At 71.4% G+C, this 46,379-nt stretch carries 43 protein-coding genes and 1 pseudogene (1 of these 44 cut by a window edge); 27 read left to right on the top strand and 17 right to left on the bottom strand.

The annotated features are described in order from the left end of the window. The 3 genes from VT50_RS39510 to VT50_RS38260 form a co-directional block, all read left to right on the top strand. On the top strand, positions 1-295 hold the 3' portion of the coding sequence (locus tag VT50_RS39510; RefSeq protein WP_053048718.1) for an ATP-binding protein. The gene continues 230 nt to the left of window position 1, outside the view; only the last 295 of its 525 coding nucleotides appear in the window; the start codon falls outside the window, past its left edge; the stop codon is at positions 293-295. Positions 296-335: 40 nt separating this feature from the next. Next, positions 336-1,127 (top strand): IclR family transcriptional regulator, encoded by a 792-nt coding sequence (locus VT50_RS05685; protein ID WP_046088744.1) that lies wholly within the window; start codon positions 336-338, stop codon positions 1,125-1,127. A 185-nt stretch (positions 1,128-1,312) separates the two neighbouring features. Next, on the top strand, positions 1,313-1,426 hold the full coding sequence (locus VT50_RS38260; RefSeq protein WP_107424737.1) for a hypothetical protein: 114 nt from the start codon (positions 1,313-1,315) through the stop codon (positions 1,424-1,426). Positions 1,427-1,545: 119 nt separating this feature from the next. Here the strand turns inward: VT50_RS38260 and VT50_RS05690 are convergent, their stop codons facing one another. From VT50_RS05690 to VT50_RS05700, 3 genes are all read right to left on the bottom strand, one after another. Beyond that, positions 1,546-2,370 carry an aldo/keto reductase gene (locus VT50_RS05690; RefSeq protein WP_046088745.1) on the bottom strand — a complete coding sequence of 275 codons (825 nt, stop codon included), beginning with the start codon at positions 2,368-2,370 and terminating at the stop codon, positions 1,546-1,548. A gap of 64 nt (positions 2,371-2,434) precedes the next feature. Then, positions 2,435-2,860, bottom strand: coding sequence for a GlcG/HbpS family heme-binding protein (locus VT50_RS05695; protein WP_046088746.1), 426 nt, complete (start codon positions 2,858-2,860; stop codon positions 2,435-2,437). A gap of 56 nt (positions 2,861-2,916) precedes the next feature. After that, complete coding sequence (locus VT50_RS05700; protein WP_075200476.1) at positions 2,917-4,212, bottom strand: MFS transporter; 1,296 nt, start codon at positions 4,210-4,212, stop codon at positions 2,917-2,919. 158 nt (positions 4,213-4,370) lie between these two features. Between VT50_RS05700 and VT50_RS05705 the strand changes: the two genes are divergently transcribed. After that, on the top strand, positions 4,371-4,874 hold the full coding sequence (locus tag VT50_RS05705) for a MarR family winged helix-turn-helix transcriptional regulator (RefSeq protein WP_046088747.1): 504 nt from the start codon (positions 4,371-4,373) through the stop codon (positions 4,872-4,874). A 2-nt stretch (positions 4,875-4,876) separates the two neighbouring features. On the opposite strand, the gene VT50_RS05710 is transcribed toward VT50_RS05705, so the two are convergent. Then, the gene (locus VT50_RS05710) at positions 4,877-5,815 is read right to left on the bottom strand and encodes a LysR substrate-binding domain-containing protein (protein WP_046088748.1); all 939 of its coding nucleotides are present in this window, start codon (positions 5,813-5,815) and stop codon (positions 4,877-4,879) included. 143 nt (positions 5,816-5,958) lie between these two features. On the opposite strand from VT50_RS05710, the gene VT50_RS05715 reads away from it, so the two are divergent. The 5 genes from VT50_RS05715 (at position 5,959) to VT50_RS05735 (ending at position 12,320) form a co-directional block, all read left to right on the top strand. Further along, positions 5,959-6,969, top strand: coding sequence for an aldo/keto reductase (locus VT50_RS05715; protein ID WP_046088749.1), 1,011 nt, complete (start codon positions 5,959-5,961; stop codon positions 6,967-6,969). Between the two features lie 35 nt (positions 6,970-7,004). Then, positions 7,005-7,433 (top strand): SRPBCC family protein, encoded by a 429-nt coding sequence (locus VT50_RS05720; protein ID WP_046088750.1) that lies wholly within the window; start codon positions 7,005-7,007, stop codon positions 7,431-7,433. A 495-nt stretch (positions 7,434-7,928) separates the two neighbouring features. Then, positions 7,929-9,965 (top strand): flavin monoamine oxidase family protein, encoded by a 2,037-nt coding sequence (locus VT50_RS05725; protein WP_046088751.1) that lies wholly within the window; start codon positions 7,929-7,931, stop codon positions 9,963-9,965. Next, positions 9,962-11,809, top strand: coding sequence for a thiamine pyrophosphate-binding protein (locus VT50_RS05730; protein ID WP_079343769.1), 1,848 nt, complete (start codon positions 9,962-9,964; stop codon positions 11,807-11,809). Before VT50_RS05725 ends, VT50_RS05730 begins: the two co-directional genes overlap by 4 nt. 4 nt (positions 11,810-11,813) lie before the next feature. Continuing rightward, entirely contained in the window at positions 11,814-12,320 is a 507-nt protein-coding gene (locus VT50_RS05735) for an inclusion body family protein (protein WP_046088328.1), read from the top strand. Positions 12,321-12,335: 15 nt separating this feature from the next. Here VT50_RS05735 and VT50_RS05740 read toward each other — a convergent pair whose 3' ends face one another. Then, positions 12,336-13,199 (bottom strand): PaaX family transcriptional regulator, encoded by an 864-nt coding sequence (locus VT50_RS05740; protein ID WP_046088329.1) that lies wholly within the window; start codon positions 13,197-13,199, stop codon positions 12,336-12,338. 45 nt (positions 13,200-13,244) lie between these two features. Next, a complete protein-coding gene (locus VT50_RS05745; RefSeq protein WP_046088330.1) occupies positions 13,245-13,667 on the bottom strand; it encodes a RidA family protein in 423 nt (140 codons plus the stop codon). A gap of 124 nt (positions 13,668-13,791) precedes the next feature. Between VT50_RS05745 and VT50_RS05750 the strand changes: the two genes are divergently transcribed. Genes VT50_RS05750 through VT50_RS05765 form a run of 4 tightly spaced genes read left to right on the top strand, consistent with a single transcriptional unit; the run spans position 13,792 to position 19,304 of the window. Beyond that, a complete protein-coding gene (locus tag VT50_RS05750; RefSeq protein ID WP_046088331.1) occupies positions 13,792-14,277 on the top strand; it encodes a cupin domain-containing protein in 486 nt (161 codons plus the stop codon). Further along, entirely contained in the window at positions 14,274-15,176 is a 903-nt protein-coding gene (locus tag VT50_RS05755) for an acyl-CoA thioesterase (protein WP_046088332.1), read from the top strand. Before VT50_RS05750 ends, VT50_RS05755 begins: the two co-directional genes overlap by 4 nt. Before the next feature lie 40 nt (positions 15,177-15,216). Further along, on the top strand, positions 15,217-16,890 hold the full coding sequence (locus tag VT50_RS05760; protein ID WP_046088333.1) for an AMP-binding protein: 1,674 nt from the start codon (positions 15,217-15,219) through the stop codon (positions 16,888-16,890). Between the two features lie 32 nt (positions 16,891-16,922). Next, a complete protein-coding gene (locus VT50_RS05765; protein ID WP_046088334.1) occupies positions 16,923-19,304 on the top strand; it encodes a bifunctional salicylyl-CoA 5-hydroxylase/oxidoreductase in 2,382 nt (793 codons plus the stop codon). Positions 19,305-19,339: 35 nt separating this feature from the next. Here the strand turns inward: VT50_RS05765 and VT50_RS05770 are convergent. The 3 genes and pseudogenes from VT50_RS05770 to VT50_RS05780 all read right to left on the bottom strand — a co-directional run. Then, positions 19,340-20,038, bottom strand: a pseudogene (locus VT50_RS05770) (epoxide hydrolase family protein); the annotation flags it as partial. An 87-nt stretch (positions 20,039-20,125) separates the two neighbouring features. Continuing rightward, the gene (locus VT50_RS05775) at positions 20,126-21,049 is read right to left on the bottom strand and encodes an RNA polymerase sigma-70 factor (protein ID WP_046088335.1); all 924 of its coding nucleotides are present in this window, start codon (positions 21,047-21,049) and stop codon (positions 20,126-20,128) included. 43 nt (positions 21,050-21,092) lie between these two features. After that, positions 21,093-21,566 carry a carboxymuconolactone decarboxylase family protein gene (locus VT50_RS05780; RefSeq protein WP_046088336.1) on the bottom strand — a complete coding sequence of 158 codons (474 nt, stop codon included), beginning with the start codon at positions 21,564-21,566 and terminating at the stop codon, positions 21,093-21,095. Positions 21,567-21,881: 315 nt separating this feature from the next. Here VT50_RS05780 and VT50_RS05785 point away from each other — a divergent pair, with 315 nt between their 5' ends. The 4 genes from VT50_RS05785 to VT50_RS05800 all read left to right on the top strand — a co-directional run bounded on the left by VT50_RS05785 (position 21,882) and on the right by VT50_RS05800 (position 25,633). Further along, positions 21,882-23,156 (top strand): virginiamycin B lyase family protein, encoded by a 1,275-nt coding sequence (locus VT50_RS05785; protein WP_053048689.1) that lies wholly within the window; start codon positions 21,882-21,884, stop codon positions 23,154-23,156. A gap of 171 nt (positions 23,157-23,327) precedes the next feature. Continuing rightward, complete coding sequence (locus tag VT50_RS05790; protein WP_240529050.1) at positions 23,328-23,870, top strand: DUF2165 domain-containing protein; 543 nt, start codon at positions 23,328-23,330, stop codon at positions 23,868-23,870. Between the two features lie 135 nt (positions 23,871-24,005). Beyond that, the gene (locus VT50_RS05795; RefSeq protein WP_046088337.1) at positions 24,006-24,950 is read left to right on the top strand and encodes a DUF1996 domain-containing protein; all 945 of its coding nucleotides are present in this window, start codon (positions 24,006-24,008) and stop codon (positions 24,948-24,950) included. Between the two features lie 80 nt (positions 24,951-25,030). Then, complete coding sequence (locus tag VT50_RS05800) at positions 25,031-25,633, top strand: DUF305 domain-containing protein (RefSeq protein WP_046088338.1); 603 nt, start codon at positions 25,031-25,033, stop codon at positions 25,631-25,633. 48 nt (positions 25,634-25,681) lie between these two features. Here VT50_RS05800 and VT50_RS05805 read toward each other — a convergent pair whose 3' ends face one another. Beyond that, on the bottom strand, positions 25,682-26,455 hold the full coding sequence (locus tag VT50_RS05805; RefSeq protein ID WP_046088355.1) for an IclR family transcriptional regulator: 774 nt from the start codon (positions 26,453-26,455) through the stop codon (positions 25,682-25,684). 92 nt (positions 26,456-26,547) lie between these two features. After that, positions 26,548-27,198, bottom strand: coding sequence for a TetR/AcrR family transcriptional regulator (locus VT50_RS05810; protein WP_046088356.1), 651 nt, complete (start codon positions 27,196-27,198; stop codon positions 26,548-26,550). A gap of 167 nt (positions 27,199-27,365) precedes the next feature. On the opposite strand from VT50_RS05810, the gene VT50_RS05815 reads away from it, so the two are divergent. After that, entirely contained in the window at positions 27,366-28,136 is a 771-nt protein-coding gene (locus VT50_RS05815) for an NADPH-dependent F420 reductase (protein WP_046088339.1), read from the top strand. Positions 28,137-28,193: 57 nt separating this feature from the next. Here VT50_RS05815 and VT50_RS05820 read toward each other — a convergent pair whose 3' ends face one another. Continuing rightward, positions 28,194-29,006: a 2-keto-4-pentenoate hydratase gene (locus tag VT50_RS05820; RefSeq protein WP_053048691.1), complete on the bottom strand. Its 813-nt coding sequence runs from the start codon at positions 29,004-29,006 to the stop codon at positions 28,194-28,196. 43 nt (positions 29,007-29,049) lie between these two features. Continuing rightward, positions 29,050-30,156, bottom strand: a complete 1,107-nt coding sequence (locus tag VT50_RS05825) for a zinc-binding dehydrogenase (RefSeq protein WP_046088340.1) — start codon at positions 30,154-30,156, stop codon at positions 29,050-29,052. Positions 30,157-30,344: 188 nt separating this feature from the next. Between VT50_RS05825 and VT50_RS05830 the strand changes: the two genes are divergently transcribed. Further along, positions 30,345-31,781 carry an aldehyde dehydrogenase (NADP(+)) gene (locus VT50_RS05830; protein WP_046088341.1) on the top strand — a complete coding sequence of 479 codons (1,437 nt, stop codon included), beginning with the start codon at positions 30,345-30,347 and terminating at the stop codon, positions 31,779-31,781. A 69-nt stretch (positions 31,782-31,850) separates the two neighbouring features. On the opposite strand, the gene VT50_RS05835 is transcribed toward VT50_RS05830, so the two are convergent. Next, positions 31,851-33,074 carry an alpha-hydroxy acid oxidase gene (locus VT50_RS05835; RefSeq protein ID WP_338058308.1) on the bottom strand — a complete coding sequence of 408 codons (1,224 nt, stop codon included), beginning with the start codon at positions 33,072-33,074 and terminating at the stop codon, positions 31,851-31,853. A gap of 276 nt (positions 33,075-33,350) precedes the next feature. Here VT50_RS05835 and VT50_RS05840 point away from each other — a divergent pair, with 276 nt between their 5' ends. The 5 genes from VT50_RS05840 to VT50_RS05860 all read left to right on the top strand — a co-directional run bounded on the left by VT50_RS05840 (position 33,351) and on the right by VT50_RS05860 (position 38,258). Beyond that, entirely contained in the window at positions 33,351-34,124 is a 774-nt protein-coding gene (locus tag VT50_RS05840) for an SDR family oxidoreductase (RefSeq protein ID WP_046088343.1), read from the top strand. A gap of 50 nt (positions 34,125-34,174) precedes the next feature. Then, positions 34,175-35,608, top strand: a complete 1,434-nt coding sequence (locus tag VT50_RS05845) for an MFS transporter (protein WP_078840847.1) — start codon at positions 34,175-34,177, stop codon at positions 35,606-35,608. A 6-nt stretch (positions 35,609-35,614) separates the two neighbouring features. Next, entirely contained in the window at positions 35,615-36,433 is an 819-nt protein-coding gene (locus tag VT50_RS05850) for an N-acyl homoserine lactonase family protein (RefSeq protein ID WP_046088344.1), read from the top strand. A 76-nt stretch (positions 36,434-36,509) separates the two neighbouring features. Further along, positions 36,510-37,799: a hydroxyacid-oxoacid transhydrogenase gene (locus tag VT50_RS05855; RefSeq protein ID WP_046088345.1), complete on the top strand. Its 1,290-nt coding sequence runs from the start codon at positions 36,510-36,512 to the stop codon at positions 37,797-37,799. A 9-nt stretch (positions 37,800-37,808) separates the two neighbouring features. Further along, on the top strand, positions 37,809-38,258 hold the full coding sequence (locus VT50_RS05860; protein ID WP_046088346.1) for an FmdB family zinc ribbon protein: 450 nt from the start codon (positions 37,809-37,811) through the stop codon (positions 38,256-38,258). A 155-nt stretch (positions 38,259-38,413) separates the two neighbouring features. Here the strand turns inward: VT50_RS05860 and VT50_RS05865 are convergent, their stop codons facing one another. After that, positions 38,414-39,433, bottom strand: a complete 1,020-nt coding sequence (locus VT50_RS05865) for an LLM class flavin-dependent oxidoreductase (protein ID WP_046088347.1) — start codon at positions 39,431-39,433, stop codon at positions 38,414-38,416. 247 nt (positions 39,434-39,680) lie between these two features. Then, positions 39,681-41,171 (bottom strand): MFS transporter, encoded by a 1,491-nt coding sequence (locus VT50_RS05870; RefSeq protein WP_078840848.1) that lies wholly within the window; start codon positions 41,169-41,171, stop codon positions 39,681-39,683. 175 nt (positions 41,172-41,346) lie between these two features. Between VT50_RS05870 and VT50_RS05875 the strand changes: the two genes are divergently transcribed. Beyond that, a complete protein-coding gene (locus VT50_RS05875; RefSeq protein WP_046088348.1) occupies positions 41,347-42,279 on the top strand; it encodes a helix-turn-helix transcriptional regulator in 933 nt (310 codons plus the stop codon). On the opposite strand, the gene VT50_RS05880 is transcribed toward VT50_RS05875, so the two are convergent. Continuing rightward, positions 42,249-43,574, bottom strand: a complete 1,326-nt coding sequence (locus VT50_RS05880; protein WP_206269346.1) for a flavin monoamine oxidase family protein — start codon at positions 43,572-43,574, stop codon at positions 42,249-42,251. The genes VT50_RS05875 and VT50_RS05880 overlap by 31 nt on opposite strands. 230 nt (positions 43,575-43,804) lie before the next feature. On the opposite strand from VT50_RS05880, the gene VT50_RS05885 reads away from it, so the two are divergent. Both VT50_RS05885 and VT50_RS05890 read left to right on the top strand, forming a co-directional pair. Further along, positions 43,805-44,599 carry an IclR family transcriptional regulator gene (locus VT50_RS05885; protein WP_046088350.1) on the top strand — a complete coding sequence of 265 codons (795 nt, stop codon included), beginning with the start codon at positions 43,805-43,807 and terminating at the stop codon, positions 44,597-44,599. A 175-nt stretch (positions 44,600-44,774) separates the two neighbouring features. After that, positions 44,775-46,196 carry an LLM class flavin-dependent oxidoreductase gene (locus tag VT50_RS05890; RefSeq protein WP_046088351.1) on the top strand — a complete coding sequence of 474 codons (1,422 nt, stop codon included), beginning with the start codon at positions 44,775-44,777 and terminating at the stop codon, positions 46,194-46,196. Positions 46,197-46,379: the final 183 nt, after the last annotated feature.

Here is a 46,379-nt window from a genome sequence, read left to right on the forward strand (position 1 = left end):
GGACGAGCTGGTGACCAACGCGATCGAGCACGCCGAAGGACCCGTCTGGCTGCGGCTCTGGCTGCGCCGCGGCCGCTGGGTGATCTGCCAGGTCGGGGACGGCTGCCGGGAGGCGCCCCGGCCGCGCCCCAGCGGCCCCGACGCCGAGAACGGCCGCGGGCTGCTCCTCGTCGCGGCGCTCGCCGATGCCTTCGGCACCCGCCCCACCGCCACCGGAAAGGTCATCTGGTTCCGGCGCCGGGTGCGGGACGGCCGGATCCCGGCACCCCGCACCACCTCCCCCATCGATTACTGACCAGTAGACCAGTTGTCCGCTGAGTGATATCTTCACGTGCGTGGCGCATGAAGGTGGCCTGGCTCTCGTCCGTAAGTCCGTTGAGGTCCTCGATCTGCTCGCGGAGAAGGGGGAGGCGACGGCCGCACAGCTCGCGGAGGGGCTGGGCGAGCCCCGCAGCTCGGTCTACCGGCTGCTGTCGAGCCTCCAGGGGCTGGACATGGTGGAGGGCGGCAGCCGCCGCGGCACCTTCCGCCTGGGCTTCCACCTGCTCACCCTCGGCACCGCCGTGGTGGAGCGTTTCGACGAGCGGCGGTTCGCGCAGCCGGTGATGGAGCGCCTGCACGACGAGACCGGCGAGACGGTGTACCTGTGCGTCCAACGCGGCCGTGAGGCGGTGTGCATCGAGCGGCTTGACGGCCGGCGGGTCCAGTCCCTCGCCCTGAAGCTCGGCGGCGCGCTGCCGCTGCACGCCGGGGCGGCCTCCCTCGCCCTGCTGGCCTTCCAGGACCGCTCGGCCTGGTCGGACTACCTCGAACAGGGGCCCGTGGAGCGGTTCACCCCGTCCACCCCGGTCACGGCGGACACGCTGATCCCGGTGCTTGAGGAGGCCGTTGCGACCGGAGTCTCGGTCAGCGACCAGGACGTCACGGTGGGCGTGGCCGCGCTCGGCGTGCCGATCCTGGACTACCGGGGGCAGGTGCGGGCCGCCCTGTCCATCAGCGGGGTGCGGGAGGCGATCCTCGGCACCGACCCGGCCGGTCTGCGCGCGCGGCTGGTCGGGGCCGGGCAGGAGATTTCGCGGGCGCTGGGCTGGAAGGCCGTCGCCGGCACCGTCGCCGACTTCGGCTGACCCGGCGGAACGGACCGACCGGGAGGAAAGCGGGCCGCCCGGCCCGGAAAACCCCGAACGGGCAGCCGGTGCCTAGCGGCTCGCGGCGTGCAGCACTTCGCGGGCCTCGGCCCCGGCCCCGGCGGCGTCCAGCCGGTAGTGCCCGTACAGATGGGTGGGCGGGCCGATGAGGCTGTACCTCGGCGATCGCCTATCTGGCCTCCGAGGACGCCTCGTACTCGACCGGGGCGACGCTCTCGGTCGACGGCGGCTACACCATCGACGGGGACGTGCCGGACGCGGTCTACGAACGCGACTGACCCCTCACCGAAGGCCCGATCGCAGCTGCCCACGGGGCCGCGCCGCCCGGCCGGCTGATGAGCACGGCCGCGGCGGCGCGGTCGAGGGGGCGGGGCGGCCAAGTGACCCGGGGGCGGGGTCAGTTGAGGGTGTCGGGGTCCGGACCGGTGCGCTCACCGCGGTCGAGGGCGCCGATCGCCTCGATGTCCTCGGGAGTGAGGGTGAAGTCGAAGACGTCGATGTTCTCCCGGATGCGGGCGGGGGTCACGGACTTGGGGATCACGACGTTCCCCAGCTGGAGGTGCCAGCGCAGGACCACCTGGGCGGGCGTCTTGCCGTGCCGCTCCGCTATCGCGGTGAGGGCGGGGTCCTTGAGCAGCGCCCCCTGGGCCAGCGGGCTCCACGCCTCGGTGGCGATGTTGTGCCGGGCGTGGAACGCCCGCAGCTCACCCTGCTGGAGGTAGGGGTGCAGCTCGACCTGGTTGATGACCGGGACCACACCGCTGTGGTCCAGCAGCCGCCCCAGATGGGCGGGCTGGAAGTTGGACACGCCGATGGCGCGGGTGCGGCCGTCGGCCAGCAGCTTCTCCAGGGCGCGCCAGGTGTCCAGGTAGCGGTCGCGGGCCGGGGTGGGCCAGTGGATCAGGTAGAGGTCCGCATAATCGGTGCCCAGCTTGGCCAGGCTGGTGTCGAAGGCCGCGAGGGTGGAGTCGTAACCCTGGTCGGCGTTCCACAGCTTGGTGGTGAGGAACAACTCCTCGCGGGGTACGCCGGACTCGGCCAGGGCACGGCCGACACCGGCCTCGTTGCCGTAGATGGCCGCGGTGTCGATGGAGCGGTAACCGGCCTCGATGGCGGAGAGCACCGCGCCGGTGGTCTGCTCGTCCTCCACCTGGAAGACGCCGAAGCCCAGCTGTGGGATCTCCAGGCCGGTGTGGAGGGTGACGTTGGGTACGGAGGTCATGGTGTCCTTCGTCGGGTCGGGTGTGGGTGCTGGTGGGTTCTGCGGGATCGGTGGTTCTGGGGTCTCAGCCGAGCGTCGCGACCGCCGTGGTGGCGATCTCGTGGTCCTGCTCGGGGGCGCCGCCGCCCACGCCGAGCGCGCCGATCAACCGGCCGTCACGGCGGACCGGGACGCCACCGGCGATGAACAGCAGCGGGCGGTCGAGGGCGGTGGGCAGGGTGTGGAAGGGGCCTCCGGGCTGGACCGCGTCGACCAGGCCCGCGGTGGGGGCGTCCAGTTGGAGCGCGGTGAACGCCTTACGGGTGCTCGTCTCCCCCGCGATCAGTACGGCCCGGTCGTCGCGCCGGAAGGCCAGCGGATGGCCACCGGCGTCGAGGACGCTGATGGCCGCGGCCACCCCGGCCGCCTCGGCGGCGGCGCGGGCGGCCTGGACAAGGGCCTCGGCGTCCCGGGTGGTCAGCGGGGCGACGGCGGTCTCGGGGGTGGTCATGGCGGGTGGATCTCCTTGATGGTGGTGGTGCCGTTCGGCGTTGGGTACGGGGTGGCTCAGCTCGGGGCGGCGGTGCACGCGTGGGCCGGTCGCGCGGATTCTGTGGTGACGCCGTCGTGGTCCCCACTGGCGCCGTCGTGGTCCCCACTGGCGCCGTCGCGGCCACCGCGGGCTTCGCGGCCACGGCGGGCTTCGCGGCCACCGCGGGCTTCGCGGCGCTCCAGGGCGGCCGAGAGTACGGCGAGGACCAGCGCGGATCCGGCGAGGACGGCGCCGACCCAGTTGGGCGCGGTGTAGCCGAGCCCCGCCGAGATCACCAGGCCGCCGAGCCAGGCCGAGAGCGCGTTGCCGAGGTTGAAGGCGCCGATGTTGACGGCGGACGCCAGGGTGGGCGCACCCGCCGCGTGGTCCAGCACCCGCTTCTGCAGCGGGGGCACGGTCGCGAAGCCCAGACCGCCGACGAGGGCGATGGAGACGGCGGCCGCGACCTTGTTGTGCGCGGTGAACGTGAACGCGGCCAGGACCAGCGCCAGGGCGCCCAGCGACACGTACAGCATCGGCATCAGCGCCCGGTCGGCGAACCGGCCGCCGAGCAGGTTGCCGCCGACCATGCCGAGGCCGAAGAGGACCAGCAGCCAGGTGACGGACGAGTCCGCGTAGCCCGCGACCTCGGTCATCATCGGCGCGATGTAGGTGATGGCGGCGAAGACACCGCCGAAGCCGAGCACGGTCATCGCCATGGCCAGCAGCACCTGTGCGTTGCGGAAGGCCGCCAGCTCATGGATCAGCTGCACGCCCTCGGGCTTGGGGATGTCGGGAACGAGCTTGGCGATGCCCGCCAGGCCGATCACGCCCAGCGCGGCGACGAGGAAGAAGGTGGTGCGCCACCCCAGCGACTGGCCGATCGAGGTGCCCAGCGGCACACCGACGACATTGGCGATGGTCAGTCCGGTGAACATCATCGAGATGGCCGCGGCCTTCTTCTCGGGCGCGACCAGGTCGGCCGCGACCACCGATCCGATGCCGAAGAACGCGCCGTGCGCGAAGGAGGCGACGATCCGCCCCACGGCCATCACACCGAAGACGGGGGCGAGCGCGGAGAGCAGATTGCCCACCACGAACAGCCCCATCAGCAGCATCAGCATGCGCTTGCGGGAGATCTTCGTACCGAGCGCGGTCATCAGCGGCGCGCCGACCATGACGCCGAGCGCGTAGCCGGTCACCAGGAATCCGGCGGTGGGGATGGACACATCGAAGTCCCCGGCGACCTCGGGCAGCAGCCCCATGATCACGAACTCGGTGGTTCCGATCCCAAAGGCCCCGATGGCGAGGGCCAGCAGTGCGATGGGCATGAAAGTTCACTCCAAGTGATTGCTACCGCCCCTTACGAGCACCCACAATACTTGCAGACACAGTAATTGCAAGCGCGCTATATTGCTCATGCTGTGTATCACGTCACCGTCGCCGCCGCCGGGCCCGGCCGGGCCCCACCCCGCACCAGGAGTCAGCCATGACCGCGCCCGACCTCGTCGCCACTCCCCTCGCCCAGAGCTGGTGCGCCCTGTCACTGCTGCACAACAGGATCGAGACGCGTCTCGAGGGGGCTCTCCACACCCGCCACGGGCTCAGCGCCCGCGAATACGCGGTGCTGGACGTCCTGAGCCGACAGCACGACGGGGACAACGGCCATCTGCAGATGAAGCAGGTGGCCGACGCGGTCGCCCTCAGCCAGAGCGCCACCACCCGCCTGGTCACCCGGCTCGAGGACCGCGAACTCCTCTCCCGCTATCTGTGTCCCACCGACCGGCGCGGGATCTACGCCAATGTCACCGCGGCCGGGCTGCTGCTGCTCGGCCGGGCCCGGCCGACGTACGAAGGCGCCCTGCGCGAGGCGCTTGACCTGGCGGCGCGGGATCCGAGGCTCACCACCCTGGTCACGGCCGTGGCCTCGTTGGAGGCGTCACCCCTCGACACCTCATCACTTCACGTTCCGGGGTGCGGGCTGCCCGGCTGAGCTCACGCTCCGGAGACGAGGCCACCGGACAGCGGCCCCGCGCCCGTCTCCCGCTCGTCCGACAGCACCGTCTCGCGGAACGAGGCGACGACCGGCCGCAGATCGACGTGGTGCCAGACCGCCCACAGCCGGACGGACGCCTCGTACCAGGGCAGTGTGCGCACGGCCACCGCCTCCGTGGCGCCGCGCACCATGCTCTTCTGCACCAGCGCCAGCCCGAGGCCGGAGGCCACCAGGCCGAGTGCCGTCAGGGGATCCGCGGCGTCGAGCCGGATGTCGGGCGTGAAGCCCGAGGCCACACACGAGGCGACGAAGGTGTCCCGCCACGCCGGGTCGCCCGGCTCCTCGACCGCGATCCACGGCTGCCCGTCCAGGTCCTCCGCCGCAATCGCCTCGCGCCCGGCCAGCGGGTGGCCCGCCGGAAGGACCAGCAGCAACGGGTCCTCCAGCAGCGGCGCGGCGCGCAGTACGGGGTCGTCGCGGTCCGGCGGCTCCCGCACCAGGGCGATGTCCAGGCTGCGCTGGCGCAGCCCCTCGAACTGCTCGGCCGCGGCCATGCTGTACAGCGCGACATGGATTCCGGGGCTCTCCTCCTGGAGCCGGCGCAGCGCGCCCGGGAGCACACCGGTGTGCATGGCGTCGGCCACGTAGCCGATGCACAGCCCGCCCTCCTCCCCCCTGCCCAGCCGGCGGCCCAGGTTCTCCAGGCGGTCGGCGTGGCGCAGCAGCGCCCGGGCCTCGCTGAGGAAGATCGCGCCATCGCGGGTCAGCCGGATGCGCTGCTGGCTGCGCTCGAACAGGGTCAGGCCGAGGTTCTTCTCCAGCTGAGCGATCTGACGGCTGAGGGGAGACTGGGAGATATGGAGTTGCTCGGCGGCGCGGCCGACGTGTTCGGTCTCGGCCACGACGCTGAAGTAGCGTAGTTGTCGCAGGTCAAGCATGTAAGACCTCCGAGGACTCAAGTGTATCCAAGAGAGTCTTGGACAGTCTGAAGTCCCGATCCTAACGTCGGAGGCGAACGAACGGCGGACCGGCCGAGAGCCATGAGTCCGTCCCTTCCCCCCTCTCTCCGCGAGGACACTTCATGACCATCACGTCTCTGCTCCCGGGCCGCCTCGGACTGGGCACGGCCCCGCTGGGCAGCATGTTCCGCGATGTCTCCGCCGAGGAGGCCGCAGCGACCGTCGACGCCGCCTGGGACCACGGCATCCGCTACTACGACACCGCCCCCTTCTACGGCGCGGGGCTGGCGGAGATTCGCCTCGGCGACTCGCTCGCCGGGCGCCCCCGCGACAGTTATGTGCTCAGCACCAAGGTGGGCCGCGTGATCCTCGACGAGGTCGAGGACCCCGCCGCCCGTGAACTCGGCGAGAAGGGCGGCCTGTTCGAGCACGGCCGTCCCAACAAGATCGTCCACGACTGGACGGCCGACGCCACCAAGCGGTCCATCGAGGACAGTCTGCGGCGCCTGCGCACCGACCGGCTCGACATCGTCTGGGTCCATGACGTGGCCCAGGACTTCCACGGCGACGACTGGCTCGCCGTCTACGAGAGCGCCCGCACCGGCGCCTTCCGCGTTCTGCAGCAGCTGCGCGACGAGGGCGTGATCAAGGCGTGGGGGCTCGGCGTCAACCGCGTCGAACCCATCGAGCTCACCCTCGACCTGGACGAGCCGAAGCCGGACGCCTTCCTGCTCGCCGGGCGCTACACGCTGCTTGACCACGACCGGGCCCTGGAGCGCCTGCTCCCCACGGCGGCGGACCAGGGCGTCAGCCTCGTCGTCGGCGGCCCCTACAGCTCCGGCATCCTCGCGGGCGGCACCCACTTCGAGTACCAGGACGCGCCCGCGCACATCATCGAGAAGGTGGCGCGCATCAAGGAGCTCGCCGAGCGGCACGGCGTCAGCGTCAAGGCCGCCGCCCTGCAGTTCTCCCTGGCCCACCCGGCGGCCGCCGCCGCGATTCCGGGCGCCACCCGGCCCAGCCGGATCGCCGAGGATGTCGCGGCCCTCGACGAGGCCGTCCCGGCGGCGTTCTGGACCGAGCTGCGCGAGGCCGGACTGGTCTCCCCCCTCGCGCCCCTGCCCGTCGCCTGACGATCCCCCTCCCCCACCCCGACAGGAGCATCCCGATGGCCTCCACCACCGCCACCCTCGACCTGGCCGTACCGCCCGAGCGGGTGTGGCAGCTCATCGGCGGCTTTGACGCACTGCCCGACTGGCTGCCGTACATCGCGGAGAGCGTGGCCGCCGAGGGCGGCCGCGTCCGCCGACTGCGCAACGAGGAGGGCGGCGTGATCGTCGAAAGGCTCGTGGCCTTCGACGACGCGGCGCGCTCGTACAGCTACGCCATTCTGGAGGCGCCCTTCCCGGTGACCGACTACCTCTCCACGCTGCGCGTGCGCGAGGTCCCCGGCCGGTCCGGCGCATCGCGCGTCGAGTGGTCCGGTACGTTCACCCCCGCCGGCGTCAGCGACGACGAGGCCGTCGCGCTCTTCCACGGCATCTACGCCGACGGGCTCGCCGCCCTGCGCAACACCCTGGCGGGCCGAGCCGTCTGAAGCGTCCGCACCGCCATCCGACGTAAGCCCCGCAGGGCGGATGAGTGGGTTCCCGGCGCGCCGGAAACCCACTCATCTCCTTTCCCGTGCGCCACGTCCCCGACGGCCTGAAACCAATTCGGATGGGCGCTCGGGACCGTCGGAATGGGTTTCTGAATGGCATCCGAGCGGCCATGGGTGTTGCTGCGGCGCGCCTTTCTTCCTTATCGGACAGGAGTTCGACGCCCGTTCCTTTCGCGGGCTGGCCGACCTGGCCCCGTTGCACCCGCCGTCGCGATGACCACCGAGTTCATCGAGGCGCTGACGCCGCTGCGCCGTCCTCCCCCTCACCCCCTGGTGGAGCACCCGCCCCAGCCGGACCTCGGGCTACTCGCGGGGAAAATCCAGCACGTCGAAATTCCGTCAGCCATCGGGCATCCCCTTTTAGGACTTTACCCATACATTACCCTGCGAAAGAAACGAGAAATCGTTTCTTCAAATCTACGATCGCAAGCTATGACCGACGCTCCGCGCGATAACTCCGCCACCCGTGCGCGCTGGCAGACCTGTCTCAAGCTGGCCCGCGAACTCCTCCTCATCGGACCGGACAACACCGACCTCAAACTCGGCTATCTCCACACCCTCATCGATACGGGCAGCCTCGGCGTCACCCGCCACCCCCGCAAGAAGATCCTCATCATCGGCGCCGGTATCACCGGTCTGGTGGCCGGTCGGCTGCTGAAGGACGCGGGCCACGACATCACCATCCTGGAGGCCAACACCGGCCGGGCCGGCGGGCGCATCAAGACCTTCCGCACCACCAAGCACCACCGGCCGTTCGACGACGCCGCCCAGTACGCCGAGGCCGGTGCCATGCGGCTGCCCGACTTCCACCCGCTCGTCCTCGCCCTCGTCGACAAACTCGGGCTCGGCCGCCGCCTGTTCTACAACGTGGACGTCGACCCCGCCACCGGCAGCGGCCCCGACGTCCCCGTCCCCCCGGTGACGTACACCTCCTTCACCGGCCGCACCTGGACCTACGGCGACGACAGCCCCGACTTCCGCGCGCCCGACAGCCGCGGCAACACCTGGATCCGCACCAACCGCGTCCAGGTGCGGCGCTCCGACTACAGCACCGTCCCTGAGAAGATCAACGAGGGCTTCCACCTCACCGATGACGAGGTCCGCGCCCCCGCCGTGCGGATGGTCGACGACGCGCTGGAGAGCGTGCGGGACTACTACTCCGACGTGGTGGACGGGGAGCGGGTCAACAAGCCGCTCGAGGAGTGGATCGAGGGCTGGGCCCGGGTGATCCACGACTTCGACGGCTATTCGATGGGTGGCTTCCTGCGTGACTACGCGGGGCTCAGCGACGAAGCCATCGAGGCGGTCGGAACGCTGGAGAACATGTCCTCGCGGCTCCATCTCTCCTTCTTCCACAGTTTCCTGAGCCACACCGACATCAGCCCCGGTGTGCGCTACTGGGAGATACCCGGTGGCAGCTGGCGGCTGCCGGACGCCCTCCACCGGGGCCTGCGCGACGAGGTGCGGTTCGGCCACCGCATGATCCGCCTGGAGTACTTCGACCCCAGCCGCGACTCCGCCCCCGCGGGCAGCGGCGCCGTCGGACCCGACGGATGGGGCGTGGCCGTGCGGACCGTCGCCGAGGACAACCCGGCGGGCCCCACCCGTCTGTGGACCGCGGACCTGGCGATCGTGGCCATCCCGTTCTCCACCCTGCGCTTCGTGGAGATCGTCCCCTCGATGTCGTACAAGAAGCGCCGCGCCATCATCGAGACCCACTACGACTCGGCCACCAAGGTGCTGCTGGAGTTCAGCCACCGGTGGTGGGAGTTCACCGAGGACGACTGGCGCAGCGAGCTCGACAGCATCACACCGGGCCTCTACGCGTACTACCAGCGCGGCGGCGACACCGGCACCGGTCCCGCGCCCGAACTCGCCGAGGCGGGCCGCGACCTGCTCGGCGCCGCGGTCAAGGACAGCGGAGTCACCGAGGAGTTGCGCCAGGTCAACAGCGCCATGCCGCTGCGCGGCCCCGCCGTGCGCCCCGCCACCCACTGCTTCGGGGGCGGCTCCGCCACCGACAACCCCAACCGGTTCGTCTACTACCCCTCGCACCCGGTCGAGGGCAGCACCGGCGGTGTGGTGCTCGCCTCGTACTCCTGGTCGGACGACGCCGCGCGCTGGGACTCCATGCGCGAGGTGGAGCGCTATGTCTACGCCCTGCGCAACCTCCAGGCCCTGCACGGACGCCGCATCGAGGTGTTCTTCACCGGCCTGGGCGCCACCAAGAGCTGGGCCCGCGACCCGTACGCCTTCGGCGAGGCCGCCACGTACACCCCGCACCAGATGACCAGCTTCCACCTGGACGCCTCCCGCCCCGAGGGCCCGGTGCACTTCGCCGGGGAGCACACCTCGCTCAAACACGCCTGGATCGAGGGCGCGCTGGAGAGCGCCGTCCGCGCCGCCACCGCCGTCCACCAGGCCCCGCCCCTCACCACACCGGGCCCGGACCAGGAGGACCCCTCGTGACCGCGATCACCCCCGAGTCCACGGTCGCCCGCCATCTGGCCCGCCGCCTGGCAGAGTTGGGCATCACCCATCTGTTCGGGGTGCCCGGCAACCACCTCGGCCCGTTCCTCACCACGCTGCGGGCCGAGGGAGACATCGAGTGGGTCGGCACCCCCACCGAGGGCGGCGCGGGCCAGGCCGCCGACTCCTACGCCCGTCTCCACGGCATCGGCGCCGCCGCGGTCACCTACAGCGTCGGCGCGTTCAACCTGCTCAACGCCTGTGGCGGGGCGTATGTGGAACACGTCCCGCTCATCGCCATCAACGCCTGCCCGCCGTACGAACAGTGGCAGAACTACCGCGCGCTCAGCCTGCTCACCTCCCATATGAGCCCGCGCCGGGAGAGCAACCTGGACGCCTACCGGCAGGTCACCGTGGAGGCGCAGGTCATCTCCAACCCGGGCCTCGCCCCCGGCCAGATCGACGCCGCGCTCACCGCCTGCCTCTCCGAGCGCAGGCCCGTCTACCTGGAGGTGATGGAGGACCTGTGGGACGAGCCGTGTGCCGTGGCCGGGGAGCCGCTGCTGCGCCGCGAGCGGCCGTTCAGCGTGCGCAACCAGACCATGCTGGCGAGCGCCGTCGCCGCGGTCCTCGCACTGGTCGAGGAGCACCCCGGCCCGGACGGCAGGCCCCGCCCGATCGTCTGGGCGGGCGAGGAGGTCGAGCGGTTCCGCCTCGACCGGCAGCTCACCGATCTGACGCAGGCCACCGGGGTGCCGTACTGCACCACCGTCGGGGCCAAGGCCGTCCTCGACGAGCGGCTGCCGCAGTTCCACGGGGTCTACAACGGCAAGGCCAGCCACCCGGACGTACACGCGGTCTTCAAGGACTGGGCCACCTGCCGGATCGGCCTCGGCACCTGGTCCACCTCGAAGAATCTCAACGGTGAACTGTGCGTCGGCACGGACTGGGTGGTGGCGGCACGGGGCGGGGTCAGCGTCGGCACCCAGTACTTCCCCGACGTCCAGCTCGCCCGGCTGATCCCGGCCCTCCAGGACGCGCTGGTGGCGCGCTTCGGCTCCGGTGGCCTGACCGCCGACTACTACGCCGAGGCACACGCCAGGCACGGCGGGTCCGGGAACCGCCCCGCCTCCCTCGAGGACCACCGCGCCACGACGCTCCGCGCCGGTGGCGCGCTGTCCGGGCCCGGCGAACGGCTCACGTACGACGGGGTGTTCGACCGGATCAACCACTTCCTGGCCAAGGAGACCCGGGAGAGCTGGACGGTGGTCTCCGACGCCGCGTTCTCCCTGATCGGCTCGATGAACCTGACCCTGCCAGCGGGCGGCTTCCTGTCACAGGTCAGCTGGCTGTCCATCGGCTGGTCCGTGGGCGCGGCCACCGGCGCGGCGCTCGCCCCCGAGCGCGGCCACGCCCGCCCGATGGTGTTCGTCGGCGACGGCGCCTTCCAGGAGACCTGCCAGGAGATCTCCACCCACACCAGGCTCGGGCTGCGGTCGGTGGTGTTCGTAATGGACAACGGGCACTTCTACGGCATCGAGCAGATGCTGGTGCACCCGTCCTACTACGCGGACCGGGAGCCCCGCGGCGCCGCCGACACCGATGGCGCGGACTTCTACAACGTGCTCCACCCGTGGCACTACGAGCGGCTGGCGGATGTCTTCTCGGGCAAGAAGACCCCGGCGCACGGGGTCAGCGTGGCGCACCCCGGCGAGCTGGACGAGCTGCTGGCACGCCTCACCGACCCGACCGACCCGGTCAACGCCGGACCACTGCTGGTCCGGGTCCGGCTGCACCGGCACGACTATCCGCGGGCGATGGCCTACAAGGTAAAAGGGGAGTAGCGGCATGTCAGAGATCATCAATGTGCTGATCGCGTTCGACGCGTTCTCGATCGCCAAGCGGTATCCCGACGCGTCGAAGGACTACAACGCGCCGACCTGGGTCGACCAGAGCCTGATCTATATGACGACGCGCCAGGACCGCGTCATCGGCACCTCGGGGGCCGAGCTGAACTTCCGCGCCAACCCCAGGGACATCATCAGGTGGCGCGAGACGACACTGTCGCTCAACAGCGAGTACTGCGCCCTGCTGTACCGGTACGCGAGCGGCGACCCGCTCATCAGCACACCGCGGGTCGTGATCGGCGACGGCACCTATCCGATCCCGAAGGACGGGGCCACCGACCGGCCGGACTTCGAGACCCAGGACTACGCGGACCACTTCTGGGAGGCGGACGTCAAGAAGGTTGGCGAGGTCACCTACCACTTCTCCTTCCAGATCCTGGACGCCGACCAGCGGCTGGTGGGGTACTTCCAGTGGGACCCGTTCATCACCATCGAGAAGCGCTCCTGACGGCCCTCCCCGCGGTCAGGTAGCGGCACGTCCCGAGTGAAAGACCCCCGCGGCGTGTGCCGCCGCGGGGGCGCTCAGCACGGTGTGGAGCCGGTCGAACAGCTCGCCCGCGGCCACGCCGTTCCAGTCCGGCGGGAGCAGCTCCAGGGGAAGCCCCGGGTCACGGTAGGGCATGCGCCGCCACTGGGTCAGCATCGGAACGTACGTACCGAACGCCTCCAGCGGCTGTGGCCCGCGGCGCGTCACGGCGTCCAGCACCGGGCCGTACCGGCGCAGGAAGTCCGCGTACATGGCGGTGAGTTCATCCAGGTCCCACCAGGAACGGACCTTCTCCCGCAGGTCGCCGAAGGCCACGTGGTCGCCGGTGAAGATGTCGACGTACGCGGACAGCTCCCGGCGCTCCAGGGTCCGCCGCGCCTCGTCCGCCAGGTGTCCGGGGGCGATCCAGACGCCCGACGCCGCGGTGCCGAAGCCCAGCCGGGTCAGGGCCGTCCGCAGGGCGTGCCGCTTCTCGCGCTCGGACTCGGGCACGGAGAACACCACGAGCACCCAGCCGTCCCCGCGGGACGCCCTGGTCCGCCGGAAGATGCGCACATCGCCCTCGGCGAGCGTCTCCAGGGTCGATCCGGCGAGCGAGTATCCGGCGACGCCCTCGCGGCGCTCCCCGCGCAGCACCTCGCGGCGCTTCATCCGGGAGACCGAGGACCGCACGGCCCGGCTCTCCACGCCGAGGTCCGCCATGAGGCCGATCAGCGAGGCGACCGAGAGCCAGTTGTGCTCGCCCCGGGCGTAGAGGCCGTAGAGCGTGAGGATGAGCGGGGCATGGCGGGACTCCCGCTCGCCCGCCACGGCGGTGGCCGGTGTCGTCTGCGCGGTCATTCCCGGCACCCTAACGTCCGGCGCCCCACCGTCTGGCGCCGCCCGTCACCGCGCGCCCGGTGCCACCAGCCGTTCCTCGGGGATCACGGCCACGCCCAGGATCTCGATCACCGCCTCGGGCTGCCACAGCGCCGTGCAGCCGATGCCCGCCATGGCCGGGTAGACGGGCCCGGCGAGCTCGCGCCAGACCTCGCCGATCTCCTTGCCGTGTGCCTGGTAGTCGGGGATGTCGGTGAGGTAGATGGTCACGCTCACCAGGTCCTCGGGCCGCCCTCCGGCCTCGCGCAGCGTGGTGAGCAGATTGCCGAACGCCTGCCGGAACTGCTCGACGACGCCCCCCGGGACGATCTTCATGTCCGCGTCGAGGGCGGTCTGTCCTCCCAGGTGGAGGGTGTTTCCCGCGAGTGTGCCATGTGAGTAGCCGCTGGGCCTCGGCAGAGCGGGCGGGTTCACGGGGACGGGGGTCATGGGGCCTCCGGCTCGGTTGTGTTCCGTCCTGTCCCCCGGCCGGACAGGTGTATTGACTTTAGATGACGACCGTGAGAAACACGAGACATCGGATCCTGGTCCCCGACTGAACGGAGCCGACCCCATGGAGCCCGATCTGAGCAAGTACCGCCTCCAGGGCGACAATTCGATGTACCGGCTGCCGAGCGGCATCGTCGCCCCCGTGGTGACCCGCGGCGGCCTCGAGAGCGCGAACACCGCCGACTCGGGCGGTGCCGTCCGGGTGGCGGGGGTGAGCATCCAGCACACCTCCGCCACCCGGCTCTGGTTCGGCAAGGTCAGCAACGAACCGGGCTACCGCTCGGTGACCCACCACCACGGCGAGGCCGAGACCGGTGGCTACGTCCTGTCCGGCCGGGCCCGCATCTACTTCGGCGAAGAGCTGCGGGACTACCTCGACATGGAGGAGGGCGACTGGGTCTTCGTGCCGCCGTACATGCCGCACGTGGAGTGCAACCTCTCCCGCACCAAGCCGCTGACCTGGATGACCACCAGGACACCGGAGAACATCGTGGTCAACCTGCCCGATATCGCCGACACCGAGCTGCGCGACTGGCTGGACCGCCGATGACCGGCACGTCCCCCACCTCCGCCGTCTTCACCGCCGCCGTCACCCTGAAGCCCGCCCAGCCGGAACACTTCGACCTCGCCTTCACCGCCACCACCCAGCCCTGCCCCTGGCCCAAGGCGTACGGCGGCGATCTGGTGGCCCAGGCCGCGGCGGCGGCCATGCGGTCGGTGACCGACGGCAAGTCCCTCCACTCGATGCACAGCTACTTCCTGCGCCCCGCCGACATCGGCGCCGAGGTGCGCTACGAGGTGGAGGCGGTGCGCGACGGCCGTGGCTACAGCACCCGGCAGGTGCGCGGCTACCAGAACGGCAAGCCGCTGTACGTCTGTCTGGCCGGATTCGCGGCGGGCGAGCCCGGTGCGGACTTCCACCCCGGCTCCGGCGGCGAGGTGCCAGGCCCGGAGGGCCTGCCCACCTCGGCCGAGTACCTCGCCGAGCGCGACGGCGGCTCCATGACCGAGGAGTCCAAGGCGTACTGGTCCGGCGGGCGCGGCTTCGACATGCGGCATGTGCCCGGCCCGGTCTATCTCACCGTCGAGGGGAAGCGCCTTCCGCACCAGGCGGTGTGGCTCAGGCCGTTCGACCCGCTGCGCACGGTCGACGGGCTGACCGACACCCAGCGGGACCTGGCCGCCCTGGCGTATGTGTGCGACTACACGATCCTCGAACCCGTGCTGCGGGTGCTCGACCTGCCCTGGGCCAGGCCCGGACTGGTCACCGCGAGCCTCGACCACGCGATGTGGTTCCACCGCCCGGGGCCGGTGGACGGCTGGCTGCTCTACGTCCAGGAGGCCGTCGCCGCCGACGCCGGCCGGGGCCTGGGCACGGGGCGCTTCTTCACGCGCGATCACCGCCACCTGGCCACCGTGGTCCAGGAGGGCCTGATCCGCACCACCTGATCCGCCGCCCTCCCCGGCGGGCTCCCGGAAGGACCCTTCCGTGACTCTTCCGCTCCCCCTCTCGCCCTCGGCACACCTCGACACCTTCACCCGCGACCGGCTGCCCCCCGCACATCTGTGGCCGACCCTCGAGTTCACCACGCCGGAACTGCGCTACCCGGACCGGCTCAACGCGGCCACCGAGCTCATCGACACCCCCACCGCGCTGTTCGGCCCCGACCGCCCCGCCCTGCGCACCCCGTCCGGCGAGGTGTGGACGTACGGCGAGCTGCGCGTCCGGGCCCATCAGGTGGCCCAGGTGCTCACCGAGGACCTGGGCCTGGTGCCGGGGCAGCGGGTCCTGCTGCGCTCGCCCAACAACCCCTGGACGGTGGCGGCCTGGCTCGGCGTCCTCAAGGCCGGTGGTGTGGTGGTGACCACCATGGCCGCCCTGCGCCCCCGGGAGCTCGTCCCCGTCTCCGAGCGCACCCTGCCGTCGATCGCCCTGGTGGACCACCGGTTCGCCGCTGACGTGCGCACGGTCAGGGACACCGTACTGCCCGGGCTGACCGTGGTGGAGTACGGCGGCGGCGGCCCGGAGGACCTGGTGGCCAGGGCCACGGCCAAGTCCGGTGCGTTCACCGGCGTGGACACCGCCGCCGACGATGTGGCGCTGCTCGGCCCCACCTCCGGATCCACCGGCGCGCCCAAGATCACCATGCACTTCCACCGGGACATCCTGTCCATCGACAACACCTTCGGCCGCCACACCCTGGGCCTGGTCCCCGACGACCTGGTGGCCTGCACCGCGCCCCTGGCCTTCACCTTCGGCCTCGGCATGCTGGTCGTCTTCCCGCTGCGGGCCGGAGCCTGCGCCCTGCTCACGGAGTCCGCCACTCCGCCGCGGCTCGCGGAGCTCGTACGGCGGCACGGCGTCACCGCCCTGGCCACCGCGCCCACCGCCTACCGGGCGATCCTGCGCGAGGGCGCCGAGCGGCGGCTGGCCGGGCTGCGCACCGGCGTGTCCGCGGGCGAGCACATACCCCGCGCCATCTGGGAGGAGCTGCGGGCCCGCATCGGCCTGAGGATCATCGACGGCATCGGCGCCACCGAGCTGCTGCACATCTTCATCTCCGCGGCCGGGGATGACATCCGGCCCGGCGCCACGGGCAAGGCGGTCCCCGGCTACCGCGCCGCCGTACTCGGCCCCGACGGCGCGGAACTCGGCCCCGGGGAGCCGGGCAGACTCGGGGTCATCGGCCCGGTCGGCTGCCGCTATCTGGGCGGCGAACGCCAGCGGGACTACGTCCTGGAGGGCTGGAACATCACCGGTGACATCTTCCACCGGGACGAGGACGGCTACTTCCACTACCACGCCCGCAGCGACAGCATGATCGTCTCCTCCGGGTACAACATCGGCGGCCCGGAGGTCGAGGCCGCCATCGACACCCACCCGGACGTCGTGGAATCCGCCGTGGTGGCCCGCCCCGACGCCGAGCGCGGCTCGATCGTGTGCGCCTTCGTGGTGCTGCGGGACGGTGTGCCCGGCGGCGCGGCCAAGGCGAAGGAGATCCAGGACCACGTCAAGCGGGTCCTGGCGCCCTACAAATACCCGCGCGAGGTGCGGTTCCGGGACGCCCTGCCGCGCAACACCAGCGGCAAGCTCCAGCGCTTCGCGCTCCGCAGGATCGTCGAAGACGAGCAGGGCTCCGCCGAGGCCGTCGCTGAGAGCTGAGAGCTGAGAGCTAATTGCTGAAAGGAACCCCCTTGAAGATCGCGATCATCGGCGGCGGTCCCGGCGGGCTGTACTTCGCGGCCCTGATGAAACGGCTCGACCCGGCCCACGAGATCACCGTCTGGGAGCGCAACGCCCCCGACGACACCTTCGGCTTCGGCGTCGTCTTCTCCGACGAGACGCTCGGTGGCATCGAGAACGCCGACACCGCCATCGCCCGGGGCATGGCCCGGCGCTTCGCCCGCTGGACCGACATCGACATCCACTACCGGGGCGAGAGCCACACCGTCGGCGGCCAGGGATTCGCCGCCATGGGGCGCAAGGAACTGCTCCGGCTGCTCCAGGAGCGCTGCCGCGACCTCGGCGTCACCCTGCGCTTCTCCGCCCTCGCCCCGGACACCGAGCGGCTGCGCGGGTCGTACGACCTGGTGGTGGGGGCCGATGGCGTCAACTCGGCCGTACGGGCGGCCCATCCGGAGGTGTTCCGCCCCTCCCTGGACCGTCGGCACAGCAAGTACATGTGGCTCGGCACCGACCGGGTCTTCGAGGCGTTCCAGTTCTTCGTCAAGCAGACGGAATGGGGTGTCGTGCAGGTGCACGGCTACCCCTACTCCGCCACCGGCTCCACCTTCATCGTCGAGATGCACGAGGACGTCTGGCGGCGGGCGGGCTTCGATGCCACGGAGGGGGCCGACCTCGCGCCGGGCGCCTCGGACGAGGACGCCGTGGCGCGCGTCCGTGAGCTCTTCGCCGAAGAACTCGACGGCCACCAGGTATTCGCCAACAACTCCAAGTGGCTGAACTTCACCACCGTACGCAATGAGCGCTGGCACCACGGCAACCTCGTGCTCATCGGGGACGCCGCCCACACCGCCCACTTCTCCATCGGCTCGGGCACCAAGCTGGCGATGGAGGACGCGCTCGCCCTCGCCGCCTGTCTGCACGAACACCCCGACACCGAGGCCGCGTTGACCGCCTATGAGGCCGAGCGGCGACCGGTCGTGGAGTCCACCCAGCGGGCGGCGCAGGGCTCGCTGGAGTGGTTCGAGAACATCGGGATGTACATCCACCAGGAGCCGACCCAGTTCTGCTTCAACCTGCTCACCCGCTCCCGCCGGATCACCTATGACAACCTGCGCACCCGCGACCCGGAGTTCGCCGACCGGGTCGACCTGGCCTTCGCCGCCGCGCAGGGCCGGGGCGGCGTGGCACCCGCGATGTTCCAGCCGTACCGGCTGGGCCAGCTGGAGCTGAAGAACCGGGTGATCGTGTCCCCGATGGACATGTACTCCGCCGTCGAGGGCGTGCCCGGCGACTTCCACCTCGTCCACCTCGGCTCCAAGGCCATGGGCGGCGCCGGGCTGGTGATGACCGAGATGGTGTGCGTCTCGCCCGACGGCCGCATCACCCCCGGCTGCACCGGGCTGTGGAACGACGAGCAGGGCGCTTCCTGGCGGCGGATCGTCTCCTTCGTCCATGAGCGCAGCACCGCCCGTATCGGCCTCCAGCTCGGCCACTCGGGCCGCAAGGGCTCCACCCGGCTGATGTGGGAGGGGATGGACGACCCGCTGCCGCACGGCAACTGGGAGGTCGTCGGCCCGTCCCCGCTGCCGTACGGCCCGGACTCGGCCGTGCCGCGCGAGCTCACCCGCGCCGCTATGGACCGGATCGCCGAGGACTTCGTGGCCGCCGCCCGCCGGGGCGCAGAGGCCGGGTTCGATCTGCTCGAACTGCACTGTGCGCACGGCTACTTGCTGTCCTCGTTCCTCTCCCCGGCCGCCAACCGCCGCACCGACGCGTACGGCGGTCCGCTGGAGAACCGGCTGCGTTTCCCGCTGGAGGTCTTTGACGCCGTACGGGAGGCATGGCCCGCGGAGCGGCCGGTGATCGTGCGTATCTCCGCCACCGACTGGGTGCCGCACGGCACCACCGAGCGGGACGCCGTGGAGATCGCCCGCGCGTTCATCGCCCATGGCGCGGAGGGCATCGACGTCTCCTCCGGTCAGGTCACCCAGGACGAACGGCCCGCCTTCGGCCGCTCCTACCAGACCCCGTTCGCCGACCGCATCCGCCACGAGGTGGCCGCGGCCACCGGCACCGCGGTCATCGCGGTGGGCGCGATCGCCTCGTACGACGACGTCAACTCGCTGCTGCTGGCGGGCCGGGCCGATCTGTGCGCCGTGGGCCGCACCCATCTCTACGACCCGCACTGGACCCTGCACGCGGCGGCCGAGCAGGAGTACCGGGGCCCCGGCGCCACATGGCCGGTGCAGTTCGGCGCGGGCGCCCGCAAGCCCCCGGCCGCGCGCACCGACGCCGTGCGGCCCAGGCTCTCACTGCTCCGGCCCGACCCCGCCGACCAGACGGTTCATCTGCGCTGGACCCCGGAACGCGCTCCGGCCCCCGTGTCCTGAGGGTGTGCGAGCGGCGCCTTAACCGGGGGTCAGCCCGTGATGTCCTCGAACCAGGCGCGTTCCTCGGGCGTGAGGTCCGTCCCGGTGCCGTCGAAGACGGGCAGGTCACCGTCCATGCGGTGCACGGCCACCACCCGGTCGGGGCACTCCAGCGCGAGGTAACGGCTCACATAGCTGCCGACGTCTCCGCCTGCCGCGCCGAACCGCGCATAGCCGAGGACGTCCATCAGCTCGGCCCACAGCCCGGCGACACCGATGTAGTCGAGCGGCCGGTCGGTGGGCGGGGCGGAGTATCCGTAGCCCGGCAGGTCGGGCACGATCACGTCGAACGCGTCGGCGGGGTCGGCGCCGTGCGCACCGGGGTCGGTCAGGTGCGGGATGACCTTCGTATAGCGCCAGAATGAGTCCGGCCAGCCGTGGCTCAGCACCAGCGGCAGGGCGGGCCCGGCCGGGGCCACGGCCTTGACGTGTGCGAAGTGGATTCCGAGGCCGCCGAGCCGGACGCGGAAGCGCGGCAGCCGGGCGAGCGCGGCCTCCTGCGCGGCCCAGTCGAACCCGTCCGCCCAGTAGGCGACGAGCTCACGGAGGTAGCCGAGGTCGGTTCCGAGCGCCCACCCGGCGTCCTCGGGCGCGTCCGGCCAGCGCGTCGCGCGCAGCCGTCCGCGCAGGTCCTCCAGAGCGGCGGGGTCGGCCCGCGGGGTGAACGGTTCGGTTCGGGGCGTGGCGTCCGGCATGCCGCGCAGCCTAGTGCCCAGGTCAGCCGTCACACGATGTAATCCCCCCCCGCGCCGGGACCGCCCAACGCGCCGCCGCGGAGCTATTCACCTCGCGGTCCGGCGGGCCCGCTTCACCTCGCGGTCCACGGCCCACGCGTCGCCGACCGGTCCGAGGTGGCCGAGCTTGTCGGGGTTGACCACCGTGCGGATGGTCTGGATCTGCCCGTCGAGCACATCGAGGACCAGCGCGTGGAGCACCTTGCCGTCCCGGTCGCGCAGGATCGCACCGGGCTGGCCGTTCACCTCGCGCGGCTCCAACGAGGCGTCGATCCGCAGCAGCCAGGGGAAGACATGGCCCAGCAGCCGCGCCACGTTCTCCGCGCCCGTGACGGCCCTGGCCAGCTGCGGGGCCTTGCCGCCGCCGTCACCGACCAGGTGCGCATCGGCGGCCAGCAGCTTCCGCAGCCCGCCCACATCGCCGTCCTTCAGCGCGTCGAAGAACCGCGTGGCCAGCTCCTGCCGCTCCTGCCGGTCCGCCGCGAACCGCGGCCGCCCGTCCGCCATGTGGCGCCGCGCCCGCACCAGCAGCTGGCGGCACGCCGCCTCCGACCGCCCCACCGCCGTGCCGATCTCGTCGAACCCGAAGGCGAACACCTCCCGCAGCACGAACACCGCCCGCTCCAGCGGGCTCAGCCGCTCCAGGAGCAGCAGCGCCGCCATCGACACCGAGTCGGCCAGCTCCACCGCCCGGGCCGGATCCTGATACGGATCGCTGAGCAGCGGCTCGGGGAACCACGGGCCCACGTACTCCTCCCGTCGCACCCGCGCGGAGCGCAGTACGTCGATGGAGAGGCGGGTCACCGTGGCCGACAGATACGCCTTGACCGACACGGGCCGGGTGGCCGAGCCGTCGAAGCGCAGCCACGTTTCCTGCACCGCGTCCTCGGCCTCGCTCACACTGCCCAGAATCCGGTAGGCGATCGAGAACAGCAGTGGCCGCAGCTCCTCGAACTCCTCCACCTTGCTCATGCCGGTTCCCCCCTGAGCGACCGGCCGGACGGCCGAGCGCCGATCAATGGAACTGCCCGACCTGGTAGTTGCCCGCCGGCTGCTGGGTGATGACATTCAGCCGGTTCACCAGGTTCATGAACGAGACCAGAATCACCAGGGCGGTGAGCTGTTCCCCGTCGTAGTGCTTGGCGGCGTTCGCCCACACCTCGTCGCCGACGCCATTGGCCGCGTCCGCGATCCGGGTTCCCGCCTCCGCCAGCTCCAGCGCGGCGCGCTCGGCGTCGGTGAAGACCGTGGCCTCACGCCACGCCGCCACCAGGTTCAGCCGCACCGCGGACTCACCGGCCGCGGCGGCCTCCTTGGTGTGCATGTCGAGGCAGCCGGCGCAGCCGTTGATCTGGCTCACCCGCAGCGCCACCAGCTCCTGCGTGGCGGGCGGCAGCGGCGACTCCTTGACCGCCTTCCCCGCCGCCATGACGGGCCCCAGGACCTTGCCCGCGGTCGGGCTGGCGGTGTAGTTCAGTCGCGCGTCCATGGTGTGCTCCTCCGTGGTCGTCAGTGGCTACACCCCTGAGACGAGGTGACCCGGTCCGCTGTGACACGGACAGTTGTGACCCGCGTCTCCCCGCCACCGACCACCACTAGGCCGAACGGGTGGCTTCTCCGGCATTCCTTGTCACCGTCCCCTCGCTTTGCGTTACTGGAATTGATGAACCCGGATCGGCAGCCCATCCCTTTCGGGGGAGTTCGCCGCCGACCGCGACGGTCGGCAGCGCTCTCGGATGGGCGCTCCGTGCCGTGTCATGTGCCGCCCCGCCGAGAGCCGCGCTTCTCATTGAAGGGGTCCGACATGACCATCCAGCTTCCCTCCGCCGACACGCCGTCGATACTCGCGACCACGACCCTTCCCGCCGGTATCCAGCCGACGGGCGTGGCCATCAATCCGGCCGGCACCAAGGCGTATGTGACCAACGCGGGGAACAGCGACCCGGCGACGAGCACGGTGTTCGTGTACGACACGACCACCTTCAACCAGACCACCGTGACCGGAATCCTCCCCAGCGGCTCCCCCCGGGGCGTGGCGGTCCTGCCGAACGGCGCCTTCGCCTATGTGGCCGTCCCCGGCGCCGGGTCGGTGCAGAAGATCGACACGTCCACGGACACCGTCGTCGCCACCATCCCCGTCGGGGCCACCGCCTTCCCCTTCGGAGTGGCGGCCACCCCGGACAGCCAGTTCGTCTACGTGACCAACCTCTTCGGCAACCAGCTGCGCAAGATCAGTGTCGCCACCGACACCGTCGTCAACATCATCCCGATCGGCAGCAATCCGCCGGTGGTGGCCATCACCCCCGACAACCTGTTCGCGTGGGTGGCCAACACCTTCAGCAACACCGTCAACAAGGTCAGCGTCACCGCCAACAGCATCGTGGGCACCATCCCCGTGGGGGGCGCGCCGTCGGGGGTGGCGATCTCGCCGGACGGTTCGTTCGTCTGGATCACCAGCACCTTCGCCAACACCGTGACCAAGATCGACGCGGTCACGAACGCCATCGTGGCCGTCATCCCGGTGGGCAACGCACCCCAGACCCTGGCGGTCTCGCCGGACAGCTCACTGGTCTACGTCGCCAACAACGGCGCCAACAACGTGAGCGTCATCGACGCCGCCACCAACACGGTCACCAGCACCCTGACCGTGGGCGCCAACCCAATCGGGGTGGCGATCAACGCCTCGCCCGACCAGGTGTGGGTGACCAACAACAACAATGACACGGTGACCGTGCTCACCCCGTCCGTGACGGTCGGCACCACCCTGACCGCCTCGCCGGCCGTCATCACCCTCAACACCATGACCGGCCAGTTCGTCATCCCGCTGCTGAGCGCCACCCTCGAGGAGACGGTCAGCGGCGACCCCGTGCCGGGCCAGACCGTCAGCTTCACGGCCAACGCCGTCACCGGTCCGCTGCCGCTGGGCTCGGCGGTCACCAATGCCAGTGGCGTGGCCAGCCTCACCAATGTGGTCGTCCCGCCCACCGCCCTCACGGCGCCGACGTACACCGCCGCCTTCGCCGGGGCACCCGGCTTCGACCCCTCGTCCTCCACCGCCACACTGACCTTCACCGGCTGACGCTCCGGCGGAGACCATCTCGTGCCCTCCGGGACCCGGGTCCCGGAGGGCACGACAACGCATCGCCCATGGCGTCCATGACCGTCGTGATCCGGGCAGTTGTACGCTACGGCTCGGTCCGATCAACGGAATACGGTCCGGTCAACGGAATACAACGGGGAGACAGTCATCGTGAGCGAGCGAGCCAGCGGAATACCTTCCCCTCGTACCTACTCCGCGGTCTCGGGGTTGCTCACCGGGACGATCGCCCTGTACATCGCGCTCGTCGCCGTCGGCAACATCACCGACTTCGACTCCAACCAGCAGTTCGTCCGCCATGTCCTGGCGATGGACACCACGTTCAAGGACGACGATCTGATGTGGCGGGCCATCACGTCCACCGCGCTCCAGGACACCGCGTACGTCGCCATCATCGTCTGGGAGAGCGTCGCCGCCCTCGTCCTCCTCGCCGCGACGGCCATGTGGGGCGCGGGGCTGCGTGGTGGCGGCGTCCGCCGCGCCCGTCAGGCCAGCACGGTCGGGCTGCTGATGCTGATGCTGCTGTTCGGCGCCGGGTTCATCGCCATCGGCGGCGAGTGGTTCGCCATGTGGCAGTCCAAGCAGTGGAACGGGCTGGAGGCCGCCACCCGCGTCTTCCTGATCTCCGGGGTCGTACTGCTGCTCATTCACCTGCTCCCGGGCGAGCGGACCGAGCCCGGCACCACGAAGTCTTGACAGTGATGTGACTCACCTTTAACGTCCGCAGCAGCGCTCTGTGAGAGCGCTCTCCCGAGGACCCCGCGTGACCGCACCGCTGGGCTCTCCCTCCCGCTCTTCCGCTCTTCCCGTGTGCGCACGGAAAGGAGAGTCATGTCGTCCACTCCCCCGCGCTTCCCGCCGTTACGGCGAGCCCTCGGCCGCTGGCGAGGTCCGGGTGTCGTCCTCGCAGCCGTCGGCCTCATCCTGTCCATGCTGTCCACCGGCTCGGCCAGTGCGCGGGCCGATCTCCGCGCCGCCGACAGGGCCGCGTCGACCCCGCGGAGCGCCGAAGCACCGGTGCGCGTCGCGGAGTTCGTCGCCGAGTGCCCGTTCACCCACCGGCTGCCGGACGACCCGATCGTGTTCCCCGGGCTCCCCGGCGCGTCCCATATGCACAGCTTCTTCGGTAACGACTCGACCAACGCCCACACCGATCTGGCCGCCCTGCAGAGGGGCAGGACCAGCTGCAGCCCGACCACCGACCTGTCCTCGTACTGGACCCCGACCCTCTACGCCGACGGCAAGGAGGTCGAACCCACCGGCACCACCTTCTACTACCTCGGCGAGGGCGTGCGCGACGATGTGATCGCGACCATCAAGCCGCTCCCCCAGGGGCTGCGGATCGTCGCGGGCAACGCCAAGGCCACCGGGGTCGACGACCCCACGTCCACCTCACGCTGGTCCTGCCTGCACCACGGGGAGGTCAACCCCTCCAAGGACTTCGTGAACTGCCCCTCCGGCGCGATGCTGGAGTCCTACCTCGACTTCCCCCAGTGCTGGAACGGGAAGGACCTGGACTCCCCCGACCACAAGAGCCACATGGCGTACCCGGTCGGTGGCCAGTGCCCGGCGACCCACCCGGTGGCCGTGCCGAAGCTGCGCCAGGTGCTCCGCTACCCGGTCAACGGCGACCCCGCGCGGCTCAAGCTGGCGTCGGGCGCCGGGTACACCATGCACGGCGACTTCTTCAACGCCTGGCCCGAGGACGAGATGGCCCGGCGGGTGCGTGACTGCATCAACGTGATCGTCAAGTGCGGCGCGGACGGCCGTCCCTGACCCCGTTCCGCCGGTGGGCGGAGCCCCGTGACGGGAGGCTCCGCCCACACCCACGCACACGAAACACGAGGGGGCCCGGCATGACATCGGCCACCGCCGCGCGGCGCGCGGCGTCCGCAGCGGTGCTGGCGGCGCTGCTCGCCACGGGATGTGGCGGGGGCGGCGGGAAGCCGTCCGGCGAGCCACGGTCGACGTCGGCGGCGCGGCACCCCGCCGCCCGGGCCCCGAGCGGGCAGGCGACGTCGGGTACGTTCAACTCCAGCGACATCGGCTGGATCCAGCTGATGATCGCGATGGACGACCAGGCGGTGCTCCTGCTCGACCTGGTCCCGGGCCACTCCTCCGACGCCGGGGTGGAGAAGTGGGCGAAGCCGGTGGCCACCGCGTATCGCGCCGAACTCGCCCGGCTGCGAAAGCTGCTGGCCCGGGCGGGCGTGCCGGACACCAACCCCCACGAGGGGCACGACATGCCCGGCATGGTGACGGAGGACGAACTCCACACCATCGAGCGGGCGAAGGGCACCGCCTTCGACGCGCTCTTCCTCGCGGCGATGCGTGAACACCTCGACCAGGCGGCGAAGGTCGCCCACTCGGAGCGCTCGGCGGGCGCCGATCCGGCCACCAGGAAACTGGCCGTGAGCGTGGAGCGGACTTCGCACACCTGGCGGGCCCGCCTGCCCTAGCGGTTCGGGCGGGAGGGTACGGGCCCGCGTGGGCCGCTTGGTGGGTGGTTACGACGGCACGCTTGCTCCCAGCCGTCGTGCCATGGCCTTCGCGCCGTCGAGGACCAGCTCGACGTAGTGCTCCTTCTCCGCGTCGCCCCATCGCGGAGTGGGCACCGAAATGCTCATGGCCGCCACGCAGTGGCCGAGGCGGTCGTACACGGGGGCGGCGACGCAGGCCGCGTGGTCGTTGGACTCGCAGTACTCCTCGGTCCAGCCGCGCTCGCGGGCCGTTTCGACCTCGGACAGCAGCCGCTCGCGGGTGGAGACGCTGTTGGCGGTCATCCGCTGCAGCGCCTTGTCGTTCGGGAACAGCTCATCGAGTTCCCGGGCCGGGAGGGCGCTCAGCAGGGCCTTTCCGCCCGCGGTGCAGGAGGCGGGCAGACGGCTTCCCACCTGGGACACCAGCCGGACCGAGTGCGTGCTGTCGATGCGCACGATGAACACCGCGAATCCGCCGTCACGCACGACGACCTGGACCGTTTCGCCGCATGCCCGCGCCACCTCACCGGCGCACTCCCGGCCCACGGTGGCGAGGTCGAGCCCGCGCTCATAGCCCGCGCCGAGACGCAGGGCGCTCAGCCCCATCACGACGCGTCCGGTCTCCTTGGAGATCGTCACATAGCCGCGGTCGGCCAGAGTGTTGACGAGTTCGTGGGTGGTGGCACGGGGCAGGCCGAGGTGTTGGGTGATCTCCGGAACCCGCAGCCCCTCGTCCTGGTCGACGAGCAGTTCCAGGATGTCCAGGCCCCGGCGAAGGGCCGGAGCGGTGAGACGCGCCACGATGGCCTCCCAGCACACGTTTCAGCGGAACCCGTCTCCGCAGACTGCGTCCAAAATATCAGACACAGGGAATGCGGTCCTCGGCCGGTGGGTCAGTCGCCGCTCACGGGTGGGTCCGCGCGCGGTCCCGGCTCGGGCAGTGGCTCGGTGTTGCGGCTGCTGAGGCCGTCGAGGGAGATCCGCAGCAGGCGGCGCCACTGGCCGGGGTGGCTGTCGTCGGCCGCCTGGACGGTCTGGCTCAGGGAGGTGCTGAGCAGGACGAGGTCGGCGGTGGTGACGCCCTCGCGGAGGAGTCCGGCGGATGCGCAGCGGACGCGCAGTTCGTCGATGAAGGCGTCGCGGTGCCGGGCGCATACGCGCGAGGGGGCGCCGGTGGCGGTGTAGCTCTCGACGAGGGCGCGGTTGCGGGCCTGATGGGTGAGGGCCTGTTCGAAGAAGCCGGTCAGGGCCTCCCAGGGGTCCTCGGTCGCGGCCGCCGCCTCGTGGGCGGCGGTGAGCCAGGAGGTCACCTCCCGTTCCAGGACGGTGATGAGCAGATCGTCCTTGGCCGGGAAGTGGCGGTAGAGCGTGCCCATGCCGACACCGCTGCGCCGGGCGATCTCGCGGACGTCGACGGCGCACCCCTGCTCGGCGAAGACCACACCGGCCGCCTCGATGATCGCGGCGCGGTTGCGCTCGGCGTCCGCGCGGCGGGCGCGCCTGGCGGGGGGCTGTGCGGGCGTGGACTGGTCGGCGCTGGTCACGGCGTTCAGCGTACAGGTGGCTTTACGGAGCACTCGCTCCGGATGTTGCGGAACGCGTGCTCCGGTTGTGTTACGGTCAAGAGGAGCAACCGCTCCGGTTCGGCGGGCGGGCGGGGCCCCGGCCTTCGCGCACCCGTACGGGTCCGTCAGACGAGGAGACCTCTTTCATGGCAACGCTTGGCTTCATCGGCAGCGGCAACATCGGCACCAGACTGGCCCGGCTCGCGATCGCGGCGGGCATCGATGTCGTCCTGTCCAATTCCCGCGGGCCCGAGACCCTGGCCCAGACGGTCGCCGAGCTCGGGGAGCGCGCCCGGGCCGCGACGCCCGAGGAAGCGGCCCGGGCGGGCGACTGGGTGGTGGTGAGCGTCCCGCTGGCCGCCTACCGCCAGCTCCCGGCCGCCGCGCTGGCGGGCAAGGTCGTGCTCGACACGATCAACTACTACCCGTCCCGCGACGGGGACTTCGAGGAGCTCGACTCGGGCAAGACCACCACGAGCGAGCTCGTCCAGCGGCACCTGAGCGGCGCCAGGCTCGTCAAGGCGTTCAACAACATCACGGACGGCCACATCCCTGCGCTCGCGCGCCCCACGGGAGCCGCCGACCGCAGCGCCCTGCCGATCGCCGGTGACGACCCGGAGGCGAGGACGAGCGCCGCCGCGCTGATCGACCGGCTGGGCTTCGACGCCGTCGACGCGGGCCCCCTGACCGAGAGCTGGCGCTTCGAGCCGGACACCGCCGCCTATGTGACGCCCTACTCCGCCGACCCCGAGGCGCTGAACGCGGCGAAGGCCACGATGGCCGAGGAGGTCAGGTCCAGCGGATCGTTCCGGACCCGGCCCCCCGTGGATCCGGGCGCCCCGCTGTCCGCGGACCGGCTGCGCACCCTGCTGGCCGAGACGCCCCGCGTCCTCACCGCGGACCGCGTACTGCGCTGACGTCCCCAACCGCCCACGGGCTGGGGCCGGTTGTGTCCCGGCCCCGGCCACCGGCGGTCAGTCGACGTCGAGGGTGATCCGGCCCAGCGCACCGAGGTCGGCCACCAGGTGGTCGCCAGTGCTGATCGCCGTCGGGGCGCACAGGGTGCCGCTCAGGACGAGGTCCCCGGCCTCCAGTCGCCTTCCGCTGCGCAGCAGATGCCGGGCGAGCCATGCCACCGCCTCGGCGGGGTCGCCCATGACGGCGGCCGCGCTCCCCGGCACCGTACGCGAGCCGATCGTCAGCGTGGCGGCGACCTTCGACAGGTCCACGGACGCCGACGGCACGACCGGCGGCCCCACCATCGCGCGGGCGGCGTTGGTGTTGTCCGCGACGAGCATCGGGAGCGTCCGCGCACCACCGCGCCACCGGCTGTCGACGATCTCGAAGGCCGGTGCCACGGTGGCGGTGGCATCGCGGACGTCGCCAGCGGTCACTCCCGGACCGGGCAGCGCCTCGCCCAGGGTGAACGCGACCTCCACCTCCGCCACCGGGGCGAACAGCCCGGCCGCGACGAGGGGTTGGCCGTCCTCGAGCTGCCTGCTGGCGAGCAGGTGGCCGGCGGCGGGCTCATCGGCGCCGAAGGTCTCCCGTGCGGGCCGTGCCGTGAGGCCGACCTTGTGGCCGATCGCCCGCTCACCGGCAGCGATCGCCAGTTCGAGGGTGGCGGCCTGGACGGCGTAGGCCATCTCGAGACCATCGAGCCGATCGGCCAGGGCCGGATCCACCGCGGCGGAGTCGACCGCGGCGGAGTCAACGGCAGCGGCAGTGCCCGCCTTGCCCGCTTCCCACAGCCGTCGGCCCAGTTCCGCGACCAGTTCCTTGTTCATCGCTCTCTCCTACCCCCGGGTCCGTCTCTGAGCCCGTCCGCACTCACAGCTTAGGACCGGGGACGATCACCGCACGCCCGGTCGCCCCCTGCGCCAGCGCCGCGTACGCCTCGTTGACCGCCGACAGCTCGTACCGTTCGCCGAGCAGCTTGTCGAGCGGCAGTCGGCCGGTCTTGAAGAGCTCGACCAGCCTGGGGATGTCGACCGGTGTGTTGGCCGAGCCGTAGAGGCTGCCGACCAGCCGCTTCTCCTGCTGCACCAGGGGGTTGACGGGCACGGCCGCGGTGGCGCCCGCCTTGCCGAGGCCGACGGCGACGGCGGTCCCGCCGGTGCCTACGACCTCGACCGCCTGGGCCAGGGTCTGGGGCCTGCCGACCGCGTCCAGCGACCAGGCCATCGGACGCGGCGAGATCTTGACGAGCTCTTCGACGAGGCTGTGGGTGCGGACGTTGACCGCATGGGTGGCACCCAGCTCAAGGGCCTTCTCCAGCCTGGTGTCCACCGTGTCGACCGCGACGATGGGATCGGCGCCGACGAGGCGCAGCCCCATCACCGCACTCAGCCCGACGCCACCGGCACCGATGACCACGACGCCCTCCCCGGTGGCGTCCTTCATGACGTTCAGCGCGGCACCGGCCCCGGTCACCACGGCACATCCGGTGATCGCCGCGATCTCCGGCGGAACGTCAGGGTCGATCGTGAGGACCGACCGTTCGGATACGACGCATCGTTCGGCGAAGCAGGAGACCCCCATGAGGTGGTGCAGCTTCTCGCCGTTCAGGTTCAGCCGTGACGTCCCGTCGAGCAGACCGCCGGAGGCCGCCTGCACCCGGCCCAGCGCGCACAGGGCGGGGCGGCCGGTGGTGCAGAACTCGCAGTCGCCGCACCGCGGGCGCCACAGCGTGATGACGGTGTCGCCGGGGCGGACCCGGGTCACCCCCTCCCCCACCCGCTCCACCACGCCCGTCCCCTCGTGCCCGAGCACCGCGGGCAGGCGGACGGTGAGGTCGCCGTTCATGTAGTGGAGATCGCTGTGGCACACCCCGGCGGCGAGCACGCGGAGGGCGACCTCGCCCGGTCCGGGGGCGTCGAGCTCGACGTCCTCGACGGTCAACCGCGCACCGGGCCGGTGCAGTACTGCTGCCTTCATGGAGCCACGCCTCACTCTGTCCACCGTGTACGAAACTTCAGACGCTGTCTTACGGGTTGAGTATGGGAGCCCGCCTCGACGGCCGTCAAGGCGCGTTGACGGAGGCGCCTACGCATGCCACCGTGTCTCAAGAATAGGATGACGTCTCACATATAAGACACAGCTGACACCATGAGGGAGCACGCCTGATGACCGATCCGACAGACGCGCAGGTGCTGGCGCGGAAACTCGACGCCGCCACGGCCGCGTTCGAGCGGTGGAGCCGCCTCCAGCCTGCCGACCGCGCCCCGTTTCTCGAGGCCATCGCGTCCGCGCTCGAGGAGGCCGCGCCGAAGCTCGTGGCCCTCGCGGACGAGGAGACCTCCCTCGGGGAACCCCGGCTGCGCAACGAGATGGTCCGCACGGTGTTCCAGCTCCGGCTCTTCGCCGAGACGGCCACGCGGGGCGAATACCTCGGGGCCACGATCGACCGTGCCGACCCCGCGTGGCCGATGGGCCCGCGGCCCGATCTGCGCCGGGTGCTCGAACCGCTCGGCCCGGTCCTCGTCTTCGCCGCGAGCAACTTCCCGTTCGCGTTCAGTGTGGCGGGCGGGGACACCGCCTCGGCGCTCGCGGCGGGCTGCCCGGTCGTGGTCAAGGCCCACTCCGGCCACCCCAGGCTCTCGGCCGCCACGGCGGAGGTGGTGCAGCGGGCACTGCGGTCAAGCGGCGCCCCCGAGGGGCTTTTCGACGTGGTCTTCGGGACGGAGGCGGGCCGGGCCGCGATCGTCGATCCGCGGGTGAGGGCGGGCGCGTTCACCGGGTCGACGGAGGCGGGCCGGGCGCTCTTCGACCTCGCGGCCGGCCGTCCGGAGCCCATCCCCTTCTTCGGTGAACTCGGCAGCGTCAACCCGGTGTTCGTCACGGAGGCCGCCGCCGGGCGGCGCGGGCCCGCGATCGTCTCGGAGTTCGTCGGGTCGTTCACCCTCGGCGCCGGGCAGTTCTGCACCAAGCCCGGCATCCTGCTGGTCCCGGCGTCGGCGGAGCTGGTGGACGAGGTTCCCGGCGCGGTCCCGGGCGCGCCGCTCACCCTGCTCAACGAGCGCATCCGGACCTCCTATGCGAGCGCGCTGCGGGAGTTGCGCGACACGGCCGGGGTGCGCGTCCTGGTGAGCGGCGGCCACGACGGCGCCGGTCCGTCCCCCACGGTGCTGTGCACGACCTCGGCCGACCTGCTCCGCGACCCGGACACACTCATCCGGGAGGTGTTCGGGCCGACCGCGCTGGTCGTGGAGTACGCGCGGGAGAGCGAACTGCTGGACGTGGCGAGGGCCATCGACGGACAGCTCACCGCGTCCGTCCAGGGCGAGGACGACGACACCATCGCCCCGGAGCTGATCAGGCTGCTGGCCGCCAGGGCCGGGCGTGTGCTGTGGAACCAGTGGCCCACGGGTGTGTCGGTCACCTACGCCCAGCAGCACGGCGGCCCCTACCCGGCCACCACGGCACCGGCCACGACCTCGGTGGGGACCGGGGCCATCCACCGCTTCCTGCGGCCGGTCGCCTACCAGGGCGTGCCGCAGCACCTGCTGCCGCCCGCGCTGCGGGACGCGAATCCGCTGGGCGTTCCCCAACGGGTCACCTGAGACCGGGCCGGAGGAGACCGGGCCGGAGGGTCCGCCTCCCCAGGCGGACCCTCCGTGTTCCCGGAACCCTCACGGCGTGCGCACATGATGCCGTGCGATGGCGTCGCTCGCGTTCAGCCCCAGCAGTTGCAGACTGCGTGCGTACTCCTCGCGCAGGATCGTGACGGCGCGCTCCACGCCCCGCTCGCCACCGGCCATCAGGCCGTAGAGATAGGCACGGCCGATCATGACCGCATCCGCCCCGAGCGCCCGCGCGGCGAGGATGTCCTGGCCGTGGGTGACGCCGCTGTCGAGGATCACCGTGGCGTCGGGGCCGAGCTCCTCGCGTATCTCCGGCAGCACCGTGAGGGTGGCCGGGGTGCGGTCGAGCTGCCGTCCGCCGTGGTTGGACACGACCACGCCGTCCGCGCCCGCCTCGACCGCGCGTCGCGCGTCGCGCGGGCTGAGGATCCCCTTGACCAGCAGCCGGTGCGGCCAGTTGGCGCGCAGCCACGCCAGATGGTCGTAGTTCAGCGTCGGTTCGAAGACGACATCGGCCACCCGTACGGCGTCGATCACATCGGTCTCGCCGGTCATGCTGCGCAGCGACGCGAACGCGATCGGGGCGGTGGTCAGCTTGTTGAGCACCCAGGACGGATAGCGGGCCATGCCGAACAGCGTGCGCAGGGTGAGCGACGGCGGGATCGTGAGGCCGTTGCGCATGTCCTTGGGGTGGCGCCCCGCCACGGGGGTGTCGACGGTGAGGACCACCGTGGTGAACCCGGCGGCGAGCGCGCGGTCCAGGAGTTCGGCGTTGAGGCGTTCATCGCGGGTCAGATAGAGCTGGAACCAGTGCTCGCCGCCGGGAGCCGCCGCGGCGACGTCCTCGACGGTCGAGGTGCCGACGGTGGACAGCGTGTACGGCAGGCCGTGGCGGGCGGCCACGCGCGCGACCGCCGCCTCGCCCTCGTGGTGCATCATCCGGGTGTATCCGGTCGGCGCGAAGATCAGCGGCATCGCGATCTCGCGGTCGAACACCCGCGTGGACAGGTCCGGGTGGTCGACCGGCGACAGATACTCCGGTACGAGTTCGACCGCCGCGAAGGCGGCCCTGTTCCGCCGCGCGGTCAGCTCCGCGTCGGCCGCGCCGTCCACGTAGTCGAACACCGCGCGCGGAGTCGTACCCACCGCCGCCTTCCGGAGGTCGCGGATGGTCAGCGCGGCCCCGAGCCGCCGCTCGACCGGGTTGAGGGTCGGCCGGCGGACCCGCAGGACCTCGCGCAGCTCGGACCACCGGGGTCGCTGCCGCGCCACGCGGGGCCGCTGCCGGGCTGCGGATGTCGTTGGGGGCTGGGTGACGGTCACGGTCATGCCTCTCGATGTGCGGGTGTCGGTGGCCGTTCGGCCATTGACGAGATTTTGGACGCTGTCCGAGAAATCGGAGTCTGACGCTCGACTTCGGCGTGCGTCAAGCCTTGACGCGGCACTCCCCCGTGGGCACCATCTGGTTTGCATATAAGACAGCGTCCTATATTTCAGACGGCGCAACCCGGCGGTGCCGGGCGGCGCGAGCCGAAGAGGAAAGGTGCCATGCGACTCGGTCTGGCAGGCAAAACCGCTCTCATCTGCGCGTCCACATCCGGTCTCGGCCGGGCGACCGCCCGGGCCCTGGCGGAGGAAGGGGCCAAGGTCGTGGTCACGGGCCGGTCGGCCGAGCGCGCCAAGGAGGTGGCGGACGGGCTCCCGGGCGCGGTCGGCGTGGGCTGTGACCTGGTCGCGGACGGCGGCGCCGAGCGGCTTCTCACGGCCGCCCGCGAGGCCGTCGGCGACCTCGACATCCTCGTACTGAACGGGCCGGGCCCCGCGCCGGGACCGGCCCGCGCCACCGATACCACCGGGGTCGCCCAGGCCATCGCCACGCTGGTCACCCCGCAGGAGATCCTGGTGCGGGGCACCCTGCCGACCATGGTCGGGAGGGGCTGGGGCCGGATCCTGAGCATCAGCTCGACAAGTGTGCAGGCGCCGCTGCCGAACCTCTCGCTGTCCAACCTCGGACGGGCGGCGCTCGCCGGGTACCTCAAGACCCTCGCCGCCGAGGTGGCCGCACAGGGCGTGACCGTCAACTCCCTGCTCCCCGGGCGCATCGCCACCCCGCGGGCCCGGGAGATCGACGAGGCCGCCGCCCAGCGCACCGGCCAGCCGCTGGCCGAGGTCGAGGCCGCTTCCAAGACCACGATCCCGGCCGGGCGCTACGGCGAACCCGATGAGTTCGGCGCCGTCGCCGCGTTTCTGTGCAGCACCCAGGCCGCGTACATCACGGGCACCGCCCTCCGGTGTGACGGCGGCCTGGTGCCAACTCTCTGACCCCGTCAGAGGGTTCACCCGACTCCCCCATACGAGAGCAGCGCACCCGCATGAGCCATATCCCCGTCACCGACGCCGCGACCGGCGCGGGAGCCGAAGGACATCACCCGGCATCCCAGGCGGCCATCCGCAGAACCGCGCTGGCCGGAATGGTCGGCACCACGATCGAGTGGTACGACTTCTACATCTACGGCCTCGCCGCGGCGCTGGTCTTCGGCACCGAGTTCTTCCCCGACTTCTCGCCGACGGCCGGGACCCTGGCCGCGTTCGGCACCTTCGCGGTCGGCTTCGTCGCCCGCCCGCTCGGCGGAGTGATCTTCGGTCACTTCGGGGACCGCGTGGGGCGCCGACAGGCCCTCATGCTGACGCTGTTCCTGATGGGCGCGGCGACCGTCGTCGTCGGCCTGCTGCCCGGCTACCAGACCATCGGCCTCTGGGCGCCCGTCCTGCTGGTCACGCTGCGCTTCCTCCAGGGGTTCGCCGTGGGCGGCGAGTGGGGCGGTGCGGTGACGATGGTCGTGGAGTCCTCGCCGCGCGACCGGCGGGGGTTCTACGGGAGTCTGCCGCAGATGGGGGTGCCGCTCGGTCTTGTGCTGTCGTCGACCGTGTTCGCGGTGGTCTCCACGCTGCCCGATGACGACCTCCTCGCCTGGGGCTGGCGCGTCCCCTTCCTGCTCAGCGTGGTGCTGATCGGGGTCGGGCTGTTCCTCCGCTCGCGCATCTCCGAGACCCAGGCGGTCGCCCGGGTGAGGGCGGCGGGGCGGGCGCGCAAGATGCCGGTCATGGAGGCGTTCCGCCACCACGGGAAGGCGATCGCCCTCACGGTCGGCATGTATGTCTCGGCCGGTGTCCCCTTCTACATCGTCTCGGTCTTCGTGCTGTCCTACGGCTCCTCCCATCTCGATATCTCGCGGGGCGTGCTGCTGACGGGGATGCTCATCGCGGCGGTGGCCGAGGGTTTGGCGGTGCCGTGTTTCGGCGCACTGTCGGACCGCTGGGGCCGGCGCCCGGTGTTCGCGGGCGCCGCCGGGTTCGCGGCCGTGCTCGCCTTCCCGTTCTTCTGGCTGCTGGCCACCGGGCAGACCGGACCCACCTGGCTGGCCATGCTGCTCGCGCTCGCCGTGGCACACGCGGGGATGTACGCGCCCACGGCGGCGATGTACGCGGAGCTGTTCCCCGCGGACGTCCGCTACACCGGTACCTCGGTCGGCTACCAACTCGGCGGTGTGGTGGCGGGGTTCGTGCCACTCGTGGCGGGCGCCCTGGTCGGCGCGGCCGACGGCGCCTCCTGGCCGATCGCCTCCATCTGGGCGGGCTCGGCACTCATCGGGCTGGTGTGCGTGCTGGTCGTCCGCGAATCCCGGGGGTGCGACCTCCAGCCCGGACCCGCCCGTGATGACACCAAGTCCTCCCGTACTCCTTCCGCCCATGTGTCCATGACCGCCGCCCGGCCCCCGGGTGGCTCCGTTCCCGACCAGAGGTGAAGCCCCATGACCACGAAGACCGCGAACAAGGTCCACGTCCTGAGCTGCGGAGCGATGAGCTGCGATCTGACGTGGCTGCTGCTCAAGGCGGGCCGTACGATGCGCACCCGCACCGAACACGAGCGGCCCCCGGAGTGGTACTCCTGCACCACCCACTGCGTACTGGTGGAGACCCCCGAGGGGACGCTGCTGTGGGACACCAGCTGCCCCCGCGACTGGGAGACCCGCTGGGCCCCGACCGGTCTGCAGGAGTACTTCCCCTACGACCAGGTGAGCGACGAGGAATACCTCGACGCGCGGCTCGGCCAGCTCGGTGTCCAGCCGCAGGACATCGACCATCTGGTCCTGTCCCATCTGCACTTCGACCACGCCGGGAACATCGGCATGTTCGCCGGCACCGGCGCACGGCTGGTGTGCCACGAGAAGGAGAAGGAGTTCGCCTTCGGCTTCGAGGGCGCCTTCAGCGGTGCCCACCTCAAGACGGACTACGCGGCGTGTGACTTCGACACCGTCAGCGGCGACACCGAGATCCTGCCCGGTGTCACCCTCATCGAGGCCCCCGGGCACACCCCCGGCACCATGTCGATGAAGGTGGACCTGCCGGAGACCGGGACGATGCTGTTCACCTCGGACGCCGTCTACATGGGGGACTCCTACGGGCCGCCCGCCACCCCCGCCGCCATTGTCAACGACCTGACCGCCTGGTACGCCTCGGTGGAGAAGATCCGCGGCATCGCGGAGCGGTCGGACGCCACCGTCGTCTTCGGCCATGACGCCGAGCAGCTGCGCTCGATGCGGCTCGCCCCCGATGGCTTCTACGCTTGATCGTCCGGATCCGGCGGCGCCGCGAGCCGGGCTCGCGGCGCCGCCGGGCCTACTCCGATCCCCAGGAGGGACGCGTATGAACAACACCGTTCCGGCCCGACCCGAGTCCGTGTTCACCTATGGCGCCCCGGCGCTGAAGTTCGGGCCGGGAGCGTCCGACGAGATCGGCTTCGACCTCTCCCAGCACGGGGTCCGCCGGGTCCTCGTGATCACCGACGCCGGGGTGGCCGCCACCGGCGCACCCCACCGCATCGCCGAACGGATGACCGCGTTCGGCATCGAGGCCCGGGTCTTCGACGACGTGCACGTGGAGCCCACCGACATCAGCCTGCGGGAGGCCGTCGACCACGCACGGGCGTCGGGCCCGTGGGACGCCTTCGTCGCGGTGGGCGGCGGCTCCAGCATCGACACCGCGAAGGCCGTCAACCTCCTCAGCACCAACCCCGGCACGCTGATGGACTACGTCAACGCGCCCGTGGGCAGGGCGCTGGCGCCCGAGAACCCGCTCAAACCGCTGGTCGCGGTCCCCACCACCACCGGAACCGGCTCGGAGTCCACCACCATCTGCGTGCTCGACGTACTGGAGCTCAAGGTGAAGACCGGCATCAGCCACGCCCGGCTGCGGCCCACGCTCGCGGTGATCGACCCGGACCTGACCCTCACCCTGCCCGCCGGGGTGACCGCCGCCAGCGGCATGGACATCCTGTGCCACGCGCTGGAGAGCTACACGGCCCGCCCGTACGACACCCTCCCGCGCAAACACCCCGAGCAGCGGGTGCCGTACTGCGGCGCCAACCCCATCTCGGACGCGTGGTCGGAACGGGCGCTGCACCTGCTGGCGCGGTCCTTCCGTACCGCGGTCCGCGACGGTGACGACCCCGGGGCGCGCTCCGACATGGCCCTCGCGGCCACCTTCGCCGGACTCGGGTTCGGCAACGCGGGTGTGCACATCCCGCACGCCAACGCCTACCCGATCGCCGGGCGGGTGAAGGACTTCCACCCCGAGGGCTACCCCGCGCACGAACCGATGGTGCCGCACGGGATGGCCGTCTCGCTCACCGCTCCCGAGGCGTTCCGCTTCACCTTCAACGCCCAGCCCGAACGGCATCTGCGGGCGGCGGAACTCCTCGCCCCGGGGATGGACCGCCCCGCCGACCCGGCCGAGGTACTGCCCACCGCGATCCAGGAGTTGATGCGGGACATCGGGATGCCCGACGGCATCGGCGGTGTCGGCTACGACAGGGGCGACATCCCCGCACTGGTGGACGGCGCCATGAAGCAGCAACGGCTGCTGGCCACCGCCCCGCGCGAGGTCACCGAGGACGACCTCGCCGGGATCTTCGACCGCTCGCTGTCGCTCTGGTGAGGAGGACCGATGGCCATCTATGAACTCGCCTGTGAGACCGGGCACCGCTTCGAGGTGATCCAGTCGTTCACCGCCCCGCTGCCGGACTGCCCGGACTGCGGGGCCGCGACCCGCAAGATCCCCAGCAGCTTCGCGCTCGGCGGCACCGCCGCCGTGCCACCGCCGCCGGAGCGGATGCCGCAGACCTGGAAGGGGACCTACCGGGGCGACCGCGACTACGTCACCGCGATGCGGCGCACCGCGGAGTCCCGGCAGAAGCTGGAGGAGCGGTACCCCGAACTCGCCGGCGACCGGCGGCCGGTCGTCGCCCACGAGGGCAGATACGAGGCGGCCCCGCTGCGCGCCGGGGACACGGTGCCCACGCCGTCCGAGGCACCCGGGCACGGCCACGGACACTCCCGTACACACGGCCACACTCATACGCACGGCCACGAGTCGAAGCCACCGAAGCCCGCGTAAGCGCGTGGCCCCCATGCCGCGGCCCACCCGGGCGACAAGTGGGTGGAATGACCTCCTGCCCGAGGTGGCGGTGGCGAACCCGAGGTGGCGGTGGCGAACCGGCTGGTGCCCCGAGCTGCAGCATCGACAGTGAAGTTCGCGGGCGGCATTGAGCGCTACGGGGCCGGTTGCCAGCCCAGGGCCGGGGCGAGCTCGGTGGCGATGTCGGTGAGGATCTGTACGTAGTCCTCGTGGTCGAAGGTGAAGGGCAGCGCGAACGCGACCTCCTCGACCTCCCGGAACGCGGCGTGTGAGGCCAGCCGTTCGGCGATGTCCTTCGAGGTGCCCACGAGGTCGGGCGCGAACATCATGCGCGCGGGCCCCTGGGGCGTGGCGGTGCGCGGCAGCCGCTGCCGGGCGTAGTGCTCGTACTTCGCGCGCTGCTCCGGTGAGGCGGTGTCGGTGGGGATGACGACGAGGCCCTGGGAGACCCGGGCGCGGTCGCCGTCGGGGTGGTGGGCGCGGAAGGTCCGGATGTGCGAGAGCTGGATCTCGGCGAAGTCCTCGGACTCCTCCGCCTTCACCACACTGCTGGTGAGCAGGTTCATGCCCTGCTCACCGGCCCACTGGGCGGACCGCAGACTGCCACCGCCGTACCACATCCGGCGGCCGAGCCCCGGGGCGTGCGGCTGGACGCGGTCGGAGAACACCTCGAAGCCCTCGACACCGCTGAGGTCGGTGACCCGTTCGCCGCGTACGCAGTCCAGCAGCCGTCGCACCCGCTCGTGGCCGAAGTCCTCGGTGTCGGCGGTGTCGGGGTGGAGCGCGCCCTTGACCTGGTCGTAGTGGTGCGGCGGACCGGCGCTGACCCCCGGGTTGAGGCGGCCCCCGGACAGGATGTCGACCGTCGCCAGGTCCTCGGCCAGCCGCAGCGGATTCTCCCACCCCATGGGGATGACGGCCGTGCCCAGTTCGATGCGGCTGGTGCGCTGCGAGACCGCCGCGAGAACGGCCACGGGAGAGGAGATGCCGTATTGCAGATGGCGGTGGCGCACCCAGGCGCTGTCGAACCCCAGCCGTTCGCCCAGTTCGATGATCTCGAGCGTGGACTCATGGCCCCGGCGGGGATCGTCCGCGTCGAACAGCCCAATGGTCAAGAAGCCCAGCCTGTGCAGGGGTTTCGAGGTCAGCGGCACAGCGTTCCTCCAGCGTCCGCGGCGTACTCCGCCGCACACCATTGCCGTTCCATTGTCGTGGAGTGGTTCACCTGGACGAGACGGATAGCGCGGTGGCACAGCGGCGGTGTCCGGCCTCCGGGGGCGGTGCGACCGCCCGGTCAGCGACAGAGGGCGCTGGAGGTGCGCAGGTAGTCCACGTAGCGGCAGAGCACGCCCGGATGCGTCGAATGCATGTCCCATATGGTCGTGACCACGAGAGCCGCTGTCAATGGACACCTTTTGGTGTCTCATCGCTCATCCCGCGGGAACGTCCCGGCGGAACATCCCGCAGGACCCGCAGGAGCAGAACCGCGAGGAGGGCACCGGCGAGGCAGACGAACCCCGCCGTGAGCATCGCCGTGTGCAGCCCGCCCAGCGTGGCGAGGGTGGGACTCCTCGTCGTGGCGAGCGCCTTGGTGCGCGCGGTGACGATGGCCGCCAGGCAAGCCGTCCCGATGGCGCCGAGGAACTGCGGCAGCTGCGACAGGCCGCCCGCGACGCCTTGTTCGTCCTCCCGCAGCCCGGACGTCATGGCGGTGATGAACGCCACCACGGTCAGTACGTGTCCGAAGCCCATGGCACCTGAGGTCAGCAGGAGGAGCGCCGTACCGCCGCGCTCGGGCAGCAGGACCATCGCGCCCGTGCCGAGCCCCTGCACGGCCAGGCCGGTGGCCATGGCCCCCGCCGTGCCGAGCGCGCCGATCAGCCGGGCGGCCAGCATGCCGCCGAGGAGCGCGGTGCCGCCCTCCGCGAGGAAGCCCGCACCGGTGGCCAGCGCCGAGTAGCCCAGCACGTCCTGCATGTACAGGCTCAGCAGGACCGTCGTTCCGCCGCACATCCCGAGCGTGATGAAACCGATCAGCCCGCTCCACTTCACCGTCGGCCTGTTCAGCAAACCGAGCGGGATCAGCGGCGCCGTGTGCCGCCGCTCCACCAGGAGGAACGCACCGAGGGCCAGCACGGCCAGGGCGAGGGAGCCGAGGGTGGGCACGCTGCCCCAGCCCGCCTCCGGGCCCGTCGAGACACCGTAGACGAGGGCGAAGAGGCCGATGCCCGCCAGGACCGCCCCCGGGATGTCGAGCCGGGCCGCCGCGCGCTCAGTGGCCGTCCCGGGCAGCAGGACGGTGGCGCCGAGCAGCACCAGCGCACCGATGATGACCAGGGTCAGCATCGTCCAGCGCCAGTTCAGCCCGCTGGTGATGACACCGCCGCCGAGGGTGCCGAGGACGAACCCCAGGGACAGCACCGCGCCGTTGACGCCGAGTGCCCTGGTCCGCCGGGGCCCTTCGGGGAACGCCGTCGTCATCAGGGCGATGGCGGTCGGCGCGATCATGGCGGCCGATGCGCCCTGGCCCACGCGGGCCGCGATCAGCGCCGCCGGGCCCGGTGCGAGCCCCGCGAACAGGGAGAACCCGGCGAAGAGCGCGACGCCCGCGATGAACAGCCGACGGCGGCCGACGAGGTCGGAGACCCGGCTGAACAGCGGCAGCAGACTCGCCGTCGGCAGCAGACAGGCCGTGGCCACCCACTGGAGCGCGCCGGTGCTCGCGAAGCCGAGGTCGCGTCCGATCTCCGGCAGCGCGACGGTCACGACCGAGAAGTCCAGCCCCGTCATGAAGGTGGCGCCGCACAGGGTGGCCAGGATCAGCCAGCCCCTGACGCCGAGTCTTCCGGTCTCCGCGCCAGGGCGCACGGATGAGGTGTCGGTTACCGCCATGGACTGTCTCCCGCGGGGTTGGACGGACGCGTGGCGCGCGGCGCCGATCGCGCCGACGCGCACTCAGCCTGTGGTGTGCGGCGGGCGCCACCCAGCCCCCTGCCAGGGGTATCCCCGCCGTGGCTACACCTGACAGATGCAGGCAGGACGCGGCGGAGAGCGGCATCCTGGGGCCATGGAGCAGCGATCGGAGCTCGGCGCATTCCTGCGCACCCGGCGGGCCCGGCTGCGTCCGGAGGACGTCGGCCTGCCCGACTACGGCAGCCGACGGCGCGTCCCCGGGCTGCGCCGCGAGGAACTGGCCCAGCTGGCGGGCATCAGCGTCGGCTACTACACCCGTCTGGAACAGGGCCAGAGCCCCAATGCCTCCGACGCCGTGCTCGACGCGATCGCCCGTGTCCTCCGGCTCGACGAGGCCGAGCGGTCCCATCTGCACAGCCTGGCCCGGCACCGGCAGAAGGCCCGCCGCCGCCCCCGCCCCGAGCAACTGCGCCCCGGCATCCGGCTGATGCTCACCGCGTTCGGAGACGTTCCCGCGCTGGTCATCGGCCGCCGGGGTGATGTGCTGGCCTGGAACCGCACCGCACACGCCCTGCTCGCCGGACATCTGCCCCCCGAGGCGCCGGAGCGGCCCCCGCAGCGGCCCAATGTCGCCCGTCTGGTCTTCCTCGATCCGCACACCCGCGAGCTGTACGCCGACTGGCGGGGCAAGGCCCGCGACACGGTCGCCGATCTGAGGATGACCGCGGCCCGCTACCCGGACGACCCGGAGCTGGCCGAGCTCATCGGCGAACTCACCCTGAAGAGCCCGGAGTTCGCATCGCTGTGGGCGGCTCATCCCGTCCGTGTGTGCATCCCGCCCACCCGGGTGTTCCACCATCCCGTGGTGGGTGTGATGACGCTGCACAACGAGCTGATGGAGCTGTCCCATGACCCGGGTCAGCGCATGGCGGTGTTCACCGCCGACACCGGCTCCCCCTCGGCGGCTGCGCTACGGCTCCTCGCGGACCTCGGCGCCGCGCCCCCGAGTGGTGGGCGGGGAGCCGAAAGCTCCCACGTGGCGGCGGGTGACGCCGGTCAGCCGGCGGAGGGCCGCCGGAGGTCCTGATGGCCCTGGAGGTCCTTCAGGACCCGGCGGGCCACGCGGGTGCCGCTTTCGACGGCGCCGTCGATGAAACCGGCCCAGATGTTCGCGTAGTCGCTGCTGGCGAAGTGCAGGACTCCGGCGTTCTCCTGCTGGGCGCGGTGGTAGCGGGTGAGTTGGTGGGGCTGCTGGATCAGCCAGGTCTCCTGGGAGTAGGGGTCGGCCATCCAGTCGTGGCCAGCGGCCTCGACCACGTCGAGGTCGTCGCGCCAGACCTTCAGTGCCGCGTCGATGGCCTGGGGGTCATTGACGTCGATCCGGGTCGAGTCCGGGCCGAAGGCGACCAGCACGGCGTCGTCCTCCCCGATGAACTCGGTGCGTACGACGGAGAGGGGGTGGGCCTGAGAGGAGTAGGCGAAGAAGGGCTTGACGCGGCCACGGACCCGGATCCACGCCTTGGCGCCACGGGAGGCGGTCTTCTCCATGCTGGGGCGGAGCTTGCCGTCCGGCAGCGCGGGGGCGATGTCGAGCTGGTGCAGGACGTTCTGCGGCACGGTGATCACCACATGCCGGGCGGCGACGGTCTGCCCCTCGCCGTAGGTGATCTCGGCGCCGTGGGCGCCGTGGGTGAGGGAGCGGACCGGTGCGGACAGTCGGACGTCGGCTTCCGCGTCGGCGGCGATGGCCTCCACCAGGCCACGGGTGCCGCCGGTGAGCCGGAAGACCGCGGACGCCTCGTGCATCAGATGCCAGGATCCGGCGGTGGCGGCGGTCCAGCGCAGGGCGCTGGTGTAGGCGCACTGGTCGAGCGGGGCGTTGAAGTGGCCCACCCACGCGGCCTCGTTGGCGTTCCTCTCGTCGGTGGACAGCTCGAGGTCGTCAAGCATCTCCTGGAGGTTGAACTGGTCCACATCGGCCAGCCGTGGGACGGTCAGCGGTGCGTTCGGGCGGGGGATCCACCTCATGGTGTCCGCCAGCAGCCGGGTCATGCCCGGGTCGATGAGCCGCATGAAGTCGTCCAGGGTCCCGCGGCGCACCTGGTCCCCGGCGAGCCAGTAGGTCTCCTCCGAGCGGGGGCCACGGGTGATCTCCAGGCCGTAGCGGGTGATCTCGGCCCAGATGTGCGGCTGGACCCAGTGCACCCAAGTGCCGCCCATCTCCAGGTCCCGGCCCAGCCGGTGATCGGTCCAGGTCCGGCCGCCGATCCGGTCGCGCGCCTCGAGGACGACGACCCGCGCTCCCTTCCGGCCGAGTTCACGAGCGGTGATCAGACCGGCGACTCCGGCTCCGATGACGACGACGTCTGCCTGCCCGGACACGTGAGTCCTCCTTCGTAGAGCCGCGACTCCCATACGCGTCCACATAATGAACGCGACGTCCACATCGGCGCGTATGGATAGTGGGCCGCACCCGCCGCCCCGCTGTCAAGACCTCACACGGCCGCGGCCCCGGCTCCCCGTGGTGACGGCGTCCACTCCCTGAACGGGCCGACGGGTACGGTGAGGGAAAAGGTCGAGCGCGGAGCGACTCCGCACGGCGAAGGGGCCCCATGAGCGACGCGTCCGGACCGGCGGACATGACCAACAAGTCCGTGACCAAAGGCGTCCGGCTGCTCCGCGAGCTGGCGGCCCAGCCCCGCTCCGGAGCCACCGTCACCACCCTCGCGAAGGCCGCGGGGATCTCCCGGCCCACCGCCTTCCGCCTGCTGTACAGCCTGGAGCAGAGCGGGCTCGTCGACCGCGTCGACAACAACTACGTCCTGGGCTGGGAGCTGGCCCGGCTCGGCCGCCACGCCGACCCCCACGCGGGCCTCGCCGCCCGCGCCCAGCCCCTGCTGCAGGAGCTGGCGGACAGGTTCAACGAGTCGGTGACCCTGTCGGTGCCGGACCCCAGGGGCGGGGTCGAGCTGATCGCCGAGGCCGCGGGCTCCCACGTGGTGAGCATCGTGCCGCACAACATGGTCGGCGAGCACTACCCGCTGCACGCCAGCTCCACCGGCAAGGTCCTGCTCGCCGACCTGCCCGTGGAGCAGGTGCTCGCGCTTCTGCCGGAGCGCCTTGAGCCCTTCGCCTCGCGCACCATCACCGATCGCGCGACCCTGCTCAAGGAGCTGGAGCAGGTCCGTGAGCAGGGCTACGGCGTCATCGACAACGAACTCGAGGAAGAGCTGCTGTCGCTGGCCCGCCCGATCCGCGACTCGTCCGGGACCCTGGTGGCGATCCTGGCCCTCGACGGGCCGCGGTACCGGTTCGGCCGGGACCGGATCCCCGAGGCCCTGCAGGAGATGCGCTCCATCGTCGACCGCCTGACCGAGGCGTTCTGGCAGGACTCACCGTCCGCCTAGGGCGCACCCCAGGGGTGCCCGAAGGGCCGTAACGCCCCACCTGTTGACACCGGCCCTGGCGAGACTTCAGCATGCTCAACATGAACGCAGCGTTCGCATACTGAACGCCGCTCCCTCAGGTGCTCTGCGGAACTCCCACCGCAGGAAGGCCCCGCCCCTCGCCCTGGAGCGCAGCATGAGCAATCAGCCGCTGAAGTTCTTCGCCTTCGACGTCACCGCTCCCGCCCATCTGACCGCGGGTTCCTGGCGTGACCCGGAGGACGAGGGCTGGCGCTACACCGACGTGGACTACTGGACCGACACGGCCCGGATGCTGGAGGACGCCTGCTTCGACGGCGTCTTCTTCGCCGACACCGTCGGATACCACGATGTCCACGGCGGGTCCCCCGACGCCGCGATGCGCGACGCCGCCCAGTTCCCGATCAACGACCCGGCCCTGGTCGTCCCGGCGATGGCCTCGGTCACCCGGCACCTGGGTTTCGGCGTCACCGCTTCCCTGACGTACGAGCAACCGTACGCGCTGGCCCGCAAGTTCAGCACGCTGGACCATCTGACGGCCGGACGGGTCGGCTGGAACATCGTCACCTCCTACAGCGAATCGGCCGCGCGCAACCTCGGCCTCGGGACGCAGGTCCCGCACGACAAGCGCTACGACATGGCGGACGAGTACCTGGAGGTCTGCTACAAGCTGTGGGAGAGCTCCTGGCAGGACGACGCGGTCATCCGCGACACGGAGGCCGGAGCCTATCTCGATCCGCGGCGCATCCATCCCATCGGCCACAAGGGCACCTACTTCGAGGTCCCCGGCGTCCACCTGTGCCAGCCGTCCCCGCAGCGGACCCCCGTGCTCTTCCAGGCGGGTGCCTCCTCGCGCGGCACGCTCTTCGCCGCGCGGCACGCCGAAGCGGTCTTCGTGAACACGATGACGCCCGAGCTCACCCGGCACGGCGTCGACCGGATCCGGACCGCGGTCGCGCGGGCGGGCCGCGACCCCAGGAGCGTCAAGGTCCTCGCCCTGATCACCGTGATCGTCGCGCCCACCGACGCACAGGCGCGGGAGAAGTACGAGCGGCACCTGGCGAAGGTGAGTTACGAGGGTGCGCTGGCCCGGTACGCGGGCTGGACCGGGATCGACCTCAGCAACGTCGACCCCGACCTGCCGCTCCAGTACGCCGACGTGGACGGCTCGCGCTCGATCGTGGAGATGTTCTCCAAGGCGGACCCCGGCCGGACCTGGACCACCCGGCAGATCGCCGAGTTCATCGGCGTCGGCGGCACCGGCGCGGTCATCGTCGGCTCCCCGCGCACGGTCGCCGCCGAGCTGCGCACCTGGCGGGACGTGGCGGACCTCGACGGCTTCAACCTCAGCTACGCGACCAAGCCCGGCGGCTGGGAGGACTTCATCGAGCTGGCGCTCCCGGAGCTGCGGCGGCAGGGCCTGGCCCGCGACGCCTACGACGAGCGGGCCACCACCCTGCGCGAGCGCTTCTACGGCGCGGGCCAGCGCCGCACCCTGCCCGACCACCCGGCCTCCGGGATCCGCGCCGCGCGGCACGAGGGCGGCCAACTGCCGGGCGCGGTGGGCGCGCTGGCCTGACCCGTCACCGCACTGACCTGACCTGTCTACGCACCGGCCTGACCCGTCACATCGAAGGGAGCAAGCATCACCATGACCACCGCCCCACCCACCCGCCCCGGCCTCCGCATCGACCAGCTGGACTTCCGGCACGTCATGTCCCACCTGCCCACCGGTGTGGTGGCGGTGACCGCCGTGGAACCC

It is taken from the genome of Streptomyces antioxidans, assembly GCF_000968685.2.
In the GTDB taxonomy this organism is placed as follows: Bacteria; Actinomycetota; Actinomycetes; order Streptomycetales; family Streptomycetaceae; genus Streptomyces; species Streptomyces antioxidans.

Coding starts and splice junctions, on each gene's coding strand:
- VT50_RS05690 (WP_046088745.1), bottom strand. CDS start 2,370: ATGACCTCCGTACCCAACGTCACCCTCCACACCGGCCTGGAGATCCCA.
- VT50_RS05695 (WP_046088746.1), bottom strand. CDS start 2,860: ATGACCACCCCCGAGACCGCCGTCGCCCCGCTGACCACCCGGGACGCC.
- VT50_RS05700 (WP_075200476.1), bottom strand. CDS start 4,212: ATGCCCATCGCACTGCTGGCCCTCGCCATCGGGGCCTTTGGGATCGGA.
- VT50_RS05705 (WP_046088747.1), top strand. CDS start 4,371: ATGACCGCGCCCGACCTCGTCGCCACTCCCCTCGCCCAGAGCTGGTGC.
- VT50_RS05710 (WP_046088748.1), bottom strand. CDS start 5,815: ATGCTTGACCTGCGACAACTACGCTACTTCAGCGTCGTGGCCGAGACC.
- VT50_RS05715 (WP_046088749.1), top strand. CDS start 5,959: ATGACCATCACGTCTCTGCTCCCGGGCCGCCTCGGACTGGGCACGGCC.
- VT50_RS05720 (WP_046088750.1), top strand. CDS start 7,005: ATGGCCTCCACCACCGCCACCCTCGACCTGGCCGTACCGCCCGAGCGG.
- VT50_RS05725 (WP_046088751.1), top strand. CDS start 7,929: ATGACCGACGCTCCGCGCGATAACTCCGCCACCCGTGCGCGCTGGCAG.
- VT50_RS05735 (WP_046088328.1), top strand. CDS start 11,814: ATGTCAGAGATCATCAATGTGCTGATCGCGTTCGACGCGTTCTCGATC.
- VT50_RS05740 (WP_046088329.1), bottom strand. CDS start 13,199: ATGACCGCGCAGACGACACCGGCCACCGCCGTGGCGGGCGAGCGGGAG.
- VT50_RS05745 (WP_046088330.1), bottom strand. CDS start 13,667: ATGACCCCCGTCCCCGTGAACCCGCCCGCTCTGCCGAGGCCCAGCGGC.
- VT50_RS05750 (WP_046088331.1), top strand. CDS start 13,792: ATGGAGCCCGATCTGAGCAAGTACCGCCTCCAGGGCGACAATTCGATG.
- VT50_RS05755 (WP_046088332.1), top strand. CDS start 14,274: ATGACCGGCACGTCCCCCACCTCCGCCGTCTTCACCGCCGCCGTCACC.
- VT50_RS05775 (WP_046088335.1), bottom strand. CDS start 21,049: ATGAGCAAGGTGGAGGAGTTCGAGGAGCTGCGGCCACTGCTGTTCTCG.
- VT50_RS05780 (WP_046088336.1), bottom strand. CDS start 21,566: ATGGACGCGCGACTGAACTACACCGCCAGCCCGACCGCGGGCAAGGTC.
- VT50_RS05785 (WP_053048689.1), top strand. CDS start 21,882: ATGACCATCCAGCTTCCCTCCGCCGACACGCCGTCGATACTCGCGACC.
- VT50_RS05795 (WP_046088337.1), top strand. CDS start 24,006: ATGTCGTCCACTCCCCCGCGCTTCCCGCCGTTACGGCGAGCCCTCGGC.
- VT50_RS05800 (WP_046088338.1), top strand. CDS start 25,031: ATGACATCGGCCACCGCCGCGCGGCGCGCGGCGTCCGCAGCGGTGCTG.
- VT50_RS05815 (WP_046088339.1), top strand. CDS start 27,366: ATGGCAACGCTTGGCTTCATCGGCAGCGGCAACATCGGCACCAGACTG.
- VT50_RS05820 (WP_053048691.1), bottom strand. CDS start 29,006: ATGAACAAGGAACTGGTCGCGGAACTGGGCCGACGGCTGTGGGAAGCG.
- VT50_RS05825 (WP_046088340.1), bottom strand. CDS start 30,156: ATGAAGGCAGCAGTACTGCACCGGCCCGGTGCGCGGTTGACCGTCGAG.
- VT50_RS05830 (WP_046088341.1), top strand. CDS start 30,345: ATGACCGATCCGACAGACGCGCAGGTGCTGGCGCGGAAACTCGACGCC.
- VT50_RS05840 (WP_046088343.1), top strand. CDS start 33,351: ATGCGACTCGGTCTGGCAGGCAAAACCGCTCTCATCTGCGCGTCCACA.
- VT50_RS05845 (WP_078840847.1), top strand. CDS start 34,175: ATGAGCCATATCCCCGTCACCGACGCCGCGACCGGCGCGGGAGCCGAA.
- VT50_RS05850 (WP_046088344.1), top strand. CDS start 35,615: ATGACCACGAAGACCGCGAACAAGGTCCACGTCCTGAGCTGCGGAGCG.
- VT50_RS05855 (WP_046088345.1), top strand. CDS start 36,510: ATGAACAACACCGTTCCGGCCCGACCCGAGTCCGTGTTCACCTATGGC.
- VT50_RS05860 (WP_046088346.1), top strand. CDS start 37,809: ATGGCCATCTATGAACTCGCCTGTGAGACCGGGCACCGCTTCGAGGTG.
- VT50_RS05870 (WP_078840848.1), bottom strand. CDS start 41,171: ATGGCGGTAACCGACACCTCATCCGTGCGCCCTGGCGCGGAGACCGGA.
- VT50_RS05875 (WP_046088348.1), top strand. CDS start 41,347: ATGGAGCAGCGATCGGAGCTCGGCGCATTCCTGCGCACCCGGCGGGCC.
- VT50_RS05885 (WP_046088350.1), top strand. CDS start 43,805: ATGAGCGACGCGTCCGGACCGGCGGACATGACCAACAAGTCCGTGACC.
- VT50_RS05890 (WP_046088351.1), top strand. CDS start 44,775: ATGAGCAATCAGCCGCTGAAGTTCTTCGCCTTCGACGTCACCGCTCCC.